Origin of the sequence: Sulfuricurvum sp. (genome assembly GCF_023229695.1) — a bacterium.
In the GTDB taxonomy this organism is placed as follows: Bacteria; Campylobacterota; Campylobacteria; order Campylobacterales; family Sulfurimonadaceae; genus Sulfuricurvum.
In genome coordinates, this window is sequence record NZ_JALNYS010000005.1 from 1 (window position 1) to 57,671 (window position 57,671).

49 protein-coding genes (1 of these 49 running past the window's edge) are annotated in these 57,671 nt (G+C 45.2%); 41 read left to right on the forward strand and 8 right to left on the reverse strand.

The window, feature by feature from the left end:
• The 4 genes from M0P91_RS04225 to M0P91_RS04240 all read left to right on the forward strand — a co-directional run.
• Nucleotides 1-1,887, forward strand: a 1,887-nt coding sequence (locus M0P91_RS04225) for an efflux RND transporter permease subunit (RefSeq protein ID WP_295064939.1), incomplete at its 5' end; no start/stop codon positions are given.
• Nucleotides 1,884-2,189 (forward strand): DUF3240 family protein, encoded by a 306-nt coding sequence (locus tag M0P91_RS04230; RefSeq protein WP_295064941.1) that lies wholly within the window; start codon nucleotides 1,884-1,886, stop codon nucleotides 2,187-2,189. The genes M0P91_RS04225 and M0P91_RS04230, both read left to right, overlap by 4 nt.
• A gap of 2 nt (nucleotides 2,190-2,191) precedes the next feature.
• Nucleotides 2,192-2,842, forward strand: a complete 651-nt coding sequence (locus M0P91_RS04235; RefSeq protein ID WP_295064943.1) for a response regulator transcription factor — start codon at nucleotides 2,192-2,194, stop codon at nucleotides 2,840-2,842.
• Nucleotides 2,829-4,052: a hypothetical protein gene (locus tag M0P91_RS04240; protein ID WP_295064945.1), complete on the forward strand. Its 1,224-nt coding sequence runs from the start codon at nucleotides 2,829-2,831 to the stop codon at nucleotides 4,050-4,052. The genes M0P91_RS04235 and M0P91_RS04240 overlap by 14 nt, the downstream gene beginning before the upstream one ends.
• On the opposite strand, the gene M0P91_RS04245 is transcribed toward M0P91_RS04240, so the two are convergent.
• From M0P91_RS04245 to M0P91_RS04270, 6 genes are all read right to left on the reverse strand, one after another.
• The gene (locus M0P91_RS04245; protein ID WP_295064947.1) at nucleotides 4,044-6,080 is read right to left on the reverse strand and encodes an EAL domain-containing protein; all 2,037 of its coding nucleotides are present in this window, start codon (nucleotides 6,078-6,080) and stop codon (nucleotides 4,044-4,046) included. The genes M0P91_RS04240 and M0P91_RS04245 overlap by 9 nt on opposite strands.
• Nucleotides 6,077-7,009, reverse strand: coding sequence for a cytochrome c peroxidase (locus M0P91_RS04250; protein ID WP_295064949.1), 933 nt, complete (start codon nucleotides 7,007-7,009; stop codon nucleotides 6,077-6,079). Before M0P91_RS04250 ends, M0P91_RS04245 begins: the two co-directional genes overlap by 4 nt.
• A gap of 119 nt (nucleotides 7,010-7,128) precedes the next feature.
• Complete coding sequence (locus M0P91_RS04255) at nucleotides 7,129-7,398, reverse strand: J domain-containing protein (RefSeq protein ID WP_295064951.1); 270 nt, start codon at nucleotides 7,396-7,398, stop codon at nucleotides 7,129-7,131.
• Between the two features lie 33 nt (nucleotides 7,399-7,431).
• A complete protein-coding gene (gene ftsZ / locus M0P91_RS04260; protein ID WP_295064953.1) occupies nucleotides 7,432-8,568 on the reverse strand; it encodes a cell division protein FtsZ in 1,137 nt (378 codons plus the stop codon).
• An 18-nt stretch (nucleotides 8,569-8,586) separates the two neighbouring features.
• The gene (gene ftsA, locus M0P91_RS04265) at nucleotides 8,587-9,978 is read right to left on the reverse strand and encodes a cell division protein FtsA (protein ID WP_295064955.1); all 1,392 of its coding nucleotides are present in this window, start codon (nucleotides 9,976-9,978) and stop codon (nucleotides 8,587-8,589) included.
• Nucleotides 9,979-9,980: 2 nt separating this feature from the next.
• Nucleotides 9,981-11,447 carry a peptidylprolyl isomerase gene (locus M0P91_RS04270; RefSeq protein WP_295064957.1) on the reverse strand — a complete coding sequence of 489 codons (1,467 nt, stop codon included), beginning with the start codon at nucleotides 11,445-11,447 and terminating at the stop codon, nucleotides 9,981-9,983.
• A 121-nt stretch (nucleotides 11,448-11,568) separates the two neighbouring features.
• On the opposite strand from M0P91_RS04270, the gene M0P91_RS04275 reads away from it, so the two are divergent.
• From M0P91_RS04275 to M0P91_RS04350, 16 genes are all read left to right on the forward strand, one after another.
• The gene (locus M0P91_RS04275; RefSeq protein WP_295064958.1) at nucleotides 11,569-12,864 is read left to right on the forward strand and encodes an adenosylmethionine--8-amino-7-oxononanoate transaminase; all 1,296 of its coding nucleotides are present in this window, start codon (nucleotides 11,569-11,571) and stop codon (nucleotides 12,862-12,864) included.
• Between the two features lie 58 nt (nucleotides 12,865-12,922).
• Complete coding sequence (gene rsmH, locus M0P91_RS04280) at nucleotides 12,923-13,846, forward strand: 16S rRNA (cytosine(1402)-N(4))-methyltransferase RsmH (protein WP_295064961.1); 924 nt, start codon at nucleotides 12,923-12,925, stop codon at nucleotides 13,844-13,846.
• A 6-nt stretch (nucleotides 13,847-13,852) separates the two neighbouring features.
• Nucleotides 13,853-14,131 carry a hypothetical protein gene (locus M0P91_RS04285; RefSeq protein WP_295064963.1) on the forward strand — a complete coding sequence of 93 codons (279 nt, stop codon included), beginning with the start codon at nucleotides 13,853-13,855 and terminating at the stop codon, nucleotides 14,129-14,131.
• A gap of 674 nt (nucleotides 14,132-14,805) precedes the next feature.
• On the forward strand, nucleotides 14,806-15,090 hold the full coding sequence (locus M0P91_RS04290; RefSeq protein ID WP_295064965.1) for a DUF2018 family protein: 285 nt from the start codon (nucleotides 14,806-14,808) through the stop codon (nucleotides 15,088-15,090).
• Between the two features lie 31 nt (nucleotides 15,091-15,121).
• Entirely contained in the window at nucleotides 15,122-15,502 is a 381-nt protein-coding gene (locus M0P91_RS04295) for a hypothetical protein (RefSeq protein WP_295064967.1), read from the forward strand.
• 14 nt (nucleotides 15,503-15,516) lie between these two features.
• Nucleotides 15,517-16,407, forward strand: a complete 891-nt coding sequence (locus tag M0P91_RS04300) for a polyprenyl synthetase family protein (protein WP_295064969.1) — start codon at nucleotides 15,517-15,519, stop codon at nucleotides 16,405-16,407.
• The gene (gene hemA / locus M0P91_RS04305) at nucleotides 16,407-17,699 is read left to right on the forward strand and encodes a glutamyl-tRNA reductase (RefSeq protein ID WP_295064971.1); all 1,293 of its coding nucleotides are present in this window, start codon (nucleotides 16,407-16,409) and stop codon (nucleotides 17,697-17,699) included. Before M0P91_RS04300 ends, hemA begins: the two co-directional genes overlap by 1 nt.
• On the forward strand, nucleotides 17,699-19,402 hold the full coding sequence (locus M0P91_RS04310; RefSeq protein WP_295064973.1) for a proline--tRNA ligase: 1,704 nt from the start codon (nucleotides 17,699-17,701) through the stop codon (nucleotides 19,400-19,402). Before hemA ends, M0P91_RS04310 begins: the two co-directional genes overlap by 1 nt.
• Nucleotides 19,399-19,818 carry an FxsA family protein gene (locus M0P91_RS04315; RefSeq protein WP_295064975.1) on the forward strand — a complete coding sequence of 140 codons (420 nt, stop codon included), beginning with the start codon at nucleotides 19,399-19,401 and terminating at the stop codon, nucleotides 19,816-19,818. Before M0P91_RS04310 ends, M0P91_RS04315 begins: the two co-directional genes overlap by 4 nt.
• On the forward strand, nucleotides 19,781-20,608 hold the full coding sequence (locus M0P91_RS04320; RefSeq protein ID WP_295064977.1) for a thioredoxin domain-containing protein: 828 nt from the start codon (nucleotides 19,781-19,783) through the stop codon (nucleotides 20,606-20,608). Before M0P91_RS04315 ends, M0P91_RS04320 begins: the two co-directional genes overlap by 38 nt.
• Before the next feature lie 33 nt (nucleotides 20,609-20,641).
• Nucleotides 20,642-21,583, forward strand: coding sequence for a hydroxymethylbilane synthase (gene hemC, locus M0P91_RS04325; RefSeq protein ID WP_295064979.1), 942 nt, complete (start codon nucleotides 20,642-20,644; stop codon nucleotides 21,581-21,583).
• A gap of 10 nt (nucleotides 21,584-21,593) precedes the next feature.
• Nucleotides 21,594-23,408 carry a menaquinone biosynthesis decarboxylase gene (locus M0P91_RS04330; protein ID WP_295064981.1) on the forward strand — a complete coding sequence of 605 codons (1,815 nt, stop codon included), beginning with the start codon at nucleotides 21,594-21,596 and terminating at the stop codon, nucleotides 23,406-23,408.
• 103 nt (nucleotides 23,409-23,511) lie between these two features.
• The gene (locus M0P91_RS04335) at nucleotides 23,512-23,847 is read left to right on the forward strand and encodes a c-type cytochrome (RefSeq protein ID WP_295064983.1); all 336 of its coding nucleotides are present in this window, start codon (nucleotides 23,512-23,514) and stop codon (nucleotides 23,845-23,847) included.
• 183 nt (nucleotides 23,848-24,030) lie between these two features.
• Nucleotides 24,031-25,416, forward strand: a complete 1,386-nt coding sequence (gene argH, locus M0P91_RS04340) for an argininosuccinate lyase (RefSeq protein WP_295064985.1) — start codon at nucleotides 24,031-24,033, stop codon at nucleotides 25,414-25,416.
• Entirely contained in the window at nucleotides 25,413-25,877 is a 465-nt protein-coding gene (locus M0P91_RS04345) for an OsmC family protein (protein ID WP_295064987.1), read from the forward strand. The genes argH and M0P91_RS04345 overlap by 4 nt, the downstream gene beginning before the upstream one ends.
• 237 nt (nucleotides 25,878-26,114) lie before the next feature.
• Nucleotides 26,115-26,753, forward strand: coding sequence for a DUF4136 domain-containing protein (locus M0P91_RS04350; RefSeq protein WP_295064989.1), 639 nt, complete (start codon nucleotides 26,115-26,117; stop codon nucleotides 26,751-26,753).
• 147 nt (nucleotides 26,754-26,900) lie between these two features.
• Here the strand turns inward: M0P91_RS04350 and M0P91_RS04355 are convergent, their stop codons facing one another.
• On the reverse strand, nucleotides 26,901-27,257 hold the full coding sequence (locus tag M0P91_RS04355) for a histidine triad nucleotide-binding protein (protein WP_295065261.1): 357 nt from the start codon (nucleotides 27,255-27,257) through the stop codon (nucleotides 26,901-26,903).
• A 111-nt stretch (nucleotides 27,258-27,368) separates the two neighbouring features.
• On the opposite strand from M0P91_RS04355, the gene pheS reads away from it, so the two are divergent.
• From pheS to M0P91_RS04460, 21 genes are all read left to right on the forward strand, one after another.
• Complete coding sequence (gene pheS, locus M0P91_RS04360; RefSeq protein WP_295064991.1) at nucleotides 27,369-28,361, forward strand: phenylalanine--tRNA ligase subunit alpha; 993 nt, start codon at nucleotides 27,369-27,371, stop codon at nucleotides 28,359-28,361.
• Nucleotides 28,358-30,691 carry a phenylalanine--tRNA ligase subunit beta gene (pheT, locus tag M0P91_RS04365; RefSeq protein ID WP_295064993.1) on the forward strand — a complete coding sequence of 778 codons (2,334 nt, stop codon included), beginning with the start codon at nucleotides 28,358-28,360 and terminating at the stop codon, nucleotides 30,689-30,691. The genes pheS and pheT overlap by 4 nt, the downstream gene beginning before the upstream one ends.
• Nucleotides 30,688-31,965 carry a 3-phosphoshikimate 1-carboxyvinyltransferase gene (aroA, locus tag M0P91_RS04370; protein WP_295064995.1) on the forward strand — a complete coding sequence of 426 codons (1,278 nt, stop codon included), beginning with the start codon at nucleotides 30,688-30,690 and terminating at the stop codon, nucleotides 31,963-31,965. Before pheT ends, aroA begins: the two co-directional genes overlap by 4 nt.
• On the forward strand, nucleotides 31,962-32,795 hold the full coding sequence (locus M0P91_RS04375) for a 4-hydroxy-3-methylbut-2-enyl diphosphate reductase (RefSeq protein ID WP_295064997.1): 834 nt from the start codon (nucleotides 31,962-31,964) through the stop codon (nucleotides 32,793-32,795). The genes aroA and M0P91_RS04375 overlap by 4 nt, the downstream gene beginning before the upstream one ends.
• A 72-nt stretch (nucleotides 32,796-32,867) precedes the next feature.
• Complete coding sequence (locus M0P91_RS04380) at nucleotides 32,868-34,523, forward strand: 30S ribosomal protein S1 (RefSeq protein WP_295064999.1); 1,656 nt, start codon at nucleotides 32,868-32,870, stop codon at nucleotides 34,521-34,523.
• Nucleotides 34,524-34,528: 5 nt separating this feature from the next.
• Nucleotides 34,529-35,014 carry a hypothetical protein gene (locus M0P91_RS04385; RefSeq protein WP_295065002.1) on the forward strand — a complete coding sequence of 162 codons (486 nt, stop codon included), beginning with the start codon at nucleotides 34,529-34,531 and terminating at the stop codon, nucleotides 35,012-35,014.
• A complete protein-coding gene (gene serA / locus M0P91_RS04390; RefSeq protein ID WP_295065004.1) occupies nucleotides 35,014-36,603 on the forward strand; it encodes a phosphoglycerate dehydrogenase in 1,590 nt (529 codons plus the stop codon). Before M0P91_RS04385 ends, serA begins: the two co-directional genes overlap by 1 nt.
• A gap of 229 nt (nucleotides 36,604-36,832) precedes the next feature.
• Nucleotides 36,833-38,530, forward strand: coding sequence for a potassium-transporting ATPase subunit KdpA (gene kdpA / locus M0P91_RS04395; protein ID WP_295065006.1), 1,698 nt, complete (start codon nucleotides 36,833-36,835; stop codon nucleotides 38,528-38,530).
• A gap of 9 nt (nucleotides 38,531-38,539) precedes the next feature.
• Nucleotides 38,540-40,561, forward strand: coding sequence for a potassium-transporting ATPase subunit KdpB (gene kdpB, locus M0P91_RS04400; protein ID WP_295065008.1), 2,022 nt, complete (start codon nucleotides 38,540-38,542; stop codon nucleotides 40,559-40,561).
• Nucleotides 40,562-40,572: 11 nt separating this feature from the next.
• Nucleotides 40,573-41,163, forward strand: coding sequence for a potassium-transporting ATPase subunit KdpC (gene kdpC / locus M0P91_RS04405; protein ID WP_295065010.1), 591 nt, complete (start codon nucleotides 40,573-40,575; stop codon nucleotides 41,161-41,163).
• The gene (locus tag M0P91_RS04410; RefSeq protein WP_295065012.1) at nucleotides 41,144-43,822 is read left to right on the forward strand and encodes a DUF4118 domain-containing protein; all 2,679 of its coding nucleotides are present in this window, start codon (nucleotides 41,144-41,146) and stop codon (nucleotides 43,820-43,822) included. Before kdpC ends, M0P91_RS04410 begins: the two co-directional genes overlap by 20 nt.
• 2 nt (nucleotides 43,823-43,824) lie before the next feature.
• The gene (locus M0P91_RS04415) at nucleotides 43,825-44,526 is read left to right on the forward strand and encodes a response regulator transcription factor (RefSeq protein ID WP_295065014.1); all 702 of its coding nucleotides are present in this window, start codon (nucleotides 43,825-43,827) and stop codon (nucleotides 44,524-44,526) included.
• Between the two features lie 218 nt (nucleotides 44,527-44,744).
• On the forward strand, nucleotides 44,745-45,731 hold the full coding sequence (locus M0P91_RS04420; protein ID WP_295065016.1) for a hypothetical protein: 987 nt from the start codon (nucleotides 44,745-44,747) through the stop codon (nucleotides 45,729-45,731).
• Between the two features lie 92 nt (nucleotides 45,732-45,823).
• The gene (locus M0P91_RS04425) at nucleotides 45,824-46,081 is read left to right on the forward strand and encodes a hypothetical protein (protein WP_295065017.1); all 258 of its coding nucleotides are present in this window, start codon (nucleotides 45,824-45,826) and stop codon (nucleotides 46,079-46,081) included.
• Nucleotides 46,062-46,487: a type II toxin-antitoxin system VapC family toxin gene (locus M0P91_RS04430; RefSeq protein WP_295065019.1), complete on the forward strand. Its 426-nt coding sequence runs from the start codon at nucleotides 46,062-46,064 to the stop codon at nucleotides 46,485-46,487. Before M0P91_RS04425 ends, M0P91_RS04430 begins: the two co-directional genes overlap by 20 nt.
• Nucleotides 46,488-46,592: 105 nt before the next feature.
• Nucleotides 46,593-46,859 carry a hypothetical protein gene (locus M0P91_RS04435; protein ID WP_295065021.1) on the forward strand — a complete coding sequence of 89 codons (267 nt, stop codon included), beginning with the start codon at nucleotides 46,593-46,595 and terminating at the stop codon, nucleotides 46,857-46,859.
• A gap of 284 nt (nucleotides 46,860-47,143) precedes the next feature.
• A complete protein-coding gene (locus M0P91_RS04440; RefSeq protein WP_295065023.1) occupies nucleotides 47,144-48,040 on the forward strand; it encodes a helix-turn-helix domain-containing protein in 897 nt (298 codons plus the stop codon).
• 106 nt (nucleotides 48,041-48,146) lie between these two features.
• A complete protein-coding gene (locus M0P91_RS04445; RefSeq protein ID WP_295065025.1) occupies nucleotides 48,147-49,226 on the forward strand; it encodes an alkene reductase in 1,080 nt (359 codons plus the stop codon).
• Nucleotides 49,227-49,252: 26 nt separating this feature from the next.
• Nucleotides 49,253-49,987, forward strand: coding sequence for a pirin family protein (locus M0P91_RS04450; RefSeq protein ID WP_295065027.1), 735 nt, complete (start codon nucleotides 49,253-49,255; stop codon nucleotides 49,985-49,987).
• Nucleotides 49,988-50,071: 84 nt separating this feature from the next.
• Nucleotides 50,072-52,945, forward strand: a complete 2,874-nt coding sequence (locus M0P91_RS04455; RefSeq protein ID WP_295065029.1) for a MutS family DNA mismatch repair protein — start codon at nucleotides 50,072-50,074, stop codon at nucleotides 52,943-52,945.
• 158 nt (nucleotides 52,946-53,103) lie between these two features.
• Nucleotides 53,104-54,360 (forward strand): tyrosine-type recombinase/integrase, encoded by a 1,257-nt coding sequence (locus tag M0P91_RS04460; RefSeq protein WP_295065031.1) that lies wholly within the window; start codon nucleotides 53,104-53,106, stop codon nucleotides 54,358-54,360.
• An 11-nt stretch (nucleotides 54,361-54,371) separates the two neighbouring features.
• Here the strand turns inward: M0P91_RS04460 and M0P91_RS04465 are convergent, their stop codons facing one another.
• Nucleotides 54,372-57,671, reverse strand: partial view of a type ISP restriction/modification enzyme gene (locus tag M0P91_RS04465; protein WP_295065033.1) — the 3' portion only. The gene runs 1,548 nt beyond the window's last position; only the last 3,300 of its 4,848 coding nucleotides appear in the window; its start codon lies beyond the right edge, outside the window; it ends in the stop codon at nucleotides 54,372-54,374.

The window sequence follows — 57,671 nt, forward strand, 5'->3', positions numbered from 1 at the left end:
TTTGTCGCCTCCGGTGTCGTTGTCGTCGAAAACATCATCGCCCATCTGGGGCAGTCGCATAATAAAAATCTCCCCAAACTCAACATCATCTACCGGGCGACCAAAGAGGTCGCAACGCCGGTCGTATCGGGGATATTGATCATCGCGGTCGTATTCTTGCCGCTGGTTACGCTAGAGGGGATCGAGGGGAAAATGTTCATGCCGGTGGCATTGACGATCATTTTTGCCCTCCTTGCCTCGCTGATCCTCTCGATGACGATGATCCCGGTCCTTTCATCGTATATCCTTAAAGTCGAAGAGGACCACGAATCGTGGATCGTCCGCAAACTGATGGGGGTATACTCTCCGGCACTCGACTGGGCCCTTGCGAACAGCAAAAAAGTGACGCTGGGAGCATTGGGAGCCCTCGTACTGACCGGTGTCCTCTACACCCAGATCGGAAAAACGTTTATGCCGGTCCTCGATGAGGGGGATGTCGTCATTACTGCCGAAACGATCCCCTCCGTCAATCTCGATGCCTCCAAAGCAATCATTTTGCGGTTTCAAAAAGAGATGATGGCCAAAATCCCCGAGATCAAAACCATTGTTGCCCGGAGCGGTTCGGATGAACTGGGACTCGATCCGATGGGGCTGGGGCAAAGCGACGTCTTTTTTGTCCTCAAACCGATGGAGGAGTGGCGGGTACAGGACAAAGAGTGGCTACTGGGGGAAATGCGTCTGATCGCCGATAATTTTCCGGGTATCACCTTCACATTCGGTCAGCCGATCGAAATGCGGATTTCGGAGATGCTGACGGGGGTACGGGGAGACATCGCGATCAAAATCTTCGGAACCGATCTCGATAAACTCAACCAAATCGCCGGACAGATTCAAGCCATACTGGAAAAAACTCCCGGTGGGATCGATGCCTTTACCCCGATCAACGAGGGGATGCAGTACCTCAAAATCGATATCGACCGCCTTGCCGTCGGCAAATTTGGCCTGAACGTCGATGAAGTGCAGGAACTGCTTAAAACCGCACTGGAGGGGAGTCAGATTGGTATCGTCCTCGAAGAGGGGCGCCGTAGCCCTATCCTTGTCCGGGGCGAAACGACGTTTCGTGATTCGGTCTCGGCATTCAGCCAGATGCTTATCGCCCTTCCCAACGGGACCAGCGTCCCGCTTAGCGCACTGGCCAAAATCGAACGGATCGAGGGGCCGGTACTGATCAACCGCGAAAGCGGGATGCGGATGTCGGTGGTACGCAGCAACGTCGAGGGGCGTGATCTCGTCGGATTCGTCGAAGAGGCCCGTGCCAAAGTACTGGCGGAAGTGGAACTCCCCGATGGCTACTACATGAAATGGGGAGGGGAATTTGAAAATCAGCAGCGCGCCGCCGAACGCCTCTCGATTGTCGTTCCGATCGCGATCTCGTTTATCTTTATTATTCTGTTCATTACGTTTAGTTCGATGCGTCAGGCGGGACTGGTTCTGACCAACATCCCCTTTGCGATGATCGGCGGAGTAGTAGCATTGTGGATTTCGGGCGAATATCTCTCCGTACCCGCATCGGTCGGATTTATCGCCCTGATGGGGATTGCGGTTCTCAACGGCGTCGTGATGCTCACCTATTTTAACCAGTTGCGCGCATTAGGCCATCCGGTCGCTATGGTCGTTGTCGAGGGGGCCAAACGGCGTCTGCGTCCGGTCATGATGACCGCCAGTATCGCCGCATTCGGTCTCGTTCCGCTGCTGTTCGCTACCGGACCGGGTTCTGAGATCCAAAAACCGTTGGCCATCGTTGTTATCGGAGGACTGATCACGTCGACACTACTGACATTGATCCTTTTGCCGATATTCTATCGCTGGCTTGAATCCAAACCCCTAAACGAAGAGGAGATCGCATGACACAAGAACGCCAACTGATAACCATCATCGTCACCCCGAATATCGAAGAGACGATTGTTGACTGGCTGCTGGAAAAACCCGGAGTCGATCGGTTCGTCTCCTATCAGGTCAAATCGTACAATAAAGACCACTCCGGCTACTCGCCGCTGGAGAGGGTCACCGGATGGAAGCGCAAAACGGCCCTTCGGGTCCTTTTCCCGTCCGAGCAGATGCCCGAGGTCATCCGAGAATTGAAACTAAACTTTGCCAATTCCGGCATCTACTACCGTGTCACCCCATTTCTGGATGACGGTATCATTTAGCCATGCGTATCCTGATTATCGAAGATGATCCCGATCTGCGTGAACTACTCGAATCGATTCTCACGGTTAATTATTCCGTCGATGCCGTAGGGGATTTGGAGAGTGCGCGCGATTATCTGCGCAGCTACCATTACACGATTCTTTTACTGGACCGTAATCTCTTGGGAAGCGATATCGGCCTTACCCTTATCCAACCCGCAAAAGCAAAAAATCCCCAATGCGGTATCCTCGTCATGAGCGCGTATGGCAACGTTATCGACAAAATCGAAGGGCTCAATCAGGGGGCCGATGACTACATCGAAAAGCCGTTCGACATTGACGAGCTTTTGGCCCGGATCAACGCCCTTGCACGTCGCTTCACCCCCTCAACCCTCTCGTTTGGAACTATTAGCGTCGATACCCTCTCCCAGAGTATCATGGCGGAGGGGAAAACCCTCACCCTCAGCAAAAAAGAGCACGCTATTTTCTTTACCCTTATCGGACGGCTTGGAAATGTCGTTTCACGCGATGAGATACTCAGCAGCATCTACGAGAATCCCGAAAATGTCTCTTCCAATACCATTGACGTCATGATCAACACCCTCCGCAAAAAATTGAATCCCGGTATCATTACAACGATAAAAACCCGAGGATACATGATTGAATACCCTTAAAGCCAAAATAATCGTTTTTTTTCTCCTCACGACATTTTTTATTTTTACCGCATTGACCGTTTTGATCCTGAAAATGGAACGGGAAGACCGGGTTCAGGATCTCACCGGACTGCTGCACCACATTTCATCTGAAATTATCAGCGATCATCTTCAAAATGCGACCCCTTCCACCGGTTTGCACTATCTCAAACGGATAGAACTGATTCAGACCCTCTCCGCCGATAAAGCGCTCAGTAATCCTTTTTTTCAAATTATCCCGAGCCCTACGCCCAAAAATACTCCGGACAATACCATCACGGTCGTTACCAAACTTTCCAACGGCTATTATTTTGTTGCCCGAAGCGATACGCATATCATTGATAAAAATATTCAACGGCTGACAATGACCCTTTATATCCTCTTTTTCGGCGCGCTCAGTTTGCTTACCCTCATGTTTTACATCATTCTTCAAAAACTACTCGATCCGATGGAACAGCTTGCCCGCTCCTGCATTGCGATTGATCTGGAGGGGAAACCGACCCATTTTCCCGTATCGTATGCGAGCGTAGAGATACAGCGGCTGGGTTCAGCGTTGCAAAGCCTTGTCGATAAAATCGCTTTTTTACGGGAAAAAGAGCGGCAAATGTTCAAAGATACGGCACATCAGTTCAAAACCCCTCTGGCAATTCTCAAAGCCCGCCTGGACCGATACGCCCTCGATCCAAAAGGCGACAAAGAGCTGTTTCTCCGGCAGGCAAACGGCGACATCGCAAAACTTCTCAAATATTTAAAAGAGCTTCTGATCGTGCAGGAGAGCCAGATTCCGCAGGATGAAGTCTCAACCTCCATCGATGTACGATCGCTCATTTCCGATCTCTCTGCTTATGCCGCACCGCTGCTGATGCGTAAACACCAGTCGGTGAATCTCTCCGGCAACGATACGTTTACTCTGACGACCCACATCGGAACATTTAAAAAACTGGTTCTGACGATTCTGGAAAACTGTATCAATCATGCACCTGAAAAGTCGACGATCACCATCGTTTTAGACGCTCAGGAGCGACGCATCGTTTTCGGAAACAGTGTCTCTGCGGATAAAGCCCCTGCGCTGTTTAACTCCAATCTCGGATTAAACATTATCCGCGAGCTTTCCGTTTTATTGAATATGGATGTCACGATCGAACGGAGAGAAGAAAAATTTCTCCTCTCCCTCACTGGGGTGTTAGAGTGATGCGGCACGACCGGTATAATATCCTTGTGCATAATCGATCCCGAGCGTTTTGATCATTTCATACGTCTCTTTGTCGCTTGCAAATTCGGCAACCGTTTTAATCCCCGCTTTGCGGGCAAAACCGACAATGGTTTCGACAATCATGACGGCATGAGGGCTGGTCGGGAGATTGCGGATAAGACTGCCGTCGAGTTTGATAATGTCAATATCCAGATTCAGCAGATGGTCGAAATTCGAGTAGCCGCTTCCGAAATCGTCAATAGCGATTTTACACCCGTATCCTTTGGCAATACGGATAAAATCGATCACTTGGGTATAGTCGTCCATCGCCTCGCTTTCCAGAATCTCAAACACGACGCGCGATGCCATATGCGGATAGTGATCCAAGGTTTGCGTTATCATCAAAATCGTTTCATGATCGGTAATATCATCAATGGAGAGGTTAATCGAAAATTCAAACGGGAGATCTTTCATCACCTGAAAACTTTTCTTCACCATAACGCGTGTCAAGGTTGCGTAGTATTTGGACTCTTTGACGACATCGAGATAACCGAAAATCGATTTGATCTCCCCCTCTTCGGTAATGAGACGGGCGAGGGCTTCGTATTTCTCAATTTGACCGGTATGGAGGGAAACAATCGGTTGAAAATAGGGGATAAGGCGATCATGCTCAACCGCATGACGGAGTTCGCGGGTTTTAGTGATATTCTCCCGAACAACTTCCATAAGATTGAGCCCCTCGTGGTAGAGGATCATATCTCGAATGCGATCTTTTTTGATTGATTTGAGGGCCATATCGGCGGTTTCAAGCAGAGGGGAGTGGGTTGATATAGCCAATGTAATGGAGAAGGTTGTCTCAATCCCCTCGATCAGCATCGGTTTACCCTGAAATTCTTTCAAAATAGAGCGGCCCAGTTTTTCCAGATCAATATGATCATGGTACTCAATCACGATTCCGAATTCATCACCGCCGAGACGGTAAAGAAAGGAATTATGCCAGGAGCGGGAGAGAAGTTTCAGCCGCTTTGCCGTTTTGATCAGGATCTGATCGCCCGAAGCGATCCCGTAAAAGTCATTGTAATGTTTAAATTTATCAATATTGACTAAAAACAGGACCGATGAGATTGAGCGTCGAAGCCGATATTCATACGCTTTTCGATTTCCCAAACCGGTTAATCGATCGGTACGGGCATCGATTTCACTTTGAATCAGAAAATAGATGATGAGCCCGAGACTGGAGATATACAAAAAAACCAGAATGTAGGAGAAATAGGTGACCGCATAAAATTCGGTTTGATCTTCCAGCATAAATTGTTTACGTAAAAGCTCCAGACTCTCTTTGGTGTCCGAGTGTTCAAGATGCTCGATAGCCTCTTTGTACAAAGGGAAAAAAGCCCGAAATACTTTGAGATTGCCGATCAATGATGAAGCTATTTGAACCTTTTTCGCTTCTTTGAAATCGTACGATTCAATTGCATGAATCCCTTGATCAAGGTCACCGATCAATTGGGCATCGAGGGAATTTTTGGTCAGAAGTACCGATCCGCTAAGTTTGCTGAACTCTTTTAAAAAACGGAGTTCATCCGGTTTAGTGGTATTGAAAACGGCAACTGCTTCTTGTTTCAGGGCAGGGATGGCCATGGTAGCATTCTTGATCGCTGCATTGGAGGTCTGGAAATCGTAGATGATATCGGTTTTATGGAGAAATGCTTTTTGATAGATTTCAAGTGTTTGGAGGGTGCGCGGATGTTCGTTCGAAAAATTGGGATTTTTACGGAGGGTATCGATAATCCGCTCAACGGCATTGATCTTGGCAATAATCTCATCTTGATTGACGTAGAGAAAAAAACCGCTTCGCAGCACATGATAATCAAGCGATTTTTCAGCTGTCTCAATGGCGTCGATTTGCTCACTGATAAGTTGACGTTTGGAAAAATAGTTTTCAGAAAAGTGTTGAAAATAGAGAAGCCCCAGCAAGGCAATGGTTCCGGCAATCAGTGCGAAGGTGATTTTGAGCGGAAGTTTCATGGAGTGATGGCCTTGATCGGGAGTTCTCCGGTAAGGGTATTTAAAAATGCGATAATAAGGTCGATATCACGATTGCTCATTTGAATCCCGAGATTGTGATAGGACATGGCGGTAATCGCCTCTTTTAGATTGGAGGCACTGCCGTTATGAAAATAGGGGGCGGTGAGGGCAATATTGCGTAATGTCGGAACTTTGAAAACATTTTTATCACTTTCTCGATTGGTTAGGGCATAACGGTCATCCGTAGAGGAATTCCATACCCGAGGGACAATAACACCGAATTTTTGAAAGGAATTGCTTCCGACATTGACACCGTTATGACAGCTGGCACAACCGAGCCGTTTAAACAAAGCGTACCCTTCCTCTTCTTTGGTATCGAGTTGTCCTTCTCCGCGTAAAAAACGGTCAAATTTGCCGTTAGGGGTGATAAGGGTTTTTTCGTATTCCGAAATAACTTCTGCTATATCGCCGATCGTGATGTGTGAGCGTCCGCTGATGGTACGAAAAAGTTTACGATACGAGGCGGATGCATTGACTCTTTGCTCTATTTGAGGGGTTGTCATCCCCATTTCAAGGGGATTGTGCATCGGCCCCGAAGCCTGTTCAAGAAGATTTTTAGCACGGCCGTTCCAAAATTGTGTGAAATTGAAAACGGCATTGAAAACCGTTGGTGACTGCATCCTCCCGTTTTGACGGTCAACGCCGATGGAAAAAACTCTGGGGTCCGCACCGCCGAATTGGAAATCATGACAGGTGATACAGGCAACCGTATAATCTTTGGAGAGGATGGGATCAAAAAAAAGTTTTTTCCCTACCGCTGCTTTAAGGGTGTTATAGGGGATTTTTTGAGGAATGGGGGTAATGGGCTCAGTAGCGAAAACAGCTGTCTGAAGGATAAGTAGAAGAGATACGAAAACCCATTTTGCCATTAAACCCTCTAGTGGATATCTAGCGGCAGTGTAACAATTTAGGGCTTATTATATTATTAAACTTAATTAGAATAATTAAATTAAAAAAATTATATTTTCATCACTTTTGAAATAAAACCTTAACGGCCGCCAAATTTTTTACTCCACCACTCTTGCGGAGTCAGGGTCTGTTCTTTTAAAAAATCTTCATCAAAATTATATTCGTATGCCGAACAGTATTCAAGTAACGTAGCATACGCATCGTTAATCTGTGTACTCATTGCATGTGCCGTTTGGAGATCATCGGGGTGTTTATCGGGATGCCATTGATGCATCAGAACTTTGTAACGGGTTTTAATATCGTGCAGGGTAGCTTTATTGTGAATGCCAAGGAGCGTTTTGGCTTTCACAAGTTTGTCAAAGGAGAGCATGGAATAAAAAAATTAGTCTTTTTGCTGACGCATAAACGTCGGTACATCCAGAAAATCTTCGCTGTAATCGCCGTTTGCGACCATTGCGGGACGGACAACAACACGAGGTTTTGCAGCGGCGGCGGCAAGGAGTTCTTTATTTTCAAATTCGGAATTATTGATCCCCATCGCCGCTTTTTTTTCAAAACCGGTAGCAACGAGAGTGATACGGATAAAATCTTTCGGAAGATTTTCATCCGTAGTCGTACCGAAAATAACGTCAGCCGCTTCGTCCACACTGTTATGGACAACATCCATTGCCGAGCTCAGTTCCATAAACGGAAAATCGGGATGCATGCTGAAGTGGACCAGTACGCCAAGAGCCCCGTTGACCGACATGTTATCAAGCAGCGGGGACTCAATGGCATTTTTAATCGCTTCGTATGCGGCATTTTCACCTTGATATTCACCGACACCCATCAGGGCAAGTCCGCGATGGCTCATGACTGTTTGCAAGTCGGCAAAGTCAAGGTTGATATCATTGTCGCCGCTGGCAAGGATAACACCGGAAGTGCCGCTAACCGCACGGGCAAGGACACTGTCAACAATTTTGAAACTCTCTTTGATTCCGAGTTTCGGATCAATGATCGAGAGAAGTTTGTCGTTGGGGATAACAACGATACAATCCGACTCATTCTTGAGCTCTTGCAATCCGTCCTCAGCCAGTTTAAGACGCTTTTTCCCTTCAAAAGAAAAAGGTTTCGTCACAACGGCAATGGTCAGGGCCCCGACCTCTTTTGCAATCTTGGCAATAATAGGGGCTGCTCCGGTACCCGTCCCTCCGCCGAGTCCTGCGGCAACAAATACAATATCGGCCCCTTCAAGGGCACGGCTAAGATCTTCATAGCTTTCCAACGCCGACTCTTTACCCACTTCGGGTTTCATCCCCGCACCTAACCCTTTGGTCAGTTTGGCTCCCAGCTGAATTTTAACGGCTGCAGAACCTTGTTCAAGCACTTGCGCGTCGGTGTTAGCGATAATGAGCTCAATACCCGGAATGGCTTCTCTTAACATATAGCCGATCATATTGCCGCCGCCGCCGCCGACACCGACCGCTACAATCCGTGCCCCTGTTAAAGTTGTTGATTCCTGAATAGAAAATGGTTCCATGTTTGCTCCTTGACGTGATTAAAATAGTTGAGTTGCCCAATTCCAAAACTTGGAAATCGGGTTGGGTTGATCGGTTTGAACCGGCTTGTTCGAGCCGATATTAACCATCTTGGCATCTTCGTGTCGTCTATCCTCTTTGATCGCATCGACCATCGGGGGTGGAGAAACGGGAGGGTCGAACTCCGGCACTTCTTCATGCACGGGATGGACGTAATGGGCGATCGGTTCTTCGCTTGCATGGCGCATACGCTTATTAACATCGATCTCATAAGGGGTATAACCGCCGGCAGCGTATTTAATCAATCCTACCGCACCGGAGTAGGACGGATCTCTCAGGGTGTCGAACAACCCCCCCATATCGGTGGGTTTTGCGAGACGTACCGGCATGTTGTCTAAAATAGCGACGGCAAGTTCTCGGAGACCTTCGATTTTGGTAAATCCGCCGGTTAATACAACTCCGGCCCCTAAATGGTCTTTCAGACCGCTTTTTTCCAGTGACTGAGCAATAATCATCAGGGTCTCTTCTACCCGTGCATAGATAACGTTATGGACCACCTCAAGGGAGACCTCATGGGTCGTATTCTCATCACCGATGACCGGCAGTTCAATCAGATCGTTACTCGGCGCATACAGCGATCCGTAATTCATTTTAACGTTGTCGGCCGTATGCAACGGCGTGTGCAACGCCATGGAGAGATCGTTGGTGATATGATTCGAACCTACCCCTAAAAAGTCGTTATAGCGGATAGCGTGTCCCGAATGGATAACGATGTTACTCGTATTTCCCCCCATATCGATGACAGCGGCGCCGAGTTCTTTCTCGTCATGATTGAGTACGGCAATGGCGGAAGCATACCCGCTGAGGACCACCCCTTCCACATCTACGCCGGCAGCCTTGACCGCTTTGCGAAGGTTATTGAGATTGCTTTTTTGGTTAGTGATGATATGGGTTTCAACTTCGAGACGTGATGCGTTCATCCCCAGAGGATCTTCAATAAAGTCTTGATCGTCCACTTTAAAGTTATAGGGAAGGGCATGGAGCACTTCGAATTCATTCGGAATGTTGGCGTTATACAATGAGGTGTGCATAACGCGATTGATCTCTTTTAAGGTAATCTCTTTGTTCGGAATATTGACGATGCCGCTTGAATTGAGACTCTTGGTATAGGCGCCGGAGATAGAGACAATGGCACTTTTGAGTTCCGTACCCGCAACCCTTTTGGCATCATTTAGGGCACTTTTGATCGATTTGGAAGCCAGTTCAATATTGGTGATGCTCCCTTTACGGAGCCCTTGAGCTTTTGCAATACCCGCTCCGATAATTTGGGCACTGTTATCGGTTTCGATTTCGGCAATAATGGCACATACCTTGGTGGAGCCGATATCAATCGCTAAAACGGTTCGTTTCAAAATCACATCCCCTCTACATAGATTTCAACCGGATACTTGCTTTCGAGGGTTTTGATCAACCCCGCATCCAGTAAGTTTCCTTTGAGTTTCGCTACGGCGGACTCATCGGCAAGTGCCGAATCCTGAAGCAATTTTTGTTCCAAAACGTTATAAAGAATAACATTGCCGCTCTCTAAGGTAATAAAACCTTGTTTTTGTTTGGAAGAAAACAGTTTCGGGAGAAACTCGGACGCTTCCGACGCTTCGAGTCCCGCTAATTTGGCACTTTGAGAGGCAGTAACAAAATCGCTAACCGTCCCTTGGAATGTTTTATAACTGTTTTGCGCTAACTCTTGAAGTTTTGATTTTTTCGCCTCCGCAAGATAAGCGTTACCCACTTCCGTTTTGGCCTCATCATAGGTTTTTACCGTTGAAGGATTGAGCGACTCAAATTTAACAATGATATATTCATTGCCGACTTTACGCGGTTTAAGAAAGGGTTTTTGCAGGTTCAACGAACCGATCTCTTTGGTGATTTCTGCGCTGTAAGGGGAATCGGCAGTCGTAAAGGTCTGTTTTTGAACGGCTACTTCGGGTTTTAAAGTCCCTTTTTTAAAGTCGATATAGAGACGGAGAGCCTCTTTTTCGGTTGCAGAATCATTTAATGCGGAAATGATTGAGCTGCGTGCTTCGGAAAGTTCGAGAAGTTTCCCTTCGGTGTTTTTAAGAAGGTGGCGGTTTGCCGTATAATAATCATTGATCTCTTTTTCGCTCGGAGTAAGGGTGAGGGGAGACTGGCGGACAACGGACACGGTGTATCCCGGAGCGGTCATAAACTCTTTTTTATGTTGTTCCCAATACCCTTTAAGCGACGCTTCATCGGCACTTAGAGAAATCATCGCCGGTGTAAGCAGTTTATAACTCACTTTATCGGCTACACCGAGGGCACTTGTCAGCGTATTTGTCTCCAACGCTTTATTTTTTGAGGTGAGAAGAGCAAGCGTTTTTTGGATGAGCAGCTCACGGCGGACATTGTTTTCGTACTGCTTTTTCGTCAGTCGGTTCTCTTTCAGTAACTGTTCGTAGAGACTTTTATCAAAAGCTCCCCCTTTTGAGAACATGGACTGAGAGCTAATGGTACGGAGGAGCTCCTCATCTGAAACAATAAGGCCGTAGCTTTCGGCTAGATTGAGAACCAGTGCCTGATTGACAAGCTGCCGCATTGCCTGACGCTGTAAACCGAATTGTTGAGCTTGCTTTTCGTCAAATTTTCCTTGAAAAAGTTGATTGTATTGCTGAAAAAGGGCACTGTAACTCTCTTGAAGTTCTCCGGATGTAATGGAAATATCTCCGACTTTTGCTACAGCACCCGCTTTGTCTCCATAACTGTATTGCCCCCAGCCGACAAAACCGGCTCCAACAAAAGCGATGGTGGAGACCCATATCGTAACGACAAGGTATTTTCGATGGTGTTGCATCCAGGTTATCATAGAAAGCGGCCTTTATATAGTGTAAAATTCAGATATTTTATTAAGTTTACGATTAAACTTGGATGAAACTGTGGTTGACTAACATACGTTATCACATTATAACTCAAATAAAAGGGTTTGGATGAGCAATTTTTCAATGTCGACGCGAGATTTGAATGTAGTGTGGCATCCGTGCACACAGATGAAAGACCACGAGACGATCCCTCTCGTTCCGATAAAACGCGCTGAGGGAGTCTATCTGGAAGATTTTGACGGAAATCGATATATCGATGCGATCAGCAGTTGGTGGGTCAATCTGTTCGGACATTGCAACGCTTATATTAACAGTCAAATTACGGAGCAATTAAATACTCTGGAACACGTTATTCTCGCCGGATTTACCCACGAAAGGGTTATTCGTCTCTCGGAGAGATTGGTTGCGTTGTCGCCGGAGGGGCTAACACGCTGTTTTTATGCCGATAACGGATCGAGTGCGATAGAGGTGGCCCTGAAAATGAGCTATCATGCGCATAAAAACAACGGCGTTGAAAAACCGTTGTTCGTATCATTGAGCGAAAGTTATCACGGAGAGACTCTGGGTGCTTTGGCGGTCGGTGACGTTGCCCTTTATAAAGAGACGTATGAGCCGCTCTTAATCCGTGCCGTTCAAACTCCCTCCCCCTATGATCAGAGTGAAGCGGCTGCGCTGGAAGCGGCGGCCGCTTTTGAAGTACTTTTACATGAAAGAGGGGGTGAGATAGCGGCTTTCATTGTTGAACCGCTGGTGCAGGGGGCAGGGGGGATGCGGATGTATCATCCCCGTTTTTTAACCGAAGCAAAACGATTGTGCGAGGAATTCGGTGTCCATTTTATCGCAGATGAAGTGCTTGTCGGTTTTGGACGGACCGGGACCCTTTTTGCGTGCGAACAAGCCCGAATCACCCCCGATTATCTGGTCCTCTCCAAAGGACTTACAGGGGGGTATCTCCCCCTTTCGGTTGTCCTTACCACCGAAGCGGTTTATAACGCCTTTTATTGTGATTACAATCCGGCACGATCTTTTTTGCATTCCCACAGTTATACCGGGAATGCATTGGCCTGTGCCGCTGCCAATGCGACTCTGGATATTTTTGAACAGCATGATGTTATCGAAACCAATCGTTCTATCGCTTACAGGATGGGGGAACATCTAAAACGTTTCGAGGGGATGCAACATGTTAAAGAGATTCGTCAATGCGGAATGATTGCCGTCGTTGAACTGGAAGGGTTTGCCCCTCAGGAGAGGATCGGATTAAAAATTCATCGCCACTGTCTGGAGAGAGGAGTCCTGATCCGCCCCCTTGGAAATGTGATTTATGTGATGCCCCCTTATGTGATTACTCCGGAGGAACTTCAGATTGTTTTTGATGCGATTGAATCGGCATTGGGTAAAATTTAAACGAGTTGTTAGTGAGCAAGTGATACGATAATATAATTTTTTAAAAGGGCTGCCAAACGTGCAAGAGATCCCCCATATCCCCGTTTTGTATCGTGAAGTGGTCGATGCGTTTTCTTCGTGCAGAGGTGGAAGTGTTATTGATTGTACCATGGGATACGGCGGTCATACCTCGTTGTTATTGGAAAACAATCCGGATATTACCCTGATCGGAATTGATCAGGATCCGACTGCAATCGCTTTTTCAACGCAACGGCTAAAGCCGTTCGGGGAGCGTGTCGAGATCCGTCACGGACGTTTTTCAGAAGTTTCAAAAGCGGTAATGGCCGAAAAAAAAGAAGAGGTATGCGGTGTGTTGGCGGATATAGGGGTCTCCTCCCTTCAGCTCGATCAGCGCGACCGGGGGTTTTCGTACGAAAGCGATACACTCGATATGCGGATGAATCCTAACGCTTTGCTGAGTGCGTACGAAGTGGTCAATGAATATCCACAGAGCGAACTGGAACGGATTTTACGGGAGTACGGCGAAGTAACCAATGCACGTAAAGTGGCCGAAACCATTGTGGCACGCCGTCCGTTCGCCTCGGCAAAAGAGCTTTCCAACGCCATTTTTCATTTGATGCCGAAAGGGAAAAAAATTCACCCCTCCACCTTGGTGATGCAGGCAATACGGATTGAAGTTAATGATGAACTCGGAGAATTGGAACGCCTTTTGGATGCGGTGGAGCACTCTTCCATCAACCGTTTACGCGTAGCTATTATTACCTTTCACTCACTTGAAGATCGTATTGTCAAACAACGTTTCACCGCGTGGGCTAAAAACTGTATCTGCCCCGATGAAGCGATGCGATGCACGTGCGGGAAGAATCATGCGATCGGTAAAATCATCACGAAAAAACCCCTCACCGCTCAGGACGATGAACTTCGCGCCAATTCCCGAAGCAGAAGTGCCAAGTTAAGAATCTTTGAGATAGGGAGAGATTGATACCCTATGAGTGAGAAACATGATATATTGGAAGAGACCCACCTGCTCATCAATCCCGATGAGACGATGGGGCCGATCTTTTTACGTAATGTTTTTGTCGCAATCTTTTTGGTTTTGATTATCGTATTTCCTAAAATTTTTATCAACACCCAGATTTATTTCAAAAGCCGTGAAATTTCCACCCTTTCGCACGAACATGATGCCCTCAAGGAAGAGAACCGGCTGATCCGTGCCAAAGTAGAAGCACTCCGTTACAAGCATAAAGTATTGGACACCCTGTTTTAAAAATCTATTGGCTATCGTTATAGCCCCCCATCTCACTCGGTTTCGCTATGATACTATACTTACGCAAACCCAGCACAGCTGGGTTTGCTATATGCAGTGTTCGATTTCCCTTTTGAAATAGAAGTGGATGAAAATCGGCATATTTGGTTGTTTGTAAAATCTATGGTATAATTTTATCGCTAACAGAATCTTTTCATGTTGTTAATGGAGCGGTAACGCTGAGGCTGAGGGAGTAATTGCCCCTCGGCCTTTTTTTTTACCCTCCAAAAACAGCATGAGAAGGGAGCCTTTATGGATAGAATTCTGTTAGCACTGATTCTATTGTGCATTTTCGCACCGCTGCTGCATTAGCTCAGCGCCGAGGGATTATCTCCCTTGGCTCCCTCTTTTTTTTCGCTCTTGCGGGATCGTCCCCTTTGGAAGCGTTAAATAGCCCGTTTTCAAGGTCGATGTCATCTTGACCAAGGAGCTTGTGTGCGATACAGAGTTTTTTTATTTCGTTCTATGGAATATCTTAAAAAAGCTTTTCTGCAAAGTAATGAAGTAATTCTTATATTATCACTTTTTCATCTCTATTTTTACATTATTGATTTCCTGCCACAGTCCCTATCGCTCTTTTTTACTGAACTAAGAAATCAAATGGTATAATCGACCTTTCAATCTTGGAGGATAAGATGTACAATTTATTTGAAGACGAAGAAGATATTTTCCAAGGTTCGCCGAAAAGCAAATTTTTGGATATTGTTTTCAATGCCAACAGTGATCTGGTCCATAACGAGCTTGCACGGATTATGGAACGGATGGCCGTCATGGAACTGATGCTCCAAGAGCAGTACGGTGAAGATGAGATCGATGAAGTGGTTCGTAAATTTGAATTTGAACGTTCTGCGGACGTTGATATGATGGTAAAAAACCTTTATATCATTTCGGTGGGAAATGTGTTAAGCCGTAACGAATAGTATGGTCGTTCGGGGGGTTTTTCTTTTTTGCATGACGTTGGCGGTTGTTCTAAATGCGGAGCCGCTGAGTGCAGCGAAAAGTTTTACTCTGAAAAAAGACGAAGTCGCGAAGATCATGATAAAAAGCGAAGGGCAGGAACGTCTTTTGACGTTTCGATGGACCCTTTACCGTGATCAACAGCTGGTGGTTCATGAAAGTTTTGATCGGTTTGTCGGACAGCATGTTCTGAATACCGGATATACCAATCAAAGCTTTCGAAAAACCCTCTTGCCGTCGAAAAGAACGATACGAGACATACCGTATGCGTTGGTAGTGTTTAAAAAGTTTGATGAAGCTTCCAAAAGTGCGCAATTGGATCTATTTATAATTGATAAAGAAAAACGTATAATTTTGGATTATTTAACGAAATGATGAAAAGTAGGTAAATGTTGGAACGTGTAGAAACAATTATCTCTCAACTGGTTGATGAGGTCGGCTATGTACGCTCAAATGAGTTTTATGCAAAGCTTGCAGGGGGGAAACGGCTCCGTGCACGTCTGATTCTGGCGATTGCTCCGAATGAACCGGAGGCGCCGAGACTCGGGGCTATCGTAGAACTGATACATGCGGCGAGCCTTCTTCATGATGACGTTATCGATGAGTCGACGCTGCGTCGCGGCGTGCCGTCGATTAATGCGACACACGGCAGTAAAATGGCGATTATGATGGGAGATATTCTTTATTCAAAGGCATTTAGCGCCTTGACTGGCTTTGACTCAAAAATCGCCCGTTCAATTGCCGAATCGGTGACTAATCTTTCGGTAGGGGAGATGATGGACGTAGAGCTGGCGGAGGCATTTAACACTGATCGTCAGCGCTATGAAAAGATGCTCTATCTCAAAACGGCAACTTTGATCGAAGCGTGCGCCTACAGTGCCGCTTTATTAGCTGGTAAAAACGGTGACGCACATGCGCTTTACGGGAAAAATCTCGGACTTGCCTTTCAAATTGTGGACGATATTCTTGATATTACCGCAGATGAAGCAACGCTGGGGAAACCTTCGTTGAATGATTTTTCCGAAGGGAAAACCACGTTGCCTTATATCGATTTGTATGAAGCGCTACCTTCGCAAGATCGCCAATTGCTGATCTCTTATCACGGTAAAATCCTCAATGACGAGCAAAAAAAGTGGATCCGTACCAAGATGGATGAATTCGAGATTATTAGTGCTTCGTATGCGTATGCGCGCAGGGTGTGTGACGAAGCACTCGATGCGATCGGTGAGGACCCCTCTTTGCGTGCCATTATCGAAACCGTTATTCAAAGAAGTCATTAATGCACTATTTAATTATCAGTTTTTCCCATAAAAACTCTACCCTTGCCATTCGAGAAAAGCTTGCATTTGTAGATGAAGCAAAACGGATAGCAGGGATGAGGGAGTTAAGTGATTCTTCATCCGTCAACGAAGTGATGATCCTCTCGACTTGTAACCGTATTGAGATATTTTGCAGCTGCAACGATATAGAAACGGCAACCGAATCAATTTTTTCATTATTAGTGAAACGGTCCAAGTTGGATTCTGAAGAGTTGCGTACCCGTGCGGATATATTTGACGCAGAGGGGTGTATCCATCACCTTTTCAGTGTCGCGAGTTCGCTTGATTCGATGGTCGTGGGAGAGACACAGATCGCGGGGCAGTTAAAGGATGCGTTTAAACTTTCGCAGGATAACGGATTTTCAGGAATAAAGCTTTCCCGAGCCATGAGTTATGCGTTCAAATGCGCCGCAGAGGTGCGTAATGCGACCAATATCTCATCCAAGCCTGTATCGGTTGAGAGTGTTGCGGTTGCAAAGGTTAAAGACAAAGTGGGTGATTTGAGTGGCAAACCTGCCCTTGTGATTGGATCGGGGGAGATGTCGGTTATCACCTGCAAACATTTGGTAGCGCAGGGGGCAAAGGTGACGATGATAAATCGTACCTATGAAAAAGCGGAAACGATTGCGGCAGAGTGCAATGCGCAGGTTCGTCCTTTTGACGAGCTGGAGGATGCCATCAATGAAAACGAATTGCTTTTTACCTCGACGGGATCGATGAGCCCGATTATCACCGACGGAATGATCCGTTCAACCCGTTACAACCGTTTTTGGTTTGATATGGCGGTTCCGCGCGACATCGAATGCAATCCGGATCGATGGGGAATTGAACTTTTTTACGTTGATGACCTCAAAGAGATTGTGTGTGAAAATATCGCTTTACGCGAAGATGAGGCCAAACTCTCCTTTGTGATTGTCAGCCGGCATACGATCGGTTTTTTTGAATGGTTGAAAACCCTCTCCATTGAACCCTTGGTTAAGAGTATGTATGAACGTGCACAGGAGTCTGCAATGCGGGAGTCTGCACGGGTTATTGAGAAAGGGTTTATCCCGAAAGAGTATGAATATGCGGTACAAAAAGCGACGTTTCAGGCGTTAAAACGTTTTTTACATCCGTTTTCAAATCGGATGCGTGACGGATCGGACCCGATGCAAGCCGATACCCTGATAAAATCGATGAGTTTTTTAATGGATAAAGATGAAGGCGAAGAGATGAGCCAAACCAGTTGTAAATTTTACCCAAAAGGAAAATAATGCGTTTTTCAAGAGCCTATATCCCCACAACAAAAGAGTCCCCCAAAGATGCGCAGCTTCCGAGCCATATCTATTTGTCACGGGCCGGATTTGTAGCACAGGTTGCGAGCGGGCTATATAATTTTTTACCGTTGGGAAAACGGGTCCTTCGCAAAATCGAGACGATTATTAATGAAGAGATGGCTGCGTGCGGTGCGTTGGAAGTAGACCTTAGTTTTGTTACCCCTGCGGAGTTGTGGGAAGAGAGCGGACGGATTGAAAAATTCGGTAAAGAGTTGCTCCGTTTTCGGGATCGTAAAGACAATTTGTTTGTTCTGGGACCGACCCATGAGGAGATGATGGTCAGTATTGTTCGCAATCGTGTTACCAGTTATAAACAACTCCCTCTGAATGTTTATCAGATTAAAACCAAATTCAGAGATGAAGCGCGTCCCCGTTTCGGATTGATGCGTGCGCGGGAATTTGTTATGAAAGACGGCTACAGTTTTCATGCGTCGACGGAAGATTTGGATCGTGAATTTGATGCTATGGAAGCGGCGTACAAACGGATTTTAGAGCGACTCGGACTCTCATTTCGTATTGTTGAAGCCGATAGCGGCGCGATCGGAGGGACGGGTTCTAAAGAGCTGATGGTATTGGCGCAAAGCGGGGAAGATACGCTAGCCGTGTGCGATACGTGCGAATACGGCGCGAACGTCGAAGCGGCGCGCCGTGCACCCAGAAGTACGGTTCCCGAAGCTCCGGAAGCCGATTTCGCCAAATTTAAAACTCCGAATATCAAATCGATCGATGATTTGAGTGCTTTTTTTCATACGGATCCGTTTTACACGTTAAAAGCGGTAATCAAACGGGCCGTTTATACGGAGGGGAGTGAACCGGTCTGTTTCTTCATTCGCGGATGCGATGAACTTCAGGAGGTTAAAGCCCGCAACAGCGTCGGTGCGATTGATTTGGTGGATATCACCGAAGAAGAGCTGAGGGAGATCGGACTGGTTCCGGGATTCGTCGGACCGCTTGATCAGGATAAAACCCGGTTCGTCATGGATAACAATACGCGCGATGCAACGTCGATGATCTGTGGAGCCAATGAAACGGATTACCATTTCGTCGGTGTTACTCTAAGCGTGATGAACGAAGCGTCGTTTGCCGATCTCGTTGCCGTTCAAGAAGGGGATGGATGTCCTCATTGCGGCGGTAAGCTTCTTCATACCAAAGGGATTGAAGTAGGGCATATTTTTAAACTGGGAACCGTTTATTCTGCACCGCTCAAAGCGGAATACCTGGATGAGAATGGTCGTTCGCAGCCGTTTATTATGGGAACGTACGGAATGGGGGTCAGCCGGCTGGTTGCTGCGGTGATTGAGCAACACCATGATGAACGCGGATGTATCTGGACCCATGCTACCGCTCCGTATATGGTCAATGTTATGGTTTCCAATATTAAAGAAGAGGCCCATATGGCCTACGCGGAAACCTTGTATCTGGAACTTCAAAGTCGCGGGATTGAAACGATACTGGATGATCGGAAAGAGCGATTCGGTTTCAAAATGTCCGATGCCGAACTCATTGGATTTCCCCTTACCGTTATCATCGGAAAAGAGCTTGAAAACGAGCAAGTTCAGATCATGATCCGCGCGACACGTGAGATCATAACGATCGATGCGGCCGGCATACTGGATAAAATCGAAGAGCTGACGCGATGATCTATTTTTTGATTTACCTTTTTTTAGAGGTGATCATTACCACTAAAGGTGCCTCTGTAATCGGCGGAGGTGCCACATTTGTAGAAATCATTGCGAGCGCAGCGGTGGGGATTTTGATTTTGCTCAATTTTCGCCACGCTTTGGCAGAAAATATCCATGCATTACAAACGCGGCAAATTGATCCGAAAGGGTTTATGCAACAGAATCTATTGGGGCTATTGGGTGCGATTTTATTGATCCTTCCGGGGTTTTTGAGTGATAGCATCGGATTAGTAATGGAAGCTTCTCTGGGGATGAAACTTTTGATTAACCGTTTTTCGAGAAAATATACCCAACCAAACCAAACCAACCAATCAAAAAAGGATGATTATGTTATTGATGCCGAAATTATCAGCGATACTACTCTTCTCCGTTAGCCTTATGGCGGCGACGGATGCCGATGTAGTTACCTTCTTAAAAAAAGGGATAGGGGCAAATCCAAATATCAGCAATCTGCAAATCGAAGTGAACGGGAAAAAAAATATTCCGGATATGAAAGGGTGGCAAGCCTATTTTACCAACATTGAAGCGGATGTAAAGCAGGGTGGAGATACCCGCCATATCGTTCAAAACGGGACCTACTTCATCAACGGTGATTACATTGCATCAGAGTTGACGAATCTCAAAACCGGGAGCCGTCTGAATGACACGATTACACCGGAATTTAGCCCATCGTTTTACGGCAAACACAACCTGATTAGCGGTGATGCCAATGCCAAATACAAAGTGGCAATTTTTTCCGACCCTTTGTGCCCGTTTTGCCGACGCTTTGTCCCCGAAGCGTTAGACTATATGGCCAAATACCCTTCGGTATTCGGTGTCTATTATTACCATCTTCCCCTCTCTTCTCTCCACCCTGCTGCGGAAACGCTGACAAAAGCGGCGATTTCGGCGGAACAGAACGGCATGCATAACGTTGTCGTGGAGTTATACAAAGTCGACGTTAATCCTAACGAAAAAGAGGAGCAAAAAATTCTGGATGCCTTTAACCGAACAATGAAAACCAAAGTGACGCTGAATGATATCCGACGCCCGTCGGTAGTCAGTCAATTTAATTTTGACCAAAAAGTAGCCCAAGCTATGGCAGTTAACGGGACTCCGACCGTCTTTTTTAACGGGCAAAAAGATACAACCAAAACAAAATATAAAGAAGTTAAAGTAAAATAATCATATGATTATTATTTTAAAATTAGGATCAACATGAAAAAACTTACCATTGCCACCCGCGGGAGCAAACTTGCCTTATGGCAGTCAAACCATATTAAATCGGTTATTGAATCGCATTTTAGCGATCTTGAGGTTGAACTGAAAATTATTATCACGTCCGGCGATAAGATTTTGGATGTTCCGTTGGCGAAAATCGGTGGCAAAGGGTTGTTTCTAAAAGAGATCGAAGAGTCTATGCTTCGAGGTGAGGCGCAGATGGCTGTCCATTCGTTAAAAGATGTCCCGACGGTGATGCCGGAGGGGCTACTGTTGTCCGCCATTACGAAACGTGAAGATGCACGGGATGCGATGCTGAGCGAAAAATATCCGGATATTGCTTCTTTGCCGGAAGGTGCAACGGTCGGCACCTCCTCTTTACGTCGGCGGATGCAGCTGTTTATGGAGCGTCCTGATTTGGTGATCAAAGATTTACGCGGGAATGTCGATACCCGTATCCGTAAGCTCAAGGAGGGGGAATTTGATGCGATTATTCTGGCTGCTGCCGGGATTAATCGACTCGGATTGACCGAATCGGTTAATTATGTTTATCCCATCTCTTACGATGAGATGCTTCCGGCAATGGGGCAGGGTGCTTTGGGAATCGAGACGACGAATGAAGAGTGGGTTCTGGAGATCGTCAAGATTCTAAACGACACGAACAGTCAAATTGAGACAACTATCGAACGTGGATTTGTGGATACGCTACAGGGTGGGTGTCAGGTCCCTATCGGGGTCAGCGCACGGGTTCAGGAAAACGGTGAGGTAACGGTCCGTTCCATTCTTGGACTTCCTGACGGAAGCGAAGTGATGGGTGAGTCGATTACCGTATCGATTGACCAAACGGAGGGGGTCGGTGAAGCGATGGCATCCCGTTTAATCGAGCAGGGGGCGATGGAATTATTGCATCGAGCCGAAGTGATGGCTTCCAAAGAATAATCGTATGGATATGAAAAAAACCCTTGATTTACTCAGAACGAATAATGAACTGCGTGTCATCGATACACCGCTGGATATTTATTTGGAAATTCCCCATCTCGCATATGCCGAGGTTAAAAAACCTGATGGGGGGAAAGCGCTCCTTTTTACCCATCCTCTTGATAAATCACGGGGGAAAACCTACGATACTCCGGTCGTCATGAATCTATTCGGTTCGTATAAACGGACGGAATTGCTGTTTGGACGCGATGTAGAAGGGGTTGCTACCGAAATCGAAACTCTTTTACATATGAAGCCTCCTCAAAATTTTAAAGAAAAAATTGGGATGCTTGGCGATTTGTTTGCGATGAAAGATATCTTTCCGAAAAAACTCAAACGGCGCGGAAGTTGTCAAGAGATTATTCAAGAAGGGGATGCGGTTAATTTATACGATCTGCCGGTACTGACTACCTGGGAAGAAGACGGCGGCCCTTTTATCACGATGGGACAGGTTTATACCCAAAGCCTTGAGGGGGGATTGGTGAATCTCGGGATGTACCGTTTGCAACTCTATGACAATAACCATTTGGGAATGCACTGGCAGATTCACAAAGATGCTTCCCACTTTTTTGATCAGTACCAAAGAGCCGGAAAAAAAATGCCGGTCTCTATCGCAATCGGGGGGGATGCCCTTTATACCTGGTGCGCGACGGCACCGCTTCCTTACGGGGTGAATGAACTTCTGCTGTACGGATTGGTGAAGAAAGAGAGTTTAAAATTGGTTCAATCCATTACGACTCCCCTCTATATTCCCGAAGATGTCGATTTTGTAATCGAGGGGTGGGTAGACCCTGAAAAACTGGCATTGGAAGGCCCTTTCGGGGATCATACGGGTTACTACACTTTGGCCGAACATTACCCGGTGATGGAAGTAAGTGCCATTACGAGCCGTAAAAAACCCTATTTTTTAGCAACCGTAGTCGGTAAACCGCCGTTGGAAGACAAATACATGGGGTGGGCGACGGAGCGGATATTTTTACCACTTCTTAAAACCAATGCCGCCGATCTGATCGATTATCATATGCCGGAAAACGGAGTGTTTCATAATCTGATTTTAGCCAAAATGAAGCCGCTGTACAAAGGACATGCCAAGCAGTTTATGCATATATTCTGGGGTTCAGGGCAGATGAGTTTTGTAAAACATGCTTTGTTCTTCGGTGAAGATGCCCCAAAGCTGACCAATTATGAGGCCTTGGTGACGTATGCGCTCAACCGTTTTCTCCCCAAGTCCCTCTTTATCTCGGAGGGGATTACGGATGCCCTCGATCATTCGAGTCCTGAAAATCTCATAGGGGGAAAATTGGGAATTGACTTGACCGCTTCGCACTCTCCAAAAGCGCCGGTATCGATTCAAAGTTCTGAGTTGTTTGAAAAATTGTCGCATATCATCCCTGAAGTACGGGAAGTTACGCAGTACATGCGTCATACGGCGAATCCGATTACGGTGATCAGTGTACGTAAAACACGTCCTCTTAAGGAGTGTTTTCCTCTGTTGGAGTCTTTGAATGAATTTTTACGTATTGTGATTATTGTGGATGAAGAAAAAAACGATATTCATAATCCGTATATGCTGATTTGGAGAGTTACGAATAATATGGATGCATTACGGGACATTTATCGTTCCGAATCCATTGTCGGGATTGACGGTACGCGTAAAACCTGTTTGGACGGCTTTGAACGTGAATGGCCCGGTGATGTTGAGTGCACCGCTGCGGTGGTAGAACGGCTAAAAGAATTATCGTTGTGGGATTTGGAACCTAAATTAGAGAAAAAATATCAGCTGTAACGTTTTGATCTCCGATAAGTTTTTATAAAATTATTAAGGACTCTATTAGAAATACTAATGTACTATTGTCACAATTTTATAACAATTAGGAAAAGAAATTCCAATGCGAAAGTTTTATCTCATAGCTGTTGTTGCCCTTATAAGTAGTTCAGCGGTACTCAGCGCGGCAACGTATAAAGGTCAGAAAGTTTATATAGAAACATGCAAAGAGTGTCATGGGGGCGGTCAAGAGATGGCCGGATCCAAAAAACAGCGTGCTTGGGAAAAGTTGATGGATAAAAAAGGGGAAGGGCTTGCCGATATCCACTTTGCATCGAAAAAAGCGCAACCCTCATGGGAATATTTTAAAAGTCGAAATTACACAAAAGATGCCAAACACCTTGAAGATTTTTTGATTGAATACGGTTCTGACAGCGGAAATGTACCGGCCTGCAATTAAAACAAGGATGATATGAATATTCTACCTCGATTGAAGAGATATCTATTGATGGTGTTCTGACAATCTGAAAGGGATTTCCCCCCTTTCCTCTCCAATGTGAAAAAACTTTCTTCTAAACCAAACTTTGCTAAAATGCCTTACTTTTATTTAATGGGTTCTTATAAAACCCTATATGGAGATACTATGGAAAAAATGTGGTCCGGACGTTTTTCACAAGATGCGTCGTCATTGCTGGAACGCTTTAATGCATCCATTATGTTTGATCAGAAACTTTATCGTGAAGATATTGAAGGCTCGATTGCCCATGCACAGATGCTTAAGCATCAAGGGATATTGAATCCGGAGGAGCTTGTTGCGATTGAGTCGGGAATGGCACAGGTTCTCAAAGAGATTGAATCGGGGGAGTTTGAGTGGCGAATCGGTGATGAGGACCTTCACATGGCGATTGAAAAACGGCTCACCGCCCTTATCGGAGATGCCGGGAAAAAACTTCATACCGCACGGAGCCGAAACGATCAGGTGGCCCTCGATTTTCGCCGCTATGTGTTGCGTAAAAACGGTGAAATCGTCGATCTGATCAAATCTCTGATGAGTGCGATCGTTGATATCGCTCGCAACCATACCCAAACACTGATTCCGGGAATGACCCATTTACAGCATGCACAGCCGATCAATTTCGGATTCCATCTACTGGCCTATGCGGCAATGTTCAAACGGGATATCGAACGGTTCGAGAGCAGTGCAGAGCGCAATAATATCTCTCCGATCGGATGTGCGGCATTGGCCGGGACTCCGCATAATATCGATCGTGCCATGACTGCCAAAACTCTCGGATTTGAGAGTATCAGTATCAATTGTCTCGATACGGTTAGCGACCGCGATTTTGCTTTGGAAATTTTATTTAATATTTCGACCTTAATGATGCATATTTCCCGACTCTCCGAAGAGATCATCCTTTGGTCGAGTTATGAATTTCGCTTCGTTGAGCTTTCCGATGCCTATTCGACCGGTTCTTCCATTATGCCGCAAAAGAAAAATCCCGATGTCCCTGAACTTCTGCGCGGGAAAACGGGGCGGGTATTCGGTAATCTTGTCGGTCTTCTGACGGTCATGAAAGGGCTCCCTCTTGCGTACAATAAAGATACGCAGGAGGACAAGGAAGGGGTGTTTGACAGTGTAGAAACGGCTGAAATTTCCCTTGAGATTTTGCGTGAGGCGCTTAAAACCATGACGGTAAAAAAAGAGAATATGGCACGTGCCTGCAAACTCGGTCATCTGAGTGCAACCGATTTGGCCGATTACCTTGTCGAACATTGCCATGTGCCGTTTCGTGAAGCGCATCACATTACCGGTCGCGCCGTGGCACGCGCCGAAGCATTGGGGATTGATTTGAGTGAAATAGCCTACAGTGAGCTTCATGCCATTGATGAGCGGATCAAAGAGGACGTTTGCCGATTTTTGGCGATTGAGCATTCGATGAATGCCCGAACATCTGCCGGGGGAACAGCTGAAGTGCGTACATTAGAACAAATTATCTATTTTGATCATTATCTTAAGGATATTAAATGAAGGTTACCGTTAGTCACCAAAGTGAAATGAAATTTGAAGCCAAAACGGAGAAGGGGAGCTTTATCATTGACTGCCCTCAAATTTCTCCGCTTGAATATTTTTTAAGCGGAATTATTGCGTGCAGTGCTAGCGATATGATCATGCTCCCCAAGCAGCAAGGATATGAAGTGAGTAATCTTCACGTAGAGGGTGAAGCGGTCCGTAATGAGAGCGCTCCGCGTAAATTCAATACGTTGCATCTTGAATATCGTTTTGACTCAAACGCGGACGATACGTTGGCGGCACGATGGGTGATGGCGAGTCTGGAGACCTATTGCTCGACGATCAATACGATCCGAGACAGTGTCGTCATCACGTACACGATCCAACATAACGGAAAGACAATTCGAGAGAATGAAAAAATGATCAGCGGCGGCGGAAGCAGTGTCGATTTCGGATCACTGCAAGGGTGTAATGCCTGATTCTTTCTGATAGAAAGTACCTTATCCTGTATACTTCCCTCTCTAACCCGTCGCACAAAGGCTTCGCCTTTGGCGACGCGGCTCATTGCCTCTTTTCCGAAATTCCATACTTTTTTTTGAGGTATCGGTATTTCTTTTTTTAGTATATAATTGTTCATAATCACCTTTTATAATCTCTCTACGTAAAGCGTTGAGAGATAAGGTTATTGGGTAAAATAGTTAAAGGGGAGGGGTACAATGCGTCATTTAATTTTGGTTTTTATATTGGTTTTTTTCAGCGGGTGTGCAAAATATGTGGAAACCAACGTTTCGGTTTTTCATGCGTTACAATTGCCGTTGAACGGAGTTTCGTATGCCATTCTTCCGAGTAAGGAACAAGCGAACAGTCTTGAATTCCAAAGTTATGCGAATCTTGTTAAAAATGAGTTTCAAAAACAGGGGATGGTTGAAGTACCTTATGAACAGGCACATTTTGCGGTCCATTTGTCCTATGGGATCGATGGAGGAAAATCGGTACTGATATCGTATCCGGTATATGGGCAGACCGGTATCAGCAGCTCTTATTCGACCGGAACGGTGAATACCGTCGGAAATAAAAAAGTCTTTACCGGCACGACGTTTAATACTCCGACTTATGGCGTTATCGGATCTGAAAGCAGACGGGAGGTCCTTTTTACCCATTTTTTAAATATCGATATCGAAGAGATGGGAAAAACAGCGAATAAAAAAGTATATGAAGGAAAAGCGGTCAGTGTCGGAGATGAGGCGACACTGCTTCCGGTGATGCCGGCAATGATTCGCTCGGTGTTTCAAGATTTTCCGGGGAGTAGCGGTACACTCCGGACAGATAAAACGGTACTTGAGAAGCAAAAATAAATTTGTTAAAACGGTAGGTAAGGGTGCAATACTGTCAGGGGAGTTAATCTCCCGCATCCGAAAGATGCGGGTAGCTTTAGGGGGTTGTAGGGACCCTAGTCCCTGCCATTTTACGGGCTTCGCCCGGAAAATGCGTAACATCAGTAATTAAAAGAAATCTTTCGGATCCGCATCGGAAAAATGACCCCATTTTAGTTTAGCCCCTCCCAAAAGGTGAAAATGGAGATGTTTCACCTCTTGCCCGCCGTTTTCTCCTATATTGCTGATAATACGGTAACCGCTTTGATCGACTCCAACCGTTTTGGCGACCTCTTGCATAAATGTCCCCATTTTCCCCATTAGATCACCTGAAATGTCATTAAAACTGTTATAATGTATTTTTGGAATAACAAGGACATGGACAGGGGCTTTGGGATTAATATCGTGAAATGCAAAAAAATCTTCGTTCTCCTGAACATGATTGGATGGGATTTCACGATTAACGATTTTACAAAAGAGACACATGGCAAACCTCATTTTTTAGGGTATTGTACCACAGTGCGTAAACCTTGAAGCTTATTATAAAAGAGATTTGATTACAATACGCGAACTTTAGGACTAGATGGAGATTTTATTTTGCAAGAGTGGTATGACGCTATAAAATCGGCCGATTCGATTGAGAGAATCGAAGAAATCCGCATTGCCGTATTCGGAAAAAAAGGGGTGTTGAGCGCTGAGTTCGCCCGTATGAAAGATGTCCCTGACACTGAAAAAGGGATTTTTGCCAAAGAGTTGAACCTTCATAAAGAGGGATTGAACGCTTTGCTGTTGGAGCGCAAACTTGTTTTGGCGATGGAACATTTGGAAGCGACGATGAAAAGCGAGTCCATTGATGTCAGCCTTTATTCGCCGCGTACCGAACGGGGTTCGCTTCATCCGGTAGCGGAGACAATGGACCGGATTGTTGAGTATTTTATTTCCATGAATTTTTCGGTTCAGACCGGGCCGATGGTGGAAGACGATTTTCACAATTTTGAGGCATTGAACCTTCCCAAATACCATCCTGCACGGGATATGCAGGATACGTTTTATTTTAAAGACGCAAAACTTCTCCGTACCCATACGTCACCCGTACAGATCCGGACCATGTTGAGTCACAAACCTCCGATCCGTATGATCGCACCGGGGGCCGTTTTCCGTCGGGATTACGATCTGACCCATACACCGATGTTTCATCAGGTAGAAGGATTGGTCGTCGAGGAAGCGGGCAAAGTTTCGTTTGCCAATTTGAAATTTATTTTGGAAGATTTTCTCAAAACGATGTTTGGAGATGTCGACGTCCGTTTCCGTCCGAGCTTTTTCCCCTTTACCGAACCCTCAGCCGAAGTGGATATCAGCTGTATCTTCTGCGGCGGGGAGGGGTGCCGTGTCTGTTCGAAGACCGGATGGCTTGAAGTATTGGGATGCGGCATCGTCGATCCGAATGTTTTTAAAGCGGTCGGATACGAGAACGTCAGCGGATATGCGTTTGGGCTCGGAGTCGAGCGGTTTGCGATGTTGATCCACCGTATCGGGGATTTGCGATCGTTGTTTGAAGGTGATACGAGATTATTGGAGCAGTTTAGATGATCATTACGAAGAATTGGTTGAATGAATGGATCGATTTAAGCACGGTTTCTACCGAAAAGCTTCTTAAAACGTTTAATTCCATCGGGCTGGAAGTGGATCGTCACGATGTTGTCCGTGTTCCCGATAAGGTAGTCGTCGGTTTTGTTGAAAGTTGTGAACGTCACCCCGACGCCGATAAACTGAATGTGTGCCAGGTTAATGTCGGCCATGAAGTGCGTCAAATTGTCTGCGGCGCTTCGAATGTCCGTGCCGGTATCCATATCGCTTTGGCAACGGTCGGGGCGGTTCTTCCGGGCGATTTGAAAATCAAAGAGGCAAAACTTCGCGGTATCGAGTCACACGGAATGATCTGTTCGGCCAAAGAGATCGGCCTTCCCCCTATGGGTGAGGGGATCATGATCCTCGATAGCAGCATCGGAGTCCTTGAAGCGGGGAGAGCGTTAAACAGCTACGATCTGTTTAACGATGATCTGATTGAGATTGAGTTGACGGCAAATCGCGGAGACTGTCTCAGCATTTACGGTATGGCACGCGATTTGCGGGCTGCATTGAATAAGCCGTTGCGTGACATGACGAAAAAAGAGTATCAAGAAGGGAGATTGGGGATCGGGCGTCTTTTGCAGCTTCAGCATAGCGATACCTATAATGTTGACCTCCGTTTCGGAGCGGTTGAACTCAAAGAACTTCATGTCCCGTTTTCAATCTCTCTGCGTCTGGCATTGATTGAAGAGGGGTATACCTCTTCCGTAGATGCACTATTGCATTATACAACCCATAGCACCGGTGTGATTTTACGGGCCTATCCATTCGAAGCATTTGGTGATAAAGAGAGCGGAAAAGGGGTCATTACTTTAGAGAATGACGAAAACGGCTATGCGGCTCTTTATGGAAAAGAGAAGGTATCGATCGTCGGTGTTACCCAGATTGAAGAGAGTCGTTTTGACGCTAATAACGGATTGGCAATTATTGAAGCAAGTTACATTTCCCCTGAAATTATTGCCCGAAAAATGGGTGAAAATAAAATAAAAAGTTGTCCCTACTATTATCGGACATCACGGGGAAGTGAACCGAAAATCGATATGGGGATCGATTTTGCGATGAAGCTTGTTGAAGCTTACTCCTCATCACAGATTTACGGCGGCACCATTGAGCTGGAATCGGCCCATGAACTTCGTATTATCAGTATCTCTGAAGAGGAGTGCGAGTCGTTTATCGGTATGAAAATTGATAAAACGACCATTACCCAGATTTTTAAAAATCTGGGGATGGATATCAGTAAATCGAACGGTTCAACGTTTGCTATCGGTGTTCCCCGCTTTCGTCACGATATTGTCAATAAGCAAGATATTGTGGAAGAGATTGTCCGTATTGTCGGGATTGACAATATCCCCTCCAAACCGTTTGTTTTTGCAGAATTGAATCGAATGGGAAATGACCTGTCCGAATACAAAAAAACGCGTATGTACCGCCATCGTGCGGCACAAAGCGGTTTTTATGAGAGCGTTCATTTTGTTTTTAATGAACGTGCCATGCTTGAAAAATACGGCTTCGAGTGCATTGATCCCAGCGGAGAGTTGTTGAATCCGATTACGGCGACGATGGATACCCTTCGTCCTACTTTATTAGTCGGATTATTGCAGTCGGCCGGCAACAATATCAAAGTGAATCAAAAGAGAATTGCCCTTTTTGAAGCGGGTACGGTTTTTAATCCGGAACGTGCCGAGTCAAAACGTTTTTCGTTTATTGTGACGGGAGCGTTTGAGAATGAAAAACTTCACAATAGCGGCAAGCCGGCAGTGATCGATTTTGGAACGTTCACTCAGCTGATTTCCAATGTCATCGGCGAATTTGAACTGGTTCAACACTCTGCGAAACACACTCTGGCTCACCCTTATATCTCCGCTAAAGTGATGATTGAGGGGAAAGAGGCGGGGGAGTTATTCCGTCTGCATCCTCAGGTGGAAGAGGAGTTTGATCTTCCGCAGACTTTTTTATGCGAAATCGACACCGATTGCCTCCCTTATGCTCTGGTGGAAGCCAAAGCATATTCGAAATATCAGGCATCGTTTCGGGATTTGAGTTTGTTGGTTCCGAAATCGTTTCCGTATGAGCAGCTTAAAGCGGTTATTGCAAAACATGCATCCGAAGAGATTAAACGTTTTTATCCGGTTGACCGCTATCTTTCCGAAGCGTTGGGGGAACAAATGAGTTTGACCCTCCGTTTTGTCCTCCAATCGAATGCGAAAACACTTGATGAAGAGGATATCTCTGCCGCAATGGAATCGATTCTCAACGGTTTGGGCGAAGATCTCGGAGTGAGTTTGCGATGATGCGTGCCAAGGTCTACCCTTCCGAATCGTTTCATCTGCGAAGTGATGCGATCGCACCCGATAAATCGATATCGCATCGAAGCGCAATGTTTGCGATTCTTGCCGAAGGGGAGAGTCGGATCGAAAATTTTCTAAGAGCGGAAGACACCCTCAATACCCTGACAATTGTCGGCCATTTGGGTGCAGAGATCTACGATGACGGATCGGTGATAACAATTCGCTCCAATGGGATTAAAGAGACGCCGGAAATTCTTGATTGCGGAAACTCGGGGACCGGGATGCGTCTCTTTTGCGGTCTTCTCTCTTCGGCAGAGGGGCATTTTGTCCTTACCGGTGACGAGTATCTTAAGCGTCGTCCGATGAAAAGGGTGACGCAGCCACTTCGAAATATCGGAGCGAAACTCGACGGACGTAATAACGGCGATCTCGCACCGCTATGCATCCGGGGCGCTTCGTTAAATGCGTTTGAGTATGAATCGAAAATTGCTTCAGCCCAGGTTAAGAGCGCCATGATTTTGGCTGCGTTACGATCCAATGGCGTATGCACATTCCGTGAGCCTGAACTAAGCCGTGACCACACGGAACGGATGCTTGCCGGTATGGGGGCCCGTATCGAAGTCGAAGGGTTGCAGACGCGTATATGGCCCCTTGAAAAAGGACTCTCTCCTTTGAATATTCGTGTTCCGGCGGATCCTTCGAGTGCTTTTTTCTTTGCGGTTGCTGCGGCAATCACTCCGGGCGGGCATACGATTATTGAGGGGGTGACCCTCAATCCGACCCGTATCGAAGCGTTTAAAGTGCTTGAAAAGATGGGAGCCGAGATTACCTATACGCTGAGTGATGAGCGCTATGAACCCATCGGCACGATTGAAGTGAAGTATGCCCCTTTAAGAGCGGTAACGGTAGAGGAGAACATCTCCTGGTTAATCGACGAACTCCCGGCCCTCTCTATTGCGATGGCGTGTGCTGAGGGGAAAAGTATCGTCAAAAATGCCGAAGAGCTGCGCGTTAAGGAATCGGACCGTATTAAAACGGTGGTGGATAATCTGAACCTCTGCGGAATCGAGACGGAAGAGTATCCTGACGGATATGCGGTAATCGGCGGAGAACTCAAATCCGCAACCCTTAAGAGTTACGGAGATCACCGAATCGCGATGAGTTTTTTGATCGCCGGACTAAAATGCGGAACAGAGGTGGAGGATGTTGAGTGTATCAATACCTCTTTTCCCAATTTTTTCGAACTGTTAGCCCAATGTACCAAGGTAGAGCGATGAAGATTCAGTTGGCGGAAAGTTACGGATTCTGCTTCGGTGTGAAGCGGGCAATAAAAATTGCCGAAGAGAATACCAATTCGGCAACCTACGGTCCTCTGATCCATAATCCGAACGAAATTGAGCGTCTTAAAAAAGATTTTAACGTTGCGTTAGCCGAAAATCTGGAGAGTTTTAAAGCGGGTGACACGGCAGTTATCCGTACGCACGGGATTCCCAAGCAGGAGCTTGCTCTTTTGCATGAACGCAGCGTCAACGTTATCGATGCAACCTGCCCTTACGTCACCAAACCGCAGCAGATTTGTGAAGAGATGTCGGCGCAAGGATACGACATCGTCATTTTTGGCGATGAAGCTCACCCTGAAATCAAAGGGGTCAAAAGCTATGCGATTGATCACGTTTTTGTGGTGAACAGCGCGGATGAAGTCGATGCGCTCCGTTTGCGGGAAAAAGTAGCCGTTGTCGCGCAGACCACCCGCAAAATTGAAGAGTATCAGCAGATTGTCGGGCGCTTGATGGCAAATCATAAGGAAGTCCGTGTATTTAACACGATCTGCAATGCGACGTTTGATAACCAAGATGCGGTACGCAAACTCTCCCAAGAGGCCGATGTTATGATAATTATCGGCGGAAAAAACTCTTCGAATACCAAACAGCTCCACTCCATAGCAAAAGATTTTTGCAGCGACAGTTACTATGTCGAAAGTGAAGAAGATCTTCAAAACGGCTGGTTCAACGGCAAAAATTTTTGCGGTATCAGTGCGGGTGCGTCTACTCCCGATTGGATCATTCAAAACGTAATTGAACGAATTCAACAAATTACCTCTGTATAAAAGTATCGTCTAAACTCCAGAAAAGCATTTTTTCGCTATAATCAGCCAATTTTTAGTTATAAGGGAATAGGCATGGCTTTCGATAACGAAGCATTTGAAGAAGAAAATTTTGCTGAAATGCTGGAGGCATCTTTCAAAGAGCAAGAATCCACACGCATTACAGAGGGTGAAATCGTAGAGATCCAGGAAGAAGAGAACCGCGCATTGGTAGGTGTAGGTGAAAAGCTTGAAGGTATCGTTTCACTCGATGAGATTCGTGATGCGGATGGAAAACTCCTCTTTAACGTCGGCGATAAAATTATGGTTATGGTGATGGGTCACTACAATGAGCGTCCTAAAATCTCCTATAAAAAAGTGCTTGAGCAAGAGAAAACATTGGCGTTTATCAATGCGCACAAAGAGGATTTTGAATCGGTTGTAATTGAAGCATTGGTTACGAAGAAAAATAAAGGCGGGTATCTTCTGGAAGCGGATGATGTTCACTTTTTTCTTCCGCGCTCTCTCGCTGCGTTTAAAGATACCGATCAGGTTGTCGGCAAAACGATTAAAGCGCAAGTGGTTAAAGTTGACCCTGCCGAAGCGTCGATTGTCGTATCACGCCGCAAACTCTTTAATGATGAGCGTAAGCGTAAAAAAGAGGTTATCGATGCTTTGATGGAAGAGGACAAAATCATCGAAGGTACCGTTAAAAAGATTACCAGTTACGGTATGTTCGTTGATGTCGGCGGAATTGACGGGTTGGTTCATTACAATGAAATCAGCTACAAAGGGCCGGTTAATCCTTCTAAATTGTATAAAGAAGGGGATGTGGTTACCGTTAAAGCGATTGCTTATGACAAAGACAAGCGACACCTTTCCCTCTCGATCAAAGCGGTTCAGCCCGATCCGTGGAGAGAAGTAGAAGAGGCGCTGGAAGAGGGTGACACGATCACCGTTACCGTTAGCAACATTGAACCGTACGGTATTTTTGTTGACTTGGGTAACGATATCGAAGGTTTCTTGCATATTTCCGAAATTACGTGGGATAAAAACATCAAGCACCCTAAAGATTACTTAACGGTAGGTCAGGAGATTGATGTAGAAGTGATCGAGATCAACTCGAAAACCCATAAATTGCGTGTATCGTACAAGCGTCTTCAACCAAAACCTTTTGAAGAATTTACCAAAAAATTCAAAGAGGGTGATGTTGTCAAGGGGTCCGTTACGTCATTGACCGATTTCGGCGCATTTGTAAAAGTAGGTACGGTTGAAGGATTGCTTCACAATCAAGACCTTTCTTGGGACAAGAATGTCAAATGCAAAGAGACACTCAAAGTGGGTGACGAAATTGAAGTGAAAATTGCCAAGATCAATGTGGAAGATGAAAAAATTTCATTGAACCGTAAATCATTGGAAGAGAGTCCAATCGATCTTTTCGCAGCAAACCACAAAATGAACGAAGTGGTTACGGCAACGGTTCGTGATGTCAAAGATTTCGGTGTATTCGTATCCTTGCCGGGGGGAGTTGACGCCCTTATCCGCAATGAAGACCTTTATCCGTTGACTCCGGAAGAGATTGTCATCGGACAAACACTGGAAGCGGCAATTTTGGTCATTGATGCGAAACGTGACCGTATCCGTCTTTCGGTTAAAAAATTGGAACGTATCAAAGATCAAGAGATGCTTGACGAAATCAACGATAACGACGGCCACAGCCTTGGTGATTTGATTAAAGATAAATTGAAATAAATCCAATGCAGCGAATCGCCTACTGGCTGTTTCCCCTTATAGCGGTTGCAGTGGCGATATTTATTATTGTGTTTATGATCCAGATTAATTCTGCTCCCCCTTCGGCAAAGGGTGAACCCTCTTCCTCCGGTGAGGAGAGGGGTACTCCGGTAAAAGAGGGGGAAGCAGGGTGGCTTGAACGGTTCTCTTCGGAAGAGGATAAGAGCCATTTATACCCGCTTAACGAACTTACTTTAGAGTTGGACACACTATCAGCGCAGGGGGAAGAAGTTTCTTTTCGCCTTTCGGTTCCGCTGAAAAATGACTATGAGCTTTTTTGCCTTAAGCAGGAGCTTAAAAAAAGAGATTTCCCCTATTTTTTGCAAAAAGAGGGGGATGATATGACGCTTTTGGTTGATTCTAATAATCAAAGTGAGCTCGAATCCCTTGTAACAAAACTAAAAACCTACCAAATTATGGCGACGGTGTCGCCACTCATAGAGGAAAAGTAATGGAAAAATTCAAAATTGTCGTATGTGATCATATCCACGAAGAGGGTCTGAATATCTTACGAAACGATGATCAGATAGAGATGATTTTCGCTGCGGACATGGATAAGACTGCACTTTTGGATGTGGTGGCCACTGCCGACGTTGCAATTACCCGAAGTTCTACCGATGTGGACGATAAATTTATTCAGGCGGCAAAGGGGAAACTCAAAGCCGTCGTTCGTGCCGGTGTCGGTGTCGATAATGTCGATATCCCGGGATGTTCGAAAGAGGGGATTATCGTTATGAACGTACCGACGGCCAACACCATCGCCGCTGTTGAGTTGACGATGACTCATATGCTCTCGTGTATGCGTATGTTCCCGTATTCCCACGATCATTTGAAAAACCAGCGTGTCTGGAAACGGGAAAAATGGTACGGATTTGAGCTCAAAGGGAAAAAGCTGGGGGTAATCGGATTCGGTAACATCGGAAGCCGTGTAGGGATCCGTTCCAAAGCGTTCGAGATGGATGTTATCGCATACGATCCCTACATCCATGCCTCTAAAGCAACCGATGTCGGCGCCAAATATACGACCAATTTTGATGAGATCCTCGCCTGTGATATTATCACGATCCACACGCCGAAAAACAAAGAGACGGTGGGGATGATCGGTGCGGATGAAATCGCCAAAATGAAAGACGGCGTCGTCCTGATCAACTGTGCACGCGGTGGTCTCTACGACGAAGAGGCTCTGTATGAGGGGTTGAAATCGGGGAAAATCCGTTTTGCCGGAATCGACGTATTCAACAAAGAACCGGCAACCGATCACAAGCTCCTCGATCTGGATAACATCTGTGTCTCACCGCACTTGGGAGCCAACACGTTTGAATCGCAATACAACATCGGTGTCGAAGCGGCTCAACAGGCGATCGAAGCGGCCAAAGGGATAGCGTATCCCCATGCGCTGAACCTGCCGATCGATGAGACGAAGATTCCGTCGTTTGTCAAACCGTTCCTCGAAATGGGGCAAAAAATCGGTTTTCTCGCATCCCAGATGAACAAAGCGCCGATCCTCTCGATCAAGGTAAGCGGACGCGGCGATATCGCCGAATACGTCACCTCTCTCGCTACGTTTGTAACAGTGGGTGCTTTGGCGGATATTTCGGGCGATACGATCAACTACGTCAATGCCGATTTCGTCGCCAAAGAGCGCGGAATCAAAATCGATACAGAAACTCTTCCGGAAAGTCCGGTCTACAAAAACCTCGTAACGGTTAAAGTGACCACGGACAAAGGGGTCATCGAGATCAGTGCAACGATGTTCAACGAAGACGTACAGCGTATCGTCGATATCAACGGATTCGGGATCGATGTCGAACCGGCCGGAAATATGATCCTCTTTAAAAATACCGATGTACCGGGTGTAATCGGTCAGGTGGGAACTCTGTTGGCGGCCCATAACGTCAATATCGCCGATTTCCGTCTCGGACGCAACAAAAGCGGTGAAGCACTTGCCGTCATCATCGTCGATTCGGCTGTCAACGACAAAACACTCAAAGAGCTTGCGGCCTTGAATGCCTGCATCAGCGTCTCTTACGCACGCATTTAATCTTCTTTCCCTTCGGGGAGCCCCCTTTTCAAAACTTTCTTGATCTTTTCTTGACATCTTTATTGCGTTATTTGAGCTTTTTTTGACCGCTTTCGGGGGTATGATACTACTTGAAATTTATTCTGTAATGGAGTCAAAGATGATGGTTGATATGATTGTAGGCGCAACGCTTGCACTCTCTTTGCTACTGTACTTCGTTTATACCCTTGTAAAGATTGAGGAGCTGTAAATGGAAGTCTTGGATATGGGCTTGTTCGCATTATTTGCGTTCACGGTAGTTGTTTTCGGATTTTTTCTCGGAAACTATGTGTATAAAATTTTTGACGGTAAGAAAACGTTTCTCGATCCCGTGATGAACCCGATCGAAAATCTCCTCTTTCGTATCAGCGGTATCAATGCAGAGAAGTCACAAAGTTTTAAAGAATATACCCTCTCGTTGATGATATTTAATCTCTTTGGAATATTTATCCTCTTTTTTATCCTCTATTTTCAAAGTGCGATGGGACTCAATCCCCAAAACTTTTCAAATTTGAGCTGGCATTTGGCACTCAATACGGCGATCAGTTTTGTCACCAATACGAACTGGCAAAGCTACGGCGGTGAGAGTACCATGAGCTACTTTTCACAAATGGCAGGATTAAGTGTCCAAAACTTCCTCTCAGCCGCAACGGGTGCAGCGGTAGCTGTCGCGTTGATGCGCGGACTTACCGGTAGAGGTATCGGGAATTTTTACGTTGATCTTACTAAAACAACATTACGTATTTTAGTACCGATCGCATTTGTGTATGCGATATTTTTGGTCTCTCAAGGGGTGATCCAAAATTTCTCCTCGTATGTGGATGTAACAACAATCGAAGGGGGGAAACAAACTCTTGCGATGGGACCGGTGGCGAGTCAGGAAGCGATTAAGATGTTGGGAACCAACGGCGGCGGATTTTTCAACGTCAACAGCGCCCACCCGTTCGAGAATCCAAACGAATTGACCAATTTCATCCAAATTTTTTCGATCTTTTTGATCCCTATCGCCCTGTTGTTTACGTACGGTAAATTTGCCGGAAACCGTCGTGAGGGGATTGCGATCTTCGGTGCGATGGCATTGTTGTTTGCTCTGACTCTTGGATCAACGTATTATTTCGAGTCCCAGGGCAATGTGATGTTGACACAGCTAGGGGTCGAAGCGGGGCCTAGTATGGAGGGTAAAGAGGTGCGGTTCGCTCTGGGAGTCTCAAGCTTGTTTGCGACCGTCACTACGGCGGCATCGTGCGGTGCGGTCAATGCGATGCATGACAGCTTTTCACCGCTCTCCGGCGGCGTATTAATGCTGCAGATGATGGTCGGAGAGGTGATCTTCGGCGGTGTCGGTGCCGGATTTTACGGGATGATGATCTATGCACTGCTCTCCATGTTTATGATCGGTCTGATGGTCGGGAAAACGCCGATGTATCTGGGCAAAAAGATCGAGGCCTACGAGATCAAAGCGGTTATCATCGCGCTGCTTCTCCCCTCAGCGGCGATTTTGGGCTTTTCGGCGATCGCGGCAAATTGCGCCGATGGATTGGCCGGTTTAAACAATGCCGGGCCGCACGGTTTGAGCGAAATACTCTATGCTTACACTTCGGCGGCGGCGAATAACGGAAGCGCGTTTGCGGGGCTTACGGCTAATACACCGTTTTACAACGTGACATTGGCGATTGCTATGTTTATCGGACGTTTCGGGGTGATTATCCCGATGATCGCGATTGCCGTGAGTATGTCGAACAAAAAAACGTATGCCCTCTCATCGGGTGCGGTACGAAGCGACACTATGACGTTCACGATCTTTTTAGCCTTTACGGTTCTGATTTTGGGTGCGTTGACCTTTTTACCCGCGTTAACGTTTACAGCGATTGCCGAGCATGTTTTGATGCATTCGGGCAAGCTGTTTTAAGGAAATAGTATGAAAAAAGCAATTGAAATTAATAATAATAAAATCATTAAAGAGGCGATAAAAGAGTCGTTTATCCGTCTCAATCCGAAACATCAGATCAAAAATCCGGTCATTTTTGCCGTGACGCTCAGTTCGGCGTTTTGTACGGTTCTCTTTTTTACCGGACATTTTGATCCTGCGGACTTTTGGTTTAATCTACAGCTCTTGTTTTGGCTGTGGTTTACCGTATTATTTGCCAACTTCGCCGAAGCGTTGGCCGAGGGGCGAGGGAAAGCACAAGCATCAAGTCTGCGTCAAACCCAAAGCAATCTCAAAGCGAACCGTTTGATCGGGGATAAAATCGAGAATGTCGATGCATCGCTCTTGTTAAAAGGAGATATCGTCATTATCAAAGCGGGAGAACTGATCCCCTCTGACGGTGAAGTGATCGAAGGGGTTGCCAGTGTCAACGAGAGTGCGATTACCGGAGAATCGGCTCCCGTTATCCGTGAGAGCGGCGGGGATCGAAGTTCGGTAACGGGGGGGACGACGGTGCTCTCCGACTGGATCAAAGTACGGGTCACGGCGGCTAGGGGAGAGAGTTTTCTCGATCAGATGATTTCACTGGTTGAGGGGGCAAAACGTCAGAAAACCCCGAATGAAATCGCCCTCAGCCTGATCCTAATCGGATTTAGCCTGATCTTTTTACTCGCGGTAGCGACATTGCAACCGTTAGTAGGCTATTTTGAGAGTTCGTTTTCACTCCTCGTTCTCGTAGCACTCTTCGTCTGTCTAATCCCTACTACGATCGGCGGATTGCTGAGTGCCATCGGAATTGCCGGGATGGATCGACTGTTACGTAAAAACGTCATCGCTACCAGCGGTAAAGCGGTCGAGACGGCGGGGGATATTTCGGTGTTACTTCTCGATAAAACAGGGACGATCACCTTCGGAAACCGTATGGCAAGCGAATTTTTCACCCTAAACGGAGTGAGTAAAAACGAGCTTCTCTCCTATGCGATTTACTCATCCAAAGCCGATGAGACACCGGAGGGGCGCAGTATCGTCGCACTGGCAGAGAGTATGGATGGGGCACCTTTGACATTAGTAGGAGAAGAGATATGGGTTGCGTTTAGTGCCGATACCCGCCTAAGCGGTGTAAACGTCGGGGATGTCCATATCCGTAAAGGGGCGATGGACTCGGTCGCACAATTTGTCGAAAACTACGGAGGGATACTCGATGTTGAGTGTCGCGGAATCTGTGAAAAAGTCGCTAAAGAGGGGGCAACCCCTCTGGTCATCGCGGTCAATGCCAAAGTCCTCGGGGTCGTGATGCTCAAAGATATCGTGAAACCCGGCATCAAAGCCAAATTCACAGAATTGCGTGCAATGGGGATCAAAACGGTCATGATTACGGGAGATAATCCTCTCACCGCAGCGGCAATCGCGGCGGAAGCGGGAGTCGATGATTTCGTCGCCGAGGCGACGCCGGAGACGAAGATCCGTCTCATTCAAAAGTACCAACACGAGGGGTATCTCGTCGCAATGACCGGGGATGGCACCAACGACGCTCCGGCATTGGCACAAGCCGATGTGGGGTTGGCGATGAACAGCGGGACGCAGTCGGCAAAAGAGGCGGCGAACATGATCGACCTCGACAGCTCTCCGACCAAACTCATCGAAATCGTCGAGGTGGGAAAACAGCTTCTCTCGACACGCGGAGCGTTGAGCACGTTTAGTATCGCTAATGACGTGGCCAAATATTTTGCCGTCATTCCGGCATTGGCGGTTCTGATTTTCCCATCCCTTGCGGTACTCAATATCTTGGATTTGGCAAACCCGAAAAGTGCGATCCTCTCGGCGGTTATCTTTAATGCCCTCATTATCGTCGCGTTGATTCCCGTCGCGTTACGCGGTGCGGCGTTCAAAGCCCAAAGTGAAGAGGCGGCATTACGACGCAATCTTATGATTTACGGTTTGGGCGGAATTATCACTCCGTTTATCGGGATCAAACTCATCGATATGGTGATCAGTGCCATCGGTTTGGTATAAGGAGAATAGAGATGTTTAAAGAATTAGAAAAATCGGTACTCTTGTTTAGCAGCCTGGCGTTGATTTGCGGACTTGCTTATCCGCTAACCATGAATCTCATCGCTAACAGTGCGTTTGAAGCTGAAGCAAAAGGTTCATTGGTCTATGAGGGGAAAACTCCCATTGCTTCGACGTTGATCGCCCAAAATTTTACCCGTGCGCACTACTTTCATCCCCGTCCCTCTGCGGCGGGAGCGGACGGGTATGACGGAGCCTCATCGAGCGGATCGAATCTGGGCTATACCAGTCAAAAATTGCATGATGCCATCAAAGGGCGGGTTGAAGTCTATCGTGCCGAAAACAATCTAAGCACTACACAAAAAGTACCGATGGATGCGGTGACGGCGAGCGGAAGCGGTCTTGATCCTCATATCACACTGAAGAATGCAACCATTCAGGCTAAACGGGTAGCCGCGTCACGAGGGATTCAGGAGGCCAAGGTGATCGATCTCATTCATCAAAACGTCCAAAAGCCTTATTGGGGTATCATAGGGGAAGAGAAAATCAATGTCGTAACCCTAAATCTAACATTAGACAGAGAATTTGGAAAAGTTAAAATCTAAAGCAGAGCGGCTCCTCGAAGAAGTTCAACAAGCCGAAGAGGGAAATTTTATCCTCTATCTCGGTGCCGCTGCCGGAGTCGGTAAGACCTTTGCGATGCTCTCCAGAGCTCGTCAACTCCAACAAAGCGGCATCGATGTTGTCGTCGGGTATCTCGAAGCACACGGGCGGATGGAAACCGAATCCCTTTCAGAGGGGCTGGAAATCATCCCCACCAAAAAAATCCGTTACGGCGGAGCGGAGTTTGGGGAGGTGGATATCGATGCGATCCTCAAACGCGACCCCGAAGTGGTGTTGATCGATGAACTCGCCCACACCAATACGATAGGCTCCAAATACGAAAAACGGTATCAAGACGTCCTCGAAATCCTCTCTCACGGCATCGATGTCATCGCGACGATGAACATCCAGCACATCGAGAGTCTCAACGACATCGTCTATTCACTCACCACTGTTCGTGTCATCGAAACGGTTCCTGATAGTATACTCGAACGTGTTGACAGTTTCCGTCTCATCGACACCCCTCCTGATGAGCTGATCGATCGGCTCAAAAACGGTAAAATCTATCCGCAAGAGCGTGTCGAATCGGCACTGAAAAACTTTTTTACCGAACAAAATCTGAGCAAACTGCGTGAACTTTCCCTCCGTAAAGCGGCGCTCAAAGTAAGCGATGAGCTTAATGAATATTCGGTGGCCAAACGTGATGGCAGAAGGGCGCAGACCAATACGGTGATGGTCTGCATCGATCACCATGAAGAGTCGATGGACGCGGTGCGCTATGCCAAACGGCTCAGTGATTCGCTAAAAGCCGATCTAATTGCCCTCCAAATTACCTCCGATGCCCCCGGAAATGCCCAAAAAAGTGCTCAGATACGTAAACACATCCGTCTTGCCGAGAGGCTTGGGGCCACCGTCATCTCGAAAATCTCGGGAGATAAAACCGATGCGGTGATCGAATCGATCGAAGAATACGGTATTACGGAACTCGTCATGACACGTCCGAAAAGCCGATTTTTCGGATTGCTGTTTCCCAATCTGACGAAAAGCGTTATGGATCGAAAACCCTCTTGTATTATCGATGTCGTTCCGTTTGAGAAAAAACATCCCGATTTGCTAGAGCAGTTGAACCTGTTTTCCGACATACCGGATAACTTTCGATTGTACGGACAATCGTTGGGGATTCTTTTGGCGCTTACCGGCTTTGCTTTTCTCATTAGAGAGGGGCTCGGAGTCGTCAATATCGCCCTTTTGTATCTCCTTTTGACCCTCTTTTCTGCGGTGCGTTACGGGGTTGCCTACTCATTCTTTAGCGCATTGGTCGGGGTATTATTATTCGATTTTCTCTTTATCGAACCCTATTACAGTTTCAGTGTCAGCGACCTGCGCTATGCCCTGTCTTTCATCATCTTTTTGATCGTCGGCTATACGGCAGGGAAACTCTCCGATGGGATCAAAGCCAAAAACAAAGCGATTAAAACGGAAGAGACCCGTTTCCGACGCCTCTATGAACTGAGCACAGGATTGGGAGATTTTGAAAACGAGACGGACGCTTCCATGTTTGCCGTCAAAAAGCTTCATGCCATTTTCGATTCGAAAACGATTGTTTTTATTCCGGATGAAACGGATAACCTTCAGGTCGTAGCGGCAATCATAAACGGAGAGATGCTCAGTCGTGAGGAGTGTCAGTACTATCGGATAGCCTCTAATGATCAAGCCTGTACACAATGGGTTTACCGTAACGGTGAAAGTGCCGGGAAATTCACCAATACCCTCCCCAATGTCGAAATGACCTTTTTCCCCTCAAAAGCGTTTGACAAAACAGTTGCCGTTGTTGCCGTTGAGTTGCCGTTGTTGGATGCTCCGACGTATGAGCTCCTCTCGGCATTTATGAATACACTGGCGGTTTCGCTGTGGCGATTCGGACTTTTTCGACAAAACCAGCATATCAAATTGGTGGAAGCTTCGGAAAAATTAACTTCCGTCCTTTTTAACTCCGTCTATCATGAGCTAAAAACCCCTTTGGCCGCGATTTTAGGATCGGTGAGTACGATCAACAGTCCGGAGGTTACTATCTCTGATGCATCAGAAAAACAGTTATTGGAAAATATTGAAGAGAGCGCTTTTGAGATGGAGCGGATCCTTAAAAATCTCCTCGATTTTGCACGGTTGGAAAACGGATTGATGCAGTTGAAAAAAGATTGGTGCGATGTAGGGGATATTATCGGAAGTGCCTATCAAAAAGCATTAAAGCAGCATCCTCGCGAAGATGTGACCTTTAGTTTCGATGTTGATTCCCCACCGATCAAAGGGGATTTTTCGTTGCTGGAGCAGGCGATGCTCAATCTCTTCGATAATGCGTTAAAATATTCAAAAGCAGGCGAAGTGAAAGTTCAAGTCGCCAAACGGGGACCTAACCTCGTGATGAGTGTTAGCAACCCTAGCGATATAGAGGGATCTGAACTCTCCAATATCTTCGATAAGTTTTATCGGGCTGAAACGTCGGCGAAAGTCAAAGGTTCCGGTTTAGGGCTCTCCATCATCAAAGGGATCGTTCAGGCACACAAAGGCAATATTCATGCAACCAAACGGTACGGCGAATTTGTATTATCGATAACTTTACCGATCGATACGCATGAGTCGTCACTCGATCCACAGGAGTAAGAATGGGAGCGATTTTATTGGTCGAAGATGACAGCGGAATCCAAAAAATGTTGAGTATTGCTTTGGGTGCGGCGGGATATGAACTCATCAAAGCGGGTTCGGTCAAATCAGGTCTCGTGGCACTCTCTCAAAACCCGATTTCTTTGGTGCTTCTTGATCTTGGTCTTCCTGATGGAGACGGCAAAAAGTTTATCAAAGAAGCGAGGTTATTCAGCGATGTAGCGATTATCGTGGTCAGTGCGCGTGATATCGAGTCTGAAAAAATCGAAGCATTAGAGATGGGGGCAGATGACTATCTCACCAAACCCTTTGGCATCGGTGAATTGATCGCACGGATCAAAGCACTCTCCCGTCGTGTCAAAGAAAAAGACGACTCCGAACAGCGTGAGATTACGATCGGAAAGCTCACCGTTAATCTCGTGAATAAAACTGTTACTATCGATTCCAAGCTCGTAAAACTGACGAAAAAAGAGTTTGAGCTTTTAGCCCTGTTTGCAAAAAATAGGGGGAAAGTGTTGACCCATACCTTTGTACTGGAAAATATTTGGGGGAGAGGATATGGACATGAAACCCATTATCTACGTGTCTTTATGGCACAGCTTCGCAAAAAAATCGAGGAAAACCCCTCTATTCCTCAGTATATTGTCACAGAATCGGGGATGGGATATCGGATGAGTGAACCTGTTTCGATGATATACGCTTAGGTAACAAAAATGCATGTGCCATGTGCTGAAAGTGTAGAAAAGCGAGTCTTGTCGGTAGTGCTGCGGCTGCGCTCAAAACAGAGTGATCAGAGAGCTCTGTCAAAAGTGCAGTCTCTAAACATAATAGAAGACAAAAAAGTATGAATATGATAAGATTACTGATCGCGGAGGATTTTGGAATAATTCGAAGACGTAAGGGAATAGGGGAGGGAAACAGGATGTGCACCGTCGGAAGTATGACCTTTTCAACGTTATACAGCATGAAAGATTGCCTGGAACAGGCAAAGGTCCCTATCCTGAATCGCTGGATGGCGTATGGCGATACGGTTGAAGCGTTGGGGCGAAACAAAATGACGCCGGAGTTTTTCAGCCACTATTTCGGAATCAAAGTGATCGAGTATGCCCTCGGAGTGATCAAGGGGGTGAACAAACCCGGAAACTGCCCGGTAATAGGGGTCATGCTGAGCTTTTTCGAGAAGAAAAACATTCCGATGGAAGATCTCTTTTTGATCTGCGTCAATTTCAAAAATGCATTTATCCGCCATATGCTGGAAGAGGGGGTATTGACTCCGGATGCACTGTATGAGGTTTCCCTTCTCATCGATCGAAATTTCGCAGGGGTCATACGCGCCTACAGGGATGCGAGTTGTAAAGCATGCGTCAACGACATAGAGCAGAGCGGTTCGCATGTTGAAGATTTTCCCGTGATTGCGCATCACCTTCCTTTGCCGGAAGGAGGGGAACCCTGCACTTCGGCGTTGCAGTATCTGCAGGAGATCGAGATTGATATCGAAATATTAGACGAATTGGATGAAATCGAGCGGGAAACGCTCTCTTCACTTGACCTTTCGGGTGTGATCGATTATGAAGGGTATCGCGAAGTGATCGGTTTGTTTTCCGACTATGTCAAAGTTCTCAATCAGCTCTTTGAATTCAAAGAGCTGGCATATACTCTGATAATGCTGATCGAGCTACTGGAAAACTCGTCGATTGATGAGATGGGGGAAGAAAAAAGGGGGATGCTTACTCTCTATATCAAAGCGATTATCGAGGATCTATCACTCTGGCGTAGGGCGGTTTTCGTCGATCAGAGTGCCGAAGATATCCATTATCTGGATCGGACTTTGCTAAGTTCGATTGCGCAGCTTCAGATACTGCTCTCAGAAGAAGGCGATGCCGAAACCGAAGAGATCGAATTTTTTTGATATGGCCGGATGTTGCTCATCTGTTTTTAATATAATGAATTTTTCCAAAAGCGTGATACAATATGTGATACAAAATGCAAAAAGGAGATTTTATGATATCGGTCAGACTCGATGATGCTATAGAAAATCAATTGAACTTTTTGTCTCACGAGCGAGATATACCCAAAAGCAAAATCATCAAAGACGCGTTGCGTTACTATTTCGATATGCTCAAAAAAGAGCAAAAAGAGAAAACACCCTTTGAGCTTGGCAGCGAACTTTTCGGGAAATACGCCAGCGGTGATGGAACCCTCTCAACGACGTATAAACAAAAAATAAAAGAGAAAATCGATGCAAAAAACGCTCATTGACAGCGGACCGCTCATCGCGCTGTTCGATCGGAGCGATCGGTATCATTCCAATGTCATCGAGTTTCTCAAAACGTATAAAGGTGAGCTTATCACTTCGTGGGCAGTGATCACCGAAGTATCCCATATGCTCGATTTTAATCTACAGGTCCAAATCGATTTTCTCAAATGGGTCGAACGGGGCGGTGTGACGATTTATGACATTTCCCAAAGTGATATAGCCAACATCCGTCTAATGATGGAAAAGTATATCGATATCCCGATGGATCTCGCCGATGCGACGCTGATGTACATCGCCAACACCGAAAATATCAAAGAGATTGTCAGTATCGACAGCGATTTTGATATCTACCGAACACTGAAAAAACAAAATCTGAAAAATTTATTGAAAACAGGTGTCAAAAAATAGGTGAAGTGATAAAGTAAGGGGTCATGTATTCAATATGCTTTGCAACATAGTCTCCTTTTAGCCCCCTAAGTTATAATAAAAGACTTTTTTAGATGCGGGGCAGGGATGAATACGGACGAGATCGGGGCATTGTTACAAGATAAGAGCAAGCTCCTCTCCGAGACCTACTTCGAACTTCAAGCGGCGTGTGAAGCCAAATACGGTCCCGATACCCTCGTCATCATCGAAGTAGGCTCTTTTTTCGAGGTCTACGAAGTCAATAACGAAGAGATGAAGATCGGAAAGGCGAAAGAAAAAAACAATATTCATAATCACCTTTCTGTATATCGTTCAAAACCCCATACAATAGGCTTTTTAAGCTTATTTTTATGATCCTGCAAAGCACAATAAACTACATAGAATCTCATTAACAACTACATAAAAAGTTACATAATTCGAAAGTCCATTAGAAAATCAGCAAGAGTTTTTTTATTACGATCAAGTATGAATTTAAGCAAGGCATTTTTCATCCAATATGTTTTATGAGTAATAAATCAAAAGTTCAAAGAAAAAATTATAACATAGACAATATTTCGGAGTTGCCTACATCACAATCATTGAAATGATCTAAAATGATATAATTTTATACGGTATACACTCATATATCAGGAATTAATATGGAACTTCAATTACTTGCTATTGAACAAGCTCTGAGCAATTACCAACATTTACATAGAGCAAAGCCGAAGTTCGGAATGGATGTATTATGTGAGGATTTTAAAGCTCAAAATATTGTGGTATTGCAAAATGACGGTACAAAAAAAACGGGAACCCCTGTTCGATTCAATTTTTATACGATGATTTTATGTCTGCATGGCGGGTCAATACGCAGTGTCAATCAGCATGAATATATCATTAAACAGCATTCTCTGCAACTATTACCGCCTGGTACGATCCATTCATTTGAAGACACACATGAACGAAGTGAATATTATGTCCTTTTGTTCGAAAAATCGTACATTGATATGAATGAGTTAATGGCTTTTCATGATGCTAATTTTGATGCTGCCCAGTTAAGTACAAACCATTTTAATAAAGTCAAAGAACTCTATGAAGAGATTGATGCGGAATTAAAGAGTAAAAATGAAAATTTTATGACCTATGTCAGAATCCTATTGGGGCAGGTTTTATTAATTTTACAGCGAGAAAAGCTTAATGCGATAGTCCCTGCGAAACAAAGCAAGAGCGATTTGATATGCAGCCAGTTTTTAGGTTTGGTGGAGGAAAATTTTTTAAAATTCAAAAATATATCAGGCTATGCACAGATTATTGAATTGACTCCGAAACACTTAAGTGAAACGATCAAAGAAAAATTAGGGAATAGTGCACTTCATTTTATTCATAAGAGGATTATCAAAGAGGCTGAATATCTCTTGGTGTATACTCAGATGAGTATGTATGCTATTGCAACGAGTTTGAACTTTTCTGATGCTTCGCAATTTTCACGTTTTTTCAAACAGCATAAAGGACTTAGTCCAAAAAACTATCGTCTTAATTTCCAAATCACCCACTAAAACCGTAAAATTGTCAATTTTTGCGTAATTTTACACTTCCTATCTGATCTCATATACTGTTATTATCATACTCTATAAGTTAAACAAATGGCAGGAGGAAAAATCCATGAATCTATTTTCAAATGTGAGTATTGGAAAATATACTTTGAAAAATCGTATTGTCATGGCACCGATGACACGTTGCCGAGCTGTTGAAAACAGTTGTGCTAATGAGCTAATGGCCCAATATTATGCTCAAAGAGCATCGGCTGGGTTGATCATCACCGAAGCTACACAGATATCTGAGTTGGCAATCGGTTATCCCTGCACACCGGGAATGTATACGAATGAGCAAATATCGTCTTGGAAAAAAGTGACTGACGCCGTTCATGCAAAAGGGGGGCTTATTTTTGTGCAGTTGTGGCATGTTGGAAGGGTGAGCCATTCCTCTTTTTTAGGTGGAAATCTTCCAGTCGCCCCATCAGCTATTAAGCGTTCGGGTGAACACTTTACCTTTGAAGGGATGAAGCCTTTCGAAACTCCGAAAGAACTGATAATCAGCGAAATTAAATCAATCGTTCAAGATTTTGCGGATGCGGCGAAGAATGCGATCGAAGCAGGATTTGACGGAGTAGAGATTCACGGTGCAAACGGTTATCTGATCGACCAGTTTTTAAGAGACGGCACCAATCAGCGTCATGACGAATACGGCGGAACGATTAAAAATCGAAGCAGATTTTTATTTGAAATACTCCAAGCTGTATCGGATGCTATCGGAAGTGATAAAACCGGTGTAAGACTCTCTCCAAGCGGAACCTTTAACGATATGAGCGATTCCAATCCCCAAGAGCATTTCAAATACATCTGCAAAAAGCTGAATAATTATAATGTGGCTTATTTACATATCGTAGACGCTCTTGAGGGGGATATCCGTCACGGTGCCAATGTCGTAGAACTAGGGTTGCTTCGAGATACTTACAAAGGAGTGCTGATCACCAACGGCGGTTATGATAAAGCCAGAGGAGATCAGACGATAGAGAATGATCTCGCCGATGCCGTAGCCTATGGGGCAATTTATGTTTCCAACCCTGATTTAGTGGAGCGTTTCAAAATCGATGCCCCGTTGAATGAGGTCGATCCAAGCGTCTTTTACACACAAGATGCAAAAGGGTACACCGACTATGGGAATTATTCCGATAGTCACTAAAAATTAACGTCTAAAAAGGATAAACGATGTTGGTACATAAAACGAAATCCCAGCAACAGATTCAATATCTTTTTGATAATAAATTTGTTGAAAATAAACCGATACCATTTCCTGACTACAACAACCGTTATGCTTATTCGAATCTATTCTATTGGGCGCATTTGGAAGCTTACGAGACGGCTGAATTTCCTTTGCATCCCCACAAAGGGTTTGAAATCATGACCTTTGTTCTCAAAGGATCGATAGAGCATTTTGATACAGCTACAAATGTTTGGACACCGATTGGCGAGGGCGGTTTTCAAGTGACGCAAACGGGGGAAGGGGTTTACCATTCTGAACGGATACGCAAAGGCTCCGAACTGTTTCAAATATGGTTTGATCCCGATTTTTCCAAATCGCTTAAAGTTCCTGCGAGCTATCAAGACTATTCACAAAAGGATGTGACGACTATAAAAGCCGAGGGGATTACCATACAAGAATATGTGGGATTGAATAACGGCATCCCGCATCAGACTGATAACATCACTATTACCAGAGAGTTTTTCGAGAGAGGAAATCATACAAGAGCGGCGGATGAGTCATTGATCTATTCGATCTATGTCATTAACGGCAACGGTATGATCAATCAACAAGCAATCGCTAAAGATGATTTTGTGCTCATTGACGATGCTTCGACAATCGTTGTAAATGCAGATGAAGAATTGGAACTCTTTATAATCGTATCGCCAAAAAACCTTTCCTATCCCCGAGTGAGAGTATAAAACGGAGAAACTTTTTATCGACTGTCGGATTCTTTTTAGCCCCCCTTCGTTATAATAAAAGACTTTTTTGGATGCGGAGACGGGATGAGTACGGAAGAGATCGGGGCATTGTTACAAGATAAAAGCAAGCTCCTCTCCGAAGTCTATTTCGAGCTTCAAGCCGCGTGTGAAGCCAAATACGGTCCCGATACCCTCGTCATCATCGAAGTGGGATCGTTTTTCGAGGTCTATGAAGTAAACAACGAAATAATGAAGATCGGCAAGGCCAAGGAGGTCGCCGAGTTTCTCAATATCCAGCTCACCCGCAAAAACAAGACGATTCTGGAAAACTCGATCCAGAATCCGCTGTTGGCCGGGGTGCCGACGGTATCGATCGAGCGCTACCTCGCCCGACTGGTGCAGTCGAAAAAATACACGATCGTCCTCGTGCGCCAGCAGGGCGAACCCCCTCATATCCGCCGTTATATCTCCAATATCATCTCTCCGGGGACCAATTTCGACTACATTGCCGAAGCGAGCGAAAACTACATCGCTTCGCTATTGATCGATCAGAACAACGGCGTCTACTCGATCGGATATGCCGCGATCGACGTCGGGACAGGGAAAACGCTGATCAACGAGATTCACGGAACGCGGGAGGATAAAACCTATGCGCTGGATGAGGTGTTCACCCTCCTGCAAAGCTACCAGACCTCCGAAGTAGTCGTGACGTTTTGCGCCGGTGAGATCGATGCGGATGAGGTGAGCCGCTATCTGGAACTCAAAAGCCATCACCGCAGTGTCATCAACGACAAACGGCTGCGGATCGATTATCAAAACGAGCTGTTTGAGCGGGTTTACCAGATCCGCTCCCTTCTCAGCCCCATCGAGTATCTCGATCTGGAACGCTACCCCTATGTTTCCGAATCGCTCTCCATCCTGATCAACGTCATTATCGATCACGATCCGGCCATCATCGAGAAGATGAACCGCCCCGTATTTCTAGGAACGGCGCGCTACCTGTATCTGGGGAACAATGCGGCAGAGCAGCTGGGGATTATTTCGCGCGACGCCGATGAGATGACGCTGCTCAAACTGATCGATAAAACCTCCACGGCGATGGGGAAACGGCTGTTGCGCGAGCGGCTGCTCAATCCGATCTGCGATCCGAAGCTTCTCGAAGAGCGGTATGACCTGATCGAAAAAACCGAAAAGCATATCGCTCCGCTGGAGACGAAGCTCAAAGAGGTGTACGATCTGGAGCGGATTTTGCGCCGTCTGAAACTGGGGAAACTCCACCCCTATGAGCTGGCCTATTTTCATGCGTCGCTGGCAGCGGCGGAGAGCCTGTTTGAGGAGGCGAAACGACTGGGGATAGCGTATGATAAGGCAAGTGCGCAGGAGTGTATGCAGTGCGCCGGTGAGCTTCGCCGGATTTTCAACATCGAAAGCTGTGCGAAATTCCGCCGCGATCAGGTGGATGAGAATCTCTTTAACGAGGGGATCGACCCCTCCATCGACGCTCTCGAAGCGCTTCAGAAAAACAACGAAGCCAAACTGGAGACGATCATCGGCCATATCGGGACGTTTTTCGAAAGCGGCAGCGGCCCGTATGCGCAGATCGGGTGGCTGGAGAGCGAGGGGTACCATCTACTGATGACCCGAAACCGCTACGTCAGTGTCGAAGAGCAGCTCTATAACAGCTTTTTCACGATCGGCGGGGAACACCACTTTTTCCGCGATTTTTCGGTCCGTAAACTCAAAACGACGGTCAAACTCTCCTCGGTACTTCTCGATGAGCTCTCCATCGAAAACGCCGGGGCCAAATCGCGGATGTTGGCGCAGGTCAAAGAACGCTATGCGGAACATCTCGAAATGATCGAGCGGCGCTATTCGCATGCGATCGAGCACTTGATCTCTTTTCTGGCCCTGATCGACGTATCGCTTAGCGGTGCGAAGTGTGCCGCCCACTATCGCTATACCCGTCCGCTCATCGTGACGGAAGCCAAAAAAGCGTTTATCGAGGCGGTGGGACTGCGCCATCCTTTGATCGAATCGCGCGAAGAGAACGGGATTTTCGTTCCGAACGACCTGTTTTTGGGAGGAGCCGAGCAGCGGACCTTCGAAGAGCATACGACGATCGAGGCTTCGGGGGGAGAGGATGTCAAAGGGGTGCTCCTCTATGGGATCAACTCCAGCGGGAAGTCCTCTCTGATGAAGAGCATCGGCCTCTCAGTCGTGATGGCGCAGGCGGGATTTTTCGTCCCCTGCGCCCTGTTCCGGTTTGCTCCGGTGGACAAACTCCTCACCCGGATCGTCTCGAAAGACAACCTCTACAAAGGGCTCTCCACCTTTGCGGTGGAGATGCTGGAACTGCGGAACATCTTCAACCGTGCGACCGAAAACACCCTGATCCTCGGAGACGAGATCAGTCACGGGACCGAAACCGAATCGGCCCTCGCCATCGTCGCCAGTGCGATACTGCGGCTCAAAGAGATCGGAAGCCTCTTTATCTTCGCAACCCATCTGCATCCCCTCTCATCGCTGGATGAGATTCGCAAGGCCAAGGGGATCGTGCTGCTCCACCTAGGGGTCTATTACGACGAAGCAAGTGATCGCCTCGTGTATGACCGCAAGCTCAAATCCGGCAGCGGAAGCACCCTCTATGGACTGGAGTTTGCCAAATCGCTCCATATGGACGAGGAATTTTTACGCAAAGCGTACGAAATCCGCGGACGGATCGGGGATAAGACGGGTGAAGTGGCGATGCTCAAAAAAGAGAAAAAGAGCCGTTACAATACAAAGCTCTACCTCACCAAATGCGCCCTGTGCGATGACGCGGTGGACGAGGTCCACCATATCATCCCGCAGGCCAATGCCGATGATGGCGGCTCCATCGGCCATTTCGGGATGAACCACCGCTACAATCTTGTTCCCCTACGGTACAAAACCGACCAAAACCCCTATTTAGCGGCGTAAAACAGGGGTTCTTAAATTTCAAAATAGTGCTTTTGATGCAGTATAATGCAATAAAAAGCACTATTAACTACACAAAAAACTACACAACTTTTTTAAAACTACACAACTTTTAAGAATAGCACATATATAATTACCTCCATTAATTGAAGGAATACGTCATGGCAAGACCAAAACTTAGTGGAATATCAGAAGAGACTAATGCTAGGGGAGATACCCAAATATATGTTACCTTCCAGTTTAACGGAAAAAGGTACAACAGGAAGAACTTCACAAGAATGTTTGGAATTGAAGATAAAACTGAAGCTGCTGCAAAACTCTCAGAAATAAAACTTGCTATTTCTCAAAACAAAGACCCTTTCTCGGTGCCAAAAGATACACTCAACGATTTTTTTGATGCTATGGCAAAAGAAAATCTTGAAATAGGTAAATGGAGGGAGAGTTCTCACTATTGGAATACTCTTTTTTATAACAAATATTTAAGACCTACGATAGGTCATAAAAAACCTTCAAAGATTACCAAAGATGATTTGAAGAGAATTTTAACCAACGATATGAAGCACTTAACGGAGGAGACAAAACAACAACTAAGAAAAATTTTAAGCCCAATTTTTAAAGAAGCAATCGAGCAAAGATTAATGTTCGAGGATTTGTCTCTATATCTCCCTGTTGTTCCAAGAACAATCAAAGAAGACTTAGAAGTAAGGTCATTAGATGATGTTGGTGTACTTGTAAAAAAGTTTTACAATGCAATTCCTTATTATGTGGCACATAAAAAGCATCAGAGAATAGAAATGATTAATTTCTATATGTTTGTTTTAATGACGGCAAAACGTACAGGTGAAGTTTTAAAGCTCAGAAGAGAAAATTGTTATCTTGAAGAAAGGTTTTGTATTTCAATAAAAAACACAACTAAAACAAAAAAATCTTTTAAATTCCCAATTCCAGAAGAAGTGGTTCCTTTTATTGAAAGTGTCAAAAGCGGTTATCTCTTTCCAACAATTTCAAAAAGCACCGTAGGGAAAACCTGGGAGGTTCTTCTTAGATTGGCGAAAATTAGAGTTGTTGCAGACAAAAGAATTACTCCTCATGATACAAGAAGATTTATTTTAAATATTATGATTGATGAATTAGGCATAAAAGAATCTGTAGCTGATACTTGTATAGACCACTCTCAAACTGGTGTTATTAGGCACTATAGAAATGTAAAATACAAAGACATAGAAGAAGCCTTTTTTAAATATTGGGGATATATAAGAGACCCTGACTTTGAATTTGAGCCACTATTTGAAAAAAAGCATAGAAAAACAAGAGCAGAGACGAAAGCTTTGCTTGAGACTGGATGGGAAAGATATGTTCCAATTGCAGAAAGAGTTTTTCCAGATAATCCTCACTATAGGATAAAAAAGGAGGAGTAAAATCCCGTCCTTTACTTAAACTCTATTTTTGGAAGATTATTCACTATATCTACAGTTTGAACACTTAGATTGATTACGCTTAGGAGTAAGTCAAGAATATATCTTGGATTGCCAACTTCTTCAGCCCAATCGTTAGGGTCGTTTCTGATACCACTCTCTTTGTGGGTAGATAGTTGGTATCTCTCCATTACCCATTCAATAGCTGACTTCCCATTGACTTGATATTCATAAGCCTTTTCTGGAATGTTTGTGATTATGATTTTGCTATTGAAATTGATAGTATCTTTTTGGTCTTTTTTTGGAAAGCGCATTTTTTCAACTTTGAAAAATTGGCTCTCTTCTCCTTGGATTGTTACATCTGGATATGCTGGAACAGTTTCATAATTGATGTGTAGCTCTGCAAGTTCTCGTCCTGCTTTGCTGAACTTCCAAAACTCTCTTGGCTCGTCAAGGAGTGGAAGGCGTGGTAGCATTTTAGATAAGTCGTTTTCAAAAGATATTTGATAGTCTTTGCTATGTAGAATTCCATATACATAATAGAAAATATCTTCTCTTGAGACATTATTTCCATAAAGTTTTTTCGCTTGTTCATATATAAAGTTTGAAATCCCGTCTCTTTTTATAAATTCATCTTCCGCCGTTCCATCAAAAAGGGATTTTTGCTTTTTGTCTTTTTCTTCATAGTAATAAAGAGGGAAAGATTGTGTATCTCCATTGAAGTGAATATCAGAAATTCCATCTGTTATTAACAATCCAAACCCTTTATCTGTGGATGAAATATTTATTACAAGACTTTTTCCTCTGAAAATTTCAGAGAATTGTCCTCTTCTGTGAATCATTTTGTCGCCAAAATATAGAAACTGCTTAAAGAATGGTCTATATGAGGCTTTGAAGATTTTATCTTCTTCGAAAGTAGCCTTATCTCCACTTTCAACTTTTGGAATTAAACTACTTGACCAACTTATTTTTGTAGGGTCTTTATCTATAAAATCATTTAATTTTGTCTCTGGCTTTTTCTTTTTTTCTTCCTGAAACGTATCTATTTGATTATTGAAAAAGATTATAGTTTTTTGCATATTTTGAATAAGAAATTTTTTAGATGAATTATAAACCCAAGCATCCCTACTTGAACCAACTCCCATTGAATTTAGTACAAAAAAAGTTTGTGTTTTTGTGTCAAATTTTTTATCTGGAGCCAAAGGAACAAAAGTGCTGAATATATCGTTTCTGTGATTTAACCAATCTCCGTGTTCATTTGGAGTAAGTTCATTCCATTTCATTTTTTTATTGGATATTGAAGAGAAATCGCTGATAATTTTTAACTTATCTTCTCTTGTTAAATAATCTCCAATATCATGATAATGGATAGTTGCTTTTTCTTTTTTATTGTTTGGATTTTTGATAAGTATTGTAATTGTAATAGGGGTTCTTGAACCTCCTCCGAATACGTTTCCTGCCTCTTTTTGTCTTAAAGTTCCACTGCTTCTTGCGTTTCCTCTAAGGTTAAAAACCCAAACACTCGAAAATTCGTTTTCAATCGATTTTCGAAATCCTTCTGTGCTATTTCCGTCTATCCAAGCTCCATTGGATACAAAAGCAAGAACTCCTCCATTTTCATCAAGTCTATCGGTTCCCCATCTAAAAGCTTTTAAGTATGAGTCATATAATGAATTTTTGTTTGTTGCACTTGTGAGTGCAGCATAGGTTTCTGCAATTCTGGAATCCAACTTCTCATATTTCTGATTCTGAGCATTATCATTAGCTGATTTTTGTCCTACAGAATACGGAGGATTCCCTATAATAACTCTCAAGGGAGCTTTTTTCTGCTTCATTGCACGTTCGGAGTTTTGAGGGAACATATCAGAGGATAATCCACTTGCTTCATCAACCTCACTCATTTGGAACGTATCGGTCAATACAATACCCTCAAACGCTTCATAAGAACTATCTTCACCTAATTGGTCATGAAAAGCATTTTCGATGTTTACAGCAGCTATATAGTAGGCTAAAAGAACTATTTCGTTTGCGTGTAGTTCGTTTCTGTATTTTCTCTCTAAATCTTTTTTCTCAATCAATCCACTTTGTAGGAGTCGGGTCATAAATGTTCCAGTTCCAGTAAAAGGGTCTAGGATATGAATATTTTCATCAGAAAGTGTTCGTCCGAATTCTTGCTTCAAAACATCATTGACTGAGTGAATAATGAAATCTACGACTTCAACAGGAGTATAGACAATTCCTAATTGTTCAACCATTTTTGGAAATGCGGTTTTGAAAAATTTATCATATAGCTCAATGATGATTCGTTGTTTTCCCTCTGCGTTGTCAATACCTGAAGCTCTTTTTCTTACTGAATCATAGAATCTTTGAAGGGTTTCGGAATCTTTGTCTAATGACTGACTTTCTAATAAATCAAGCATATTCTGCATCGATTTAGAAACAGGATTATTGCTCACAAAAGAGTATCCTTCGAAAAGTGCTTCAAATACAGGTTTTGTAATAACGTGTTGAGAGAGCATTTCGATTGCTTGTGTTTGAGAAATTGCAGGATTAATATTTCGTCTCAATCCATCAAGGAAGTGTTCGAATTCTGCTCTGTGCTTTTCATCATCGGTTATTAGATGAGTAATGCGTTCTATTTGTCTTTGAGCGATTACAGCTACATCTTTAGCCCATTTTTCCCAATAAACACGGTCTCCAACTTTTAGAACCATTTTTGCGAATACTGCATTTTGGAGTTCTTCAAATTGAATGGTTAATTGTTCATGGAATTTTTTAGTTGCTGCCTCTTGTTCTTCTTTTGAACTGTATTCTTCATCGTCTCCACCAAGGGAACCAGTGCCAATAATGATTTGGTCGGGCTTTTTCTTGTTGAGTTCGATTTTATTTACAGTAGCGTTAAATCTATCATCGTGCGCTCTCAAAGCATTCAAAACAGTCCATACGACTTTGAATCTGTCATTATCGTCAAGAGCTTTTGAGGCTTCCATATCAGAAGGAACAACTACAGGAATAATAATATAACCGTATTTTTTCCCTGGGGATTTTCTCATAACTCGTCCAACTGATTGAACAACGTCTACTTGAGAATTTCTAGCTGAAAGGAACATAACAGCATCAAGGGAAGGAACATCGACTCCTTCGCTCAAACATCTGACGTTGGTAAGAACTCGACATTCTCCAGATTCCATTGAATTTGATTTTAACCATCCTAATAATTCATCTCTCTCTGGAGCCGACATTGCTCCGTCAATATGTTTTGATGAAACAGATACCATCTGTTCTCTTTTTGATGGATTTAAGTCCTCTCCGTA

Coding starts and splice junctions, on each gene's coding strand:
- M0P91_RS04230 (WP_295064941.1), top strand. CDS start 1,884: ATGACACAAGAACGCCAACTGATAACCATCATCGTCACCCCGAATATC.
- M0P91_RS04235 (WP_295064943.1), top strand. CDS start 2,192: ATGCGTATCCTGATTATCGAAGATGATCCCGATCTGCGTGAACTACTC.
- M0P91_RS04245 (WP_295064947.1), bottom strand. CDS start 6,080: ATGAAACTTCCGCTCAAAATCACCTTCGCACTGATTGCCGGAACCATT.
- M0P91_RS04250 (WP_295064949.1), bottom strand. CDS start 7,009: ATGGCAAAATGGGTTTTCGTATCTCTTCTACTTATCCTTCAGACAGCT.
- ftsZ (WP_295064953.1), bottom strand. CDS start 8,568: ATGGAACCATTTTCTATTCAGGAATCAACAACTTTAACAGGGGCACGG.
- M0P91_RS04270 (WP_295064957.1), bottom strand. CDS start 11,447: ATGATAACCTGGATGCAACACCATCGAAAATACCTTGTCGTTACGATA.
- M0P91_RS04275 (WP_295064958.1), top strand. CDS start 11,569: ATGAGCAATTTTTCAATGTCGACGCGAGATTTGAATGTAGTGTGGCAT.
- M0P91_RS04285 (WP_295064963.1), top strand. CDS start 13,853: ATGAGTGAGAAACATGATATATTGGAAGAGACCCACCTGCTCATCAAT.
- M0P91_RS04290 (WP_295064965.1), top strand. CDS start 14,806: ATGTACAATTTATTTGAAGACGAAGAAGATATTTTCCAAGGTTCGCCG.
- M0P91_RS04295 (WP_295064967.1), top strand. CDS start 15,122: ATGACGTTGGCGGTTGTTCTAAATGCGGAGCCGCTGAGTGCAGCGAAA.
- M0P91_RS04300 (WP_295064969.1), top strand. CDS start 15,517: ATGTTGGAACGTGTAGAAACAATTATCTCTCAACTGGTTGATGAGGTC.
- hemA (WP_295064971.1), top strand. CDS start 16,407: ATGCACTATTTAATTATCAGTTTTTCCCATAAAAACTCTACCCTTGCC.
- M0P91_RS04310 (WP_295064973.1), top strand. CDS start 17,699: ATGCGTTTTTCAAGAGCCTATATCCCCACAACAAAAGAGTCCCCCAAA.
- M0P91_RS04315 (WP_295064975.1), top strand. CDS start 19,399: ATGATCTATTTTTTGATTTACCTTTTTTTAGAGGTGATCATTACCACT.
- M0P91_RS04320 (WP_295064977.1), top strand. CDS start 19,781: ATGCCGAAATTATCAGCGATACTACTCTTCTCCGTTAGCCTTATGGCG.
- hemC (WP_295064979.1), top strand. CDS start 20,642: ATGAAAAAACTTACCATTGCCACCCGCGGGAGCAAACTTGCCTTATGG.
- M0P91_RS04330 (WP_295064981.1), top strand. CDS start 21,594: ATGAAAAAAACCCTTGATTTACTCAGAACGAATAATGAACTGCGTGTC.
- M0P91_RS04335 (WP_295064983.1), top strand. CDS start 23,512: ATGCGAAAGTTTTATCTCATAGCTGTTGTTGCCCTTATAAGTAGTTCA.
- argH (WP_295064985.1), top strand. CDS start 24,031: ATGGAAAAAATGTGGTCCGGACGTTTTTCACAAGATGCGTCGTCATTG.
- M0P91_RS04345 (WP_295064987.1), top strand. CDS start 25,413: ATGAAGGTTACCGTTAGTCACCAAAGTGAAATGAAATTTGAAGCCAAA.
- M0P91_RS04350 (WP_295064989.1), top strand. CDS start 26,115: ATGCGTCATTTAATTTTGGTTTTTATATTGGTTTTTTTCAGCGGGTGT.
- M0P91_RS04355 (WP_295065261.1), bottom strand. CDS start 27,257: ATGTGTCTCTTTTGTAAAATCGTTAATCGTGAAATCCCATCCAATCAT.
- pheT (WP_295064993.1), top strand. CDS start 28,358: ATGATCATTACGAAGAATTGGTTGAATGAATGGATCGATTTAAGCACG.
- aroA (WP_295064995.1), top strand. CDS start 30,688: ATGATGCGTGCCAAGGTCTACCCTTCCGAATCGTTTCATCTGCGAAGT.
- M0P91_RS04375 (WP_295064997.1), top strand. CDS start 31,962: ATGAAGATTCAGTTGGCGGAAAGTTACGGATTCTGCTTCGGTGTGAAG.
- M0P91_RS04380 (WP_295064999.1), top strand. CDS start 32,868: ATGGCTTTCGATAACGAAGCATTTGAAGAAGAAAATTTTGCTGAAATG.
- M0P91_RS04385 (WP_295065002.1), top strand. CDS start 34,529: ATGCAGCGAATCGCCTACTGGCTGTTTCCCCTTATAGCGGTTGCAGTG.
- serA (WP_295065004.1), top strand. CDS start 35,014: ATGGAAAAATTCAAAATTGTCGTATGTGATCATATCCACGAAGAGGGT.
- kdpA (WP_295065006.1), top strand. CDS start 36,833: ATGGAAGTCTTGGATATGGGCTTGTTCGCATTATTTGCGTTCACGGTA.
- kdpB (WP_295065008.1), top strand. CDS start 38,540: ATGAAAAAAGCAATTGAAATTAATAATAATAAAATCATTAAAGAGGCG.
- kdpC (WP_295065010.1), top strand. CDS start 40,573: ATGTTTAAAGAATTAGAAAAATCGGTACTCTTGTTTAGCAGCCTGGCG.
- M0P91_RS04415 (WP_295065014.1), top strand. CDS start 43,825: ATGGGAGCGATTTTATTGGTCGAAGATGACAGCGGAATCCAAAAAATG.
- M0P91_RS04420 (WP_295065016.1), top strand. CDS start 44,745: ATGTGCACCGTCGGAAGTATGACCTTTTCAACGTTATACAGCATGAAA.
- M0P91_RS04425 (WP_295065017.1), top strand. CDS start 45,824: ATGATATCGGTCAGACTCGATGATGCTATAGAAAATCAATTGAACTTT.
- M0P91_RS04430 (WP_295065019.1), top strand. CDS start 46,062: ATGCAAAAAACGCTCATTGACAGCGGACCGCTCATCGCGCTGTTCGAT.
- M0P91_RS04435 (WP_295065021.1), top strand. CDS start 46,593: ATGAATACGGACGAGATCGGGGCATTGTTACAAGATAAGAGCAAGCTC.
- M0P91_RS04440 (WP_295065023.1), top strand. CDS start 47,144: ATGGAACTTCAATTACTTGCTATTGAACAAGCTCTGAGCAATTACCAA.
- M0P91_RS04445 (WP_295065025.1), top strand. CDS start 48,147: ATGAATCTATTTTCAAATGTGAGTATTGGAAAATATACTTTGAAAAAT.
- M0P91_RS04450 (WP_295065027.1), top strand. CDS start 49,253: ATGTTGGTACATAAAACGAAATCCCAGCAACAGATTCAATATCTTTTT.
- M0P91_RS04455 (WP_295065029.1), top strand. CDS start 50,072: ATGAGTACGGAAGAGATCGGGGCATTGTTACAAGATAAAAGCAAGCTC.
- M0P91_RS04460 (WP_295065031.1), top strand. CDS start 53,104: ATGGCAAGACCAAAACTTAGTGGAATATCAGAAGAGACTAATGCTAGG.